General features: G+C 57.3%; 51 protein-coding genes and 1 riboswitch (2 of these 52 running past the window's edge). Of the genes, 22 read left to right on the top strand and 29 right to left on the bottom strand.

The window, feature by feature from the left end:
• The 3 genes in view from DW088_RS07400 to DW088_RS07390 are tightly spaced (at most 26 nt apart) and all read right to left on the bottom strand, a layout consistent with a single transcriptional unit that may run on beyond the window.
• Positions 1–1,101, bottom strand: the 5' portion of a protein-coding gene (locus DW088_RS07400; protein WP_118360238.1) for an MATE family efflux transporter. The gene continues 267 nt to the left of window position 1, outside the view; only the first 1,101 of its 1,368 coding nucleotides appear in the window; the start codon lies at positions 1,099–1,101; its stop codon lies off the left edge, out of view.
• Positions 1,102–1,110: 9 nt separating this feature from the next.
• Positions 1,111–2,475 carry a dipeptidase PepV gene (pepV, locus tag DW088_RS07395; RefSeq protein WP_118360237.1) on the bottom strand — a complete coding sequence of 455 codons (1,365 nt, stop codon included), beginning with the start codon at positions 2,473–2,475 and terminating at the stop codon, positions 1,111–1,113.
• 26 nt (positions 2,476–2,501) lie between these two features.
• A complete protein-coding gene (locus tag DW088_RS07390) occupies positions 2,502–3,170 on the bottom strand; it encodes a Crp/Fnr family transcriptional regulator (protein WP_118360236.1) in 669 nt (222 codons plus the stop codon).
• A 942-nt stretch (positions 3,171–4,112) separates the two neighbouring features.
• Here DW088_RS07390 and DW088_RS07380 point away from each other — a divergent pair.
• The 6 genes from DW088_RS07380 to DW088_RS07355 all read left to right on the top strand — a co-directional run bounded on the left by DW088_RS07380 (position 4,113) and on the right by DW088_RS07355 (position 8,180).
• Positions 4,113–4,808 carry a 4Fe-4S binding protein gene (locus tag DW088_RS07380; RefSeq protein ID WP_118285109.1) on the top strand — a complete coding sequence of 232 codons (696 nt, stop codon included), beginning with the start codon at positions 4,113–4,115 and terminating at the stop codon, positions 4,806–4,808.
• Between the two features lie 257 nt (positions 4,809–5,065).
• The gene (locus DW088_RS07375) at positions 5,066–6,088 is read left to right on the top strand and encodes a LacI family DNA-binding transcriptional regulator (protein ID WP_118360234.1); all 1,023 of its coding nucleotides are present in this window, start codon (positions 5,066–5,068) and stop codon (positions 6,086–6,088) included.
• Positions 6,089–6,096: 8 nt separating this feature from the next.
• A complete protein-coding gene (locus tag DW088_RS07370; RefSeq protein WP_118360233.1) occupies positions 6,097–6,870 on the top strand; it encodes an alpha/beta hydrolase in 774 nt (257 codons plus the stop codon).
• Between the two features lie 2 nt (positions 6,871–6,872).
• Positions 6,873–7,367, top strand: a complete 495-nt coding sequence (locus DW088_RS07365) for a GNAT family N-acetyltransferase (protein ID WP_117492463.1) — start codon at positions 6,873–6,875, stop codon at positions 7,365–7,367.
• Positions 7,368–7,503: 136 nt separating this feature from the next.
• On the top strand, positions 7,504–7,809 hold the full coding sequence (locus DW088_RS07360) for a DUF2089 family protein (RefSeq protein WP_116704792.1): 306 nt from the start codon (positions 7,504–7,506) through the stop codon (positions 7,807–7,809).
• Complete coding sequence (locus tag DW088_RS07355) at positions 7,806–8,180, top strand: hypothetical protein (RefSeq protein WP_118360232.1); 375 nt, start codon at positions 7,806–7,808, stop codon at positions 8,178–8,180. The genes DW088_RS07360 and DW088_RS07355 overlap by 4 nt, the downstream gene beginning before the upstream one ends.
• A gap of 1,030 nt (positions 8,181–9,210) precedes the next feature.
• Here the strand turns inward: DW088_RS07355 and DW088_RS07350 are convergent.
• The 6 genes from DW088_RS07350 to DW088_RS07325 all read right to left on the bottom strand — a co-directional run bounded on the left by DW088_RS07350 (position 9,211) and on the right by DW088_RS07325 (position 12,868).
• On the bottom strand, positions 9,211–9,753 hold the full coding sequence (locus DW088_RS07350) for a nitroreductase family protein (protein WP_118360231.1): 543 nt from the start codon (positions 9,751–9,753) through the stop codon (positions 9,211–9,213).
• 65 nt (positions 9,754–9,818) lie between these two features.
• On the bottom strand, positions 9,819–10,220 hold the full coding sequence (locus tag DW088_RS07345; protein ID WP_118360230.1) for a secondary thiamine-phosphate synthase enzyme YjbQ: 402 nt from the start codon (positions 10,218–10,220) through the stop codon (positions 9,819–9,821).
• 2 nt (positions 10,221–10,222) lie between these two features.
• Positions 10,223–10,792, bottom strand: a complete 570-nt coding sequence (locus tag DW088_RS07340) for a hydrolase (protein WP_110437317.1) — start codon at positions 10,790–10,792, stop codon at positions 10,223–10,225.
• Positions 10,782–12,116, bottom strand: coding sequence for a CCA tRNA nucleotidyltransferase (locus DW088_RS07335; protein WP_118360229.1), 1,335 nt, complete (start codon positions 12,114–12,116; stop codon positions 10,782–10,784). Before DW088_RS07335 ends, DW088_RS07340 begins: the two co-directional genes overlap by 11 nt.
• On the bottom strand, positions 12,116–12,322 hold the full coding sequence (locus DW088_RS07330) for a DUF896 domain-containing protein (protein WP_116704796.1): 207 nt from the start codon (positions 12,320–12,322) through the stop codon (positions 12,116–12,118). Before DW088_RS07330 ends, DW088_RS07335 begins: the two co-directional genes overlap by 1 nt.
• Positions 12,323–12,385: 63 nt before the next feature.
• The gene (locus DW088_RS07325; RefSeq protein ID WP_118360228.1) at positions 12,386–12,868 is read right to left on the bottom strand and encodes a hypothetical protein; all 483 of its coding nucleotides are present in this window, start codon (positions 12,866–12,868) and stop codon (positions 12,386–12,388) included.
• A 142-nt stretch (positions 12,869–13,010) separates the two neighbouring features.
• Here DW088_RS07325 and DW088_RS07320 point away from each other — a divergent pair, with 142 nt between their 5' ends.
• From DW088_RS07320 to DW088_RS07310, 3 genes are all read left to right on the top strand, one after another.
• Complete coding sequence (locus DW088_RS07320; protein WP_118360227.1) at positions 13,011–14,276, top strand: O-acetylhomoserine aminocarboxypropyltransferase/cysteine synthase family protein; 1,266 nt, start codon at positions 13,011–13,013, stop codon at positions 14,274–14,276.
• 60 nt (positions 14,277–14,336) lie between these two features.
• Positions 14,337–14,792 (top strand): GNAT family N-acetyltransferase, encoded by a 456-nt coding sequence (locus tag DW088_RS07315; protein WP_118285100.1) that lies wholly within the window; start codon positions 14,337–14,339, stop codon positions 14,790–14,792.
• A gap of 109 nt (positions 14,793–14,901) precedes the next feature.
• On the top strand, positions 14,902–15,417 hold the full coding sequence (locus DW088_RS07310) for an HD domain-containing protein (RefSeq protein WP_110437311.1): 516 nt from the start codon (positions 14,902–14,904) through the stop codon (positions 15,415–15,417).
• A 45-nt stretch (positions 15,418–15,462) separates the two neighbouring features.
• On the opposite strand, the gene DW088_RS07305 is transcribed toward DW088_RS07310, so the two are convergent.
• Both DW088_RS07305 and DW088_RS07300 read right to left on the bottom strand, forming a co-directional pair.
• Positions 15,463–16,452, bottom strand: a complete 990-nt coding sequence (locus tag DW088_RS07305; protein ID WP_118360226.1) for a hypothetical protein — start codon at positions 16,450–16,452, stop codon at positions 15,463–15,465.
• On the bottom strand, positions 16,439–16,933 hold the full coding sequence (locus tag DW088_RS07300; protein ID WP_118360225.1) for an RNA polymerase sigma factor: 495 nt from the start codon (positions 16,931–16,933) through the stop codon (positions 16,439–16,441). Before DW088_RS07300 ends, DW088_RS07305 begins: the two co-directional genes overlap by 14 nt.
• 226 nt (positions 16,934–17,159) lie before the next feature.
• Here DW088_RS07300 and DW088_RS07295 point away from each other — a divergent pair, with 226 nt between their 5' ends.
• The gene (locus DW088_RS07295) at positions 17,160–18,254 is read left to right on the top strand and encodes a stalk domain-containing protein (RefSeq protein WP_158574632.1); all 1,095 of its coding nucleotides are present in this window, start codon (positions 17,160–17,162) and stop codon (positions 18,252–18,254) included.
• 47 nt (positions 18,255–18,301) lie between these two features.
• On the opposite strand, the gene DW088_RS07290 is transcribed toward DW088_RS07295, so the two are convergent.
• Positions 18,302–18,880 carry a hypothetical protein gene (locus DW088_RS07290; protein WP_118360223.1) on the bottom strand — a complete coding sequence of 193 codons (579 nt, stop codon included), beginning with the start codon at positions 18,878–18,880 and terminating at the stop codon, positions 18,302–18,304.
• Positions 18,881–19,114: 234 nt separating this feature from the next.
• On the opposite strand from DW088_RS07290, the gene rlmB reads away from it, so the two are divergent.
• Together rlmB and DW088_RS07280 are read left to right on the top strand one after the other, a co-directional pair.
• Positions 19,115–19,888 (top strand): 23S rRNA (guanosine(2251)-2'-O)-methyltransferase RlmB, encoded by a 774-nt coding sequence (rlmB, locus tag DW088_RS07285; RefSeq protein WP_118360222.1) that lies wholly within the window; start codon positions 19,115–19,117, stop codon positions 19,886–19,888.
• Between the two features lie 13 nt (positions 19,889–19,901).
• Positions 19,902–22,118, top strand: coding sequence for a hypothetical protein (locus tag DW088_RS07280; protein ID WP_118360221.1), 2,217 nt, complete (start codon positions 19,902–19,904; stop codon positions 22,116–22,118).
• Between the two features lie 960 nt (positions 22,119–23,078).
• Here the strand turns inward: DW088_RS07280 and DW088_RS07270 are convergent.
• Positions 23,079–23,960, bottom strand: a complete 882-nt coding sequence (locus tag DW088_RS07270) for a helix-turn-helix transcriptional regulator (protein ID WP_118360219.1) — start codon at positions 23,958–23,960, stop codon at positions 23,079–23,081.
• Positions 23,961–24,329: 369 nt separating this feature from the next.
• Here DW088_RS07270 and DW088_RS07265 point away from each other — a divergent pair, with 369 nt between their 5' ends.
• Both DW088_RS07265 and iolD read left to right on the top strand, forming a co-directional pair.
• Positions 24,330–25,136 (top strand): 5-deoxy-glucuronate isomerase, encoded by an 807-nt coding sequence (locus DW088_RS07265; RefSeq protein ID WP_110437304.1) that lies wholly within the window; start codon positions 24,330–24,332, stop codon positions 25,134–25,136.
• Between the two features lie 462 nt (positions 25,137–25,598).
• Complete coding sequence (iolD, locus tag DW088_RS07260; protein WP_117491021.1) at positions 25,599–27,560, top strand: 3D-(3,5/4)-trihydroxycyclohexane-1,2-dione acylhydrolase (decyclizing); 1,962 nt, start codon at positions 25,599–25,601, stop codon at positions 27,558–27,560.
• A 224-nt stretch (positions 27,561–27,784) separates the two neighbouring features.
• On the opposite strand, the gene DW088_RS07255 is transcribed toward iolD, so the two are convergent.
• From DW088_RS07255 to DW088_RS07190, 14 genes are all read right to left on the bottom strand, one after another.
• Positions 27,785–28,189, bottom strand: a complete 405-nt coding sequence (locus DW088_RS07255; RefSeq protein WP_118285092.1) for a VOC family protein — start codon at positions 28,187–28,189, stop codon at positions 27,785–27,787.
• Positions 28,190–28,308: 119 nt separating this feature from the next.
• Positions 28,309–30,027, bottom strand: a complete 1,719-nt coding sequence (locus tag DW088_RS07250; RefSeq protein WP_118360217.1) for a solute:sodium symporter family transporter — start codon at positions 30,025–30,027, stop codon at positions 28,309–28,311.
• Positions 30,028–30,444: 417 nt separating this feature from the next.
• Positions 30,445–32,448 carry an LTA synthase family protein gene (locus DW088_RS07245; protein ID WP_118360216.1) on the bottom strand — a complete coding sequence of 668 codons (2,004 nt, stop codon included), beginning with the start codon at positions 32,446–32,448 and terminating at the stop codon, positions 30,445–30,447.
• Positions 32,449–32,521: 73 nt separating this feature from the next.
• The gene (gene aspS / locus DW088_RS07240; RefSeq protein ID WP_118360215.1) at positions 32,522–34,333 is read right to left on the bottom strand and encodes an aspartate--tRNA ligase; all 1,812 of its coding nucleotides are present in this window, start codon (positions 34,331–34,333) and stop codon (positions 32,522–32,524) included.
• 233 nt (positions 34,334–34,566) lie between these two features.
• A complete protein-coding gene (locus tag DW088_RS07235) occupies positions 34,567–34,776 on the bottom strand; it encodes a hypothetical protein (protein ID WP_116704806.1) in 210 nt (69 codons plus the stop codon).
• Between the two features lie 80 nt (positions 34,777–34,856).
• Positions 34,857–36,215 carry a histidine--tRNA ligase gene (gene hisS, locus DW088_RS07230; protein WP_118360214.1) on the bottom strand — a complete coding sequence of 453 codons (1,359 nt, stop codon included), beginning with the start codon at positions 36,213–36,215 and terminating at the stop codon, positions 34,857–34,859.
• A 76-nt stretch (positions 36,216–36,291) separates the two neighbouring features.
• Positions 36,292–36,702 (bottom strand): methylglyoxal synthase, encoded by a 411-nt coding sequence (locus DW088_RS07225; RefSeq protein WP_110437294.1) that lies wholly within the window; start codon positions 36,700–36,702, stop codon positions 36,292–36,294.
• A gap of 40 nt (positions 36,703–36,742) precedes the next feature.
• Positions 36,743–37,483 (bottom strand): nucleotide-binding protein, encoded by a 741-nt coding sequence (locus DW088_RS07220; RefSeq protein WP_117490997.1) that lies wholly within the window; start codon positions 37,481–37,483, stop codon positions 36,743–36,745.
• 385 nt (positions 37,484–37,868) lie between these two features.
• Positions 37,869–40,205, bottom strand: a complete 2,337-nt coding sequence (locus tag DW088_RS07215) for a penicillin-binding transpeptidase domain-containing protein (protein ID WP_118360213.1) — start codon at positions 40,203–40,205, stop codon at positions 37,869–37,871.
• 26 nt (positions 40,206–40,231) lie between these two features.
• Entirely contained in the window at positions 40,232–40,744 is a 513-nt protein-coding gene (gene mreD / locus DW088_RS07210) for a rod shape-determining protein MreD (protein ID WP_118285086.1), read from the bottom strand.
• A gap of 3 nt (positions 40,745–40,747) precedes the next feature.
• On the bottom strand, positions 40,748–41,593 hold the full coding sequence (gene mreC / locus DW088_RS07205) for a rod shape-determining protein MreC (protein ID WP_158574631.1): 846 nt from the start codon (positions 41,591–41,593) through the stop codon (positions 40,748–40,750).
• 60 nt (positions 41,594–41,653) lie between these two features.
• A complete protein-coding gene (locus tag DW088_RS07200; RefSeq protein ID WP_118360211.1) occupies positions 41,654–42,214 on the bottom strand; it encodes a Maf family protein in 561 nt (186 codons plus the stop codon).
• A complete protein-coding gene (locus tag DW088_RS07195) occupies positions 42,214–44,247 on the bottom strand; it encodes a U32 family peptidase (protein WP_118360210.1) in 2,034 nt (677 codons plus the stop codon). The genes DW088_RS07200 and DW088_RS07195 overlap by 1 nt, the downstream gene beginning before the upstream one ends.
• Positions 44,244–44,555: a cell division protein ZapA gene (locus DW088_RS07190; RefSeq protein WP_158574630.1), complete on the bottom strand. Its 312-nt coding sequence runs from the start codon at positions 44,553–44,555 to the stop codon at positions 44,244–44,246. Before DW088_RS07190 ends, DW088_RS07195 begins: the two co-directional genes overlap by 4 nt.
• Before the next feature lie 287 nt (positions 44,556–44,842).
• Between DW088_RS07190 and proB the strand changes: the two genes are divergently transcribed.
• From proB to DW088_RS07150, 8 genes are all read left to right on the top strand, one after another.
• Positions 44,843–45,643 (top strand): glutamate 5-kinase, encoded by an 801-nt coding sequence (gene proB / locus DW088_RS07185; protein ID WP_118360208.1) that lies wholly within the window; start codon positions 44,843–44,845, stop codon positions 45,641–45,643.
• 123 nt (positions 45,644–45,766) lie between these two features.
• Positions 45,767–47,014: a glutamate-5-semialdehyde dehydrogenase gene (locus DW088_RS07180; RefSeq protein WP_118360207.1), complete on the top strand. Its 1,248-nt coding sequence runs from the start codon at positions 45,767–45,769 to the stop codon at positions 47,012–47,014.
• Positions 47,014–47,619, top strand: coding sequence for a CYTH domain-containing protein (locus DW088_RS07175; RefSeq protein WP_118360206.1), 606 nt, complete (start codon positions 47,014–47,016; stop codon positions 47,617–47,619). The genes DW088_RS07180 and DW088_RS07175 overlap by 1 nt, the downstream gene beginning before the upstream one ends.
• A 41-nt stretch (positions 47,620–47,660) precedes the next feature.
• A riboswitch (Fluoride riboswitch) is annotated at positions 47,661–47,736 on the top strand.
• 50 nt (positions 47,737–47,786) lie between these two features.
• A complete protein-coding gene (locus tag DW088_RS07170; protein WP_118360205.1) occupies positions 47,787–49,004 on the top strand; it encodes a cation:proton antiporter in 1,218 nt (405 codons plus the stop codon).
• A 161-nt stretch (positions 49,005–49,165) separates the two neighbouring features.
• On the top strand, positions 49,166–50,662 hold the full coding sequence (gene putP, locus DW088_RS07165; RefSeq protein WP_118360204.1) for a sodium/proline symporter PutP: 1,497 nt from the start codon (positions 49,166–49,168) through the stop codon (positions 50,660–50,662).
• Positions 50,663–50,816: 154 nt separating this feature from the next.
• Positions 50,817–51,050, top strand: a complete 234-nt coding sequence (locus DW088_RS07160; RefSeq protein WP_118360203.1) for a DUF3006 domain-containing protein — start codon at positions 50,817–50,819, stop codon at positions 51,048–51,050.
• 29 nt (positions 51,051–51,079) lie between these two features.
• Entirely contained in the window at positions 51,080–52,348 is a 1,269-nt protein-coding gene (locus tag DW088_RS07155) for a diaminopimelate decarboxylase (RefSeq protein ID WP_118360202.1), read from the top strand.
• Between the two features lie 920 nt (positions 52,349–53,268).
• Complete coding sequence (locus DW088_RS07150) at positions 53,269–55,053, top strand: Na/Pi cotransporter family protein (RefSeq protein WP_118360201.1); 1,785 nt, start codon at positions 53,269–53,271, stop codon at positions 55,051–55,053.
• Between the two features lie 444 nt (positions 55,054–55,497).
• On the opposite strand, the gene DW088_RS07145 is transcribed toward DW088_RS07150, so the two are convergent.
• Complete coding sequence (locus DW088_RS07145) at positions 55,498–56,793, bottom strand: M23 family metallopeptidase (RefSeq protein ID WP_118360200.1); 1,296 nt, start codon at positions 56,791–56,793, stop codon at positions 55,498–55,500.
• 129 nt (positions 56,794–56,922) lie between these two features.
• Positions 56,923–57,671 carry the 3' portion of a hypothetical protein gene (locus tag DW088_RS07140; RefSeq protein WP_116704816.1) on the bottom strand. 154 nt of this gene lie beyond the right edge of the window, so 749 of the gene's 903 nt are visible here — the last part of the coding sequence; its start codon lies off the right edge, out of view; it ends in the stop codon at positions 56,923–56,925.

The raw sequence follows: 57,671 nt of genomic DNA, 5'->3' as shown, positions 1-57,671 counted from the left end.
CGTGCTCATGACGACCAGATAATCGTACGCGACCGACAGCGCCTCGGCAGCGTTGGCAGCATCCGCGGAGATGAACAGGGCGACAACATGACGGCCGAACAGGATCATGCCCGCCGCCAGCAGCGCGGAAAAGCTGAGCGCCAGCACAAGCGTCGAGCGGACACCCATCCGCACGCGGTCAAGCCGGTTTGCGCCCCAGTTCTGGCCGGTGTAGGTCGAGGCGGCGTAGCCGAACGCGGACGCGGAGCAGTCCATCAGACCGTGCAGCTTGTTGGTCGCGGTGAAGCCCGCGAGGAACACAAAGCCGCAGGTGTTGATAACCGCCTGCATGATGATGCCGCTGATGACGATGACGAAATGCTGCAGCGCGAGCGGCAGACCAAGATGGCACAGCCGCCGGATCACACTGCCGTTCGGCTGCCAGTCCGGCTTTTCGACGGACACATCCGGGATTTTCCGCAGCGCATTGACGCAGTACGCGAATGCAAACAGCTGCGCGAGCAGCGTCGCGGCGGCAGCGCCCGGAATGCCCCAGCCGAAGCGGATAACGAACAGCAGATCGAGCACAATGTTCAGACATCCGGCAGTAAACATGGCAATAAGCGGACTTTTTCCGTCTCCGAGTGCGCGGAGAATCGCCGCGGCCATGTTGTATGCCATCGTGATGAGCGTGCCCGCATACATCATGGTTAAATAAATGTGCGCACCGTCATAGATGTTCTCGGGTGTGTCCAGCAGGTGCAGCAGCCAGCCTGCCGAGGACACAAACACCACGGTCAGCAGGATGCCGACTGCCGCGCACAGCAGCACGGACATGGTGATGGCCTTGCGCAGTCCCTTCTTATCGTTTGAGCCGAAGGTCTGCGACACGAGCACGGAAAAGCCCTGCGTCATGGCCTGCACGGTCCACAGCACCAGCCAGTACAGCCAGTCGGTCGCGCCGAGTGCGGCCAGCGCCTCCACACCGACACCGCGCCCGACGATGGACGCATCTGCGACTGTGTACAGCTGCTGACCGACATTTGTCAAAATCAGCGGTACGGCCAGTCCGAGAATGAGTTTTGTCGGACGGCCGACGGTCATATTTGTCTCTCTGCTCATACAGTCTCCTTACTTTGCCAGTTCGTACATTGCCGCCGCGATGATTTCCGCGTTCTGCAGCACGCGCTCGATCTCCATGTACTCGTCCGGCTTGTGCTCGCGCACCTCATCGCCGGGGAAGATCGGGCCGAATGCGACAAGGTTCGGCATGGACTTGGCATAGGTGCCGCCGCCGATGCTCTTCAGCTCCGCCTTCTCGCCGGTCTGCTCCTCATATACCTTGGACAGTCTGCGGATGAGTTCGCTTTCGGGCGGCATGTAAATGGCCGCCGCGTGCGTCAGCTCGGTTTCGGTAAAGCCGCCGAGCGTGAAGCCGCGCGACAGACGCGGGTATACGCGCTCGTATTTCAGGGTGACCGGGTAGCGCACCGAGAAAACGAGCGACAGCGTTTCCTGCTCAAATTTTGCCACGCCGAGGTTGAGCGTCAGCGGGCCGGACAGCTCATCGCGCATGGCGAGACCGAGGGACTCACCGTGTACCTCCATGCCGATGCGCTCTGCCACAAATGCCATGCAGTCGCCAAGCTCGCCGGTCAGCGGCAGCTGATTGAGTGCCTGCGCCAGCCGTCCGATGGCATTTTCGCCCTGCTCCGGGGTCGAGCCGTGAACGGCAATGCCCTCGGCTTCCACGCGGATGCCGCCCTCGATCGGCGTGACGATTACCTTGTCCGCCGAGATTTTGGCAGCCGCGTCCGCCGGACACTGCAGCTCCGCCGCCGCATACGCCGGAGAGATGTTGGAGGCGGCACCGCCCTCGAACTTTGTCAGGCGGTAATCGCCGGTCTGGTGCAGCTTTCGGCTGTAAGTGCCGTTGAGAATGCCCTTTTCGCCGTTGATGATCGGGTATTCGCCGTCCGGCGTGAAGCCGTACACCGGCAGTTCGCCGCCATGCGAAACGTACCACGACATATCGCCGCAGCCGGTTTCCTCGTTGGTGCCGAACAGCAGACGGATGCGCTTGGAGGGGGAAAATCCGGCATCCTTGAGCGCCGCCAGCGCGTAGATGGCCGCCACCATCGGGCCCTTGTCGTCCATCGTGCCGCGTCCGTAAATACGGCCGTTTTTGATCTCGCCGGAAAACGGCTCGGTCTCGGTCCAGCCGTCGCCGGCGGGCACAACGTCCAGATGACCGAGCACAGCCACCATTTCCTCGCCCTCGCCGTACTCGCACCAGCCGACGCGGTCGTCCATATTGCCGGTCCGGAAGCCCAGCTTTTCGCAGAGCGCAAGCGCTTCGTGCAGCGCACGAGCAGGCTCGCGGCCGAACGGCGCATGCTCCTCCGGCACGCCTTCTACGCTCGGGATGCGCACGAGCGCGGCAAGACTTTCCAGCAGTTCGTCCGCGTGCGCACGGATGTAGGGTTTGCAGTTCATAACAAAAACCTCCTTAACAGGGTGGATTATTCATCGGATTGGGGATGGTTGAGCACAAAATGGCTCTTTTTGTATGCGATAAGTCCGTCGCGCTGCATGCGGCTCAGCTCGGCGGACAGCGCACTGCGGTCGACGCCGAGGTAGTCGGCCAGCTGCTGACGGTCGAACGGAATGTCGAACGTGTCCGAGCCGTGCTGCACCGCCTGTGCGGACAGGTACGACAGCAGCTTGCCGCGCATGGATTTCGGACTTGTGTGGAAGATTTTTCGCGTCAAAAGCAGGTTTTTCTGCGCGGTGACGTCCAGAAGGTTGCGTAAAAGCACACTGTGCGCGCTGTCCTGCGCGGCAGAGGAGAGCAGTGTTTCGCTCGGCAGGAACAGCACCTCGGACGGCTCGTCCGCCACCGCGGAGACCATCATGGGTGTGCCGGGGACGCAGGCGTACGTTTCAGCGAATACCGAACCGGGCGTAATGTGATCGAGCAGCATCTTGTGGCCCCATGCGTCGCAGCGCTCGATATTCACGCCGCCCGAGAGCAGAATACACAGCGCATGCGCGGTATCGCCGACGCGGTAAATCGGCTGAAATTTGTCAAATTCACGCGTGCAGGCGTGCAGACGGCGCAAAAGCGGGGATAACTCTGCGGTTTCAATGCCGCGGAACAGATCACAGCGCGCAAGGATGGACAGGTTCATATTTCCTCCTGTTTTGTTGTAGGGACAACATACTTTGCCTTCTCAGTATAGTAAGATATGAGCGTAAAGTCAAGCGGGGGACTCGAACCGCGCGGCAGCTTTTTCAGCACCGGCTGAGCGGGGTGCGCGAACTGCGTTAGCGTGTTCGCCCTATCCGGGCGGCTTCTTTTCTGCACCGGAAAGCCGGGGCACACGAACTGCGTCAGCGTGTTCGCCCTTTCCGGGCGGGGAGTTTTTCGCTGAACCTCAGCGGGGGATTCGCCGTCTGCGGACGGCGGGAACGTGCCGCGCCCCGCGGCGGGGGCAAAAAGGAAGGACAACCTGCGGTTTTCCTTCCTCTTTGAACTCCTACCTTTCCCTGGCTTCCTAATCTGGCGCAGATTGCCAACATGTGACCGCTTCGAAATGGGGGAACGGCAGAGGATTTTTTCTCTGCTACGGACGAACTACCTTCGGAGTCCGTCCTCTTGAGTAACCTATTCGCAGGGTTAGATACCGTTCTGCTACACAGGTCGGCTACTTCCAGCAGGCGCAACATAACAGTGTTGCGCAATCCGTTAGTCTGGAGTTTACGCACGGCACCTGCGAATGTAGGCGTTCGGTAGCATTTATCTTCGTAGGTGCTGTCTATCATAACGCGCTTACGAATTGCGCGGCACGGTTATGCCGCGCCTGCGTAGAGGAAACCACCTGTGTAGCAGTAATCTATCTGTGAACTACAAATATTTTACGAAAGACACGCTGCGGCAGCCCGACTGCCGTTCCCCCTATTTCGCAGCGGTCACATGTCGGCAATCTGCGCCAGACTCTCCGAGGGAAAAGGGGAGATTCACAAGAGGGTGGAAAACCGCAGGTTGTCTACCCTCTTGTGCCCCCGCCGGGTAGGCGGCCCCAGCGGAACCATCTCAAGACAAGAAACAGGATATATAAGGAGAAAACACTATGATTCGCAAAATTATCGAAATCGACAAAGAAAAATGCAACGGCTGCGGCCTGTGCGCCCACGCCTGCCACGAGGGCGCTATCGGCATGGTGGACGGCAAGGCCACTCTGCTCCGCGACGACTACTGCGACGGCCTCGGCAACTGCCTGCCGGTATGCCCGACCGGCGCCATCTCGTTCGTCGAGCGCGAAGCCGCCGCTTACGACGAAGCCGCCGTGCAGGCCAATATGCAGGCAAAATCTCAGCCGCACACCGGATGCCCGGGCAGCATGGCGCGGAGCATTGAACACGCCCCGGTCAATCAGCCGGCCTCGTTCATTCCGATGCCGAGCCAGCTGCGCCAGTGGCCGGTGCAGATCAAGCTCGTGCCGGTGAATGCGCCTTATTTTGACGGCGCAAACCTGCTCATCGCGGCAGACTGCACCGCTTACGCGTACGCAAACTTCCATCAGGATTTTATCCGGGGGAAGGTAACGCTCGTCGGCTGTCCCAAGCTGGATGATGTGGATTACAGCGAGAAGCTGACCGAAATCCTCCGTCAGAACAATATCAAAAGCGTAACCGTTGTCCGCATGGAGGTGCCGTGCTGCGGCGGACTGGAATACGCCGTCCGCACTGCGCTGCAGAACTGCGGCAAGCTGCTGCCGTGGCAGGTGAAGACCATCTCCATCAAGGGCGAACTGCTGGACGACTGACCGATTTTACTGATTTGCATTTGCAATTTTCGTTCAAAACGTGTAAAATAAAAAGGTAACACCACATAATTGGACAAGAGTGATTTGTGAGTAAAGTTTGTGTTCTGACGCGGCACGGTTTCGCAGCAATACTTGATGTATTGCAGGAAATCGTAACAAAGTCAGAGTGCAAAATTTCCACAAAGCACCGCAGTCAAATTGTGTGGTGGTGCCTTTGGAATGACACCGCGCAACGCGGTATGTAGGAGCGAAAATTCATGGCAGTCACTTTGGCAGAGATCGCTGCGCTGGCGGGCGTTTCACGCGGCACGGTGGATCGGGCACTTAACGACAGAGGACGCGTCGATCCCAAGGTTGCGGCACGCGTGCGCCGCATTGCGGCAGAGCGAGGCTACCGCCCGAACCGTGCGGGACGCATGCTGGCACGCGCGAAAAACCCGATCAGGATCGGCGTGATCGTCCAGTCGGTCGAGACCATGTTCATGCACACGGTATTTGAGGAGATCGAACGCGCATCGGCGCACTTTACCACCACCGGCGCAGAGGTCCTCGTGCGGCCGCTTGAGGGCATCGATGCACAGCAGCAGCTGGACGTGATCGACGAGCTGCTCGAGGCGGGCGTGCAGGGCATCGCGCTTTCTCCGGCGGAGGACGAGCGGATACGCGCCCGTATTCAGGAGCTGTCCGGGCGCATGCCGGTCGTTACCTTCAACTCGGATCTGCCGGACTCGGGCCGCCTGTGCTATGTCGGCGTGGACAATTTCGCGTGCGGACGCATGAGCGCCGGTCTGATGGACCTGCTGCTCGCCGGTCACGGGGAAGTCCTGTTGGTTGCCGGTCAGGAAAACAACTGGTCACATCAGCAGCGTGTGGACGGCTTTCAGACCGAGGCTGCCGCAAATTTCCCCGGTTTGAGCCTGCTGCCGCCGCAGACCTGCGGTGACGATCAGCAGCTGGCGCATGATATTGTGTGCCGCGCCGTGAAGGAGCATCCGTCGCTGCGCGGTGTGTACGTTTCGGTAAACGGTCAGCTCGGCGCGTGCGACGCGCTGCGTGAACTGGGTTTACAGGGCAAGGTGCACCTGATCTGCCACGACTTGATTCCGGCAAATACGGAGAATGTCCGCCGCGGACTCATCGACTTCCTGATCGATCAGGATGCCGCCCTGCAGGGGGCACGTCCGATCGAGCTGCTCATGGACTACCTGCTGGCAGGCGAAAAGCCGGAGACCGACCGCATTCTTGCGTGCATTGATATCCGCAACCGCTACAACGTGTGAGGTGCGCGATGAAAGAGGTTTTGCGGCTCGATCACGGCGTTTTGACACATTTTCCGGCACCGGCCGGACGGAATAAGCCTGCGCTCATCCTGTGCCCGGGCGGCGGCTACGAATACTGCTCCATCCGGGAGGGCGCACCGGTCGCGCGTGCATTCGCGCGGGACGGCGTGGAAGCGTTCGTGCTCGAGTACGACTGCACGGAGGTGCCGCTTGGCGTGAAGCCGCTGCACACGCTGTCCGCGGCTGTCGCCTGGGTGAGAGAACACGCGGCACAGCTCGGCATCGCGGCCGACCGCATTGCGGTCGGCGGATTTTCGGCGGGCGCCCATCTGGCAGGACTGCTGGCGGCGACGTGGCACGACACAGACTGGTTTCCTGCGGGCACGGATTTGCAGGCGCACCGACCGAATGCGGCGGTGCTGTGCTATCCGGTGGTCTCGGCGGGAGTGTATGCGCATCGCGGCAGCTTTGTGCGTCTGGCAGGCGAAAATGCTGCGGAACAGCAGAGGTTTTCGCTCGAAACGCTGGTTTCCGCGCGCATGCCGCGTACATTTTTGTGGCACACCCTGACGGACGCGACCGTTCCGGTCGAGAACACGCTGCTGCTCGAGGCGGCTTTGCGCCGAGAGAACATCAGCCACGAGCTGCACCTGTTCCCGCACGGCGTGCACGGACTCGCGCTCGCGGATTTGGAGACCGCCGACCCGGTAAGAGGGCGCGTACCCGACCGGCATATCAACCGGTGGCAGACGCTCTGCGCGGAATGGCTGAAGGAGGAATAACAATGCAGATTCGACACGCCCGGCCGGAGGATCTTCCGGCGATGCAGGAAATTTTTGCGGACGCGCGGGCGTTTATGCGCGAAAACGGCAATCCCGATCAGTGGGGAGACAGATTCCCGACGCAGGAAATGCTGGACAAGGATCTTGCGCTGCACCGCAGCTACGTCTGCGAGGACAACGGCAAAATCGCAGCGACCTTTGCGTTTACGACCGACGGCGAGCCGACCTATCGCGTCATTCGCGGCGGCGCCTGGCTGGACGATGCGCCGTACGGCGTTGTTCACCGTATCGCGGCGGCAAAGGGCACGCACGGCGCGGCTTCGTTCTGCATGAACTGGTGCATGGAGCAGTGCGGCAACATCCGCATCGACACGCACGCGAACAACAAGCCCATGCAGGGTCTGCTGAACAAGCTCGGCTATACCTATTGCGGTGTCATTGAGTTGGAAAACGGGCGCGGAGAACGTCTGGCGTTCCAGAAACGAGTAGAAAAGTAAGTAAGAAACAGCAAACGGCATACCGGAGAGAATCTCCCGGTGTGCCGTTTTTATTTTCGGATTTTGATAAAATTAAAGGTTGACTTTAATATAATTTAATATTATAATGAAGTCACAATGAAAGGAAGTGAGAGCCGTGGCAATCGAGGTAATGCCGGAGTGGCTTGCATCGCTGGACGAGGAGGACGTGTCGTTCATCAAAAAATTCGTGCTGGCGTCGGGTTCGCTCAAGGAGGTCGCGGGCATTTACGGCGTGACCTACCCGACCGTGCGCCTGCGTCTGGACCGTCTGATCCAGAAGATCAGGCTTGGCGAGCAGGCGGACGAGGAGCCGTATATCGCGCTCATCAAGCGTCTTGCGGTCAAGGACAAGCTGGATTTTGACACGGCGAAGCTGCTCATCAACGAGTACAAAAAGCTGAGAGAGGGGAACAAATCATGATGATTGCAACGGTTTCTACAATTATTTCGCTGATTTTTCTGATCGCGTTTGTCGCGGCAATGATTATTTTGCAGGTCTATCTTTCCAGACGGGAGAGCAAAGTGCCGGGACTGGTACTGCCTGCCATCACGTTTTCGGGGGAGCTGTTCATCCTGCTGAACGTGGTGACGAATGTGGTGATGACCTCGGTGGCTGACAATGCGGTTGGCGGAGTGGATTCGTATGACGTGTTCGTGACGGTGCTCAACACGGTGCTGACGCTGCTCGTTATCTCCATGCCGACCATCGTGATGCTGGTGATCTACTTCCTCTGCCGCAGAGGGATGAACCGCAAAAAGCAGATCGAGAAGATGAATATTCAGGATTTGTGAGTTTTTCGCTTACTTTAAGCGAGGGGATTCGCCGTCTGCGGACGGCGGGGATTTGCCGCGCCCCGCGGCGGGGAGTGCGCTGACGCCGCGCGGGCGTACAAGAGGGTAGACAACCTGCGGTTTTCCACCCTCTTGTAAATCTCCCCTTTTCCCTTGGAGGGCACGGTGGTGATGGGAGAACTGAGACTATAAAGGAACGGCAGAGGATTTTTTCTACCGTAGGGGAGCACAGTGTGCTCCCATTTCTTTACCTATTCGCAGTGTCAGATACCGTTCTGCTACACATATGGTTTACTCTACGCAGGGCGCGGCATAACCGTGCCGCGCAATTCTTTAGCGCGTTATGATAGATAGGGTCTGCGAAGATAAATTGTACTAAACGCTTAATTCGCAGGTGCCGTGCGTTACAACGTGCCAAAGAGTTGCGCGACACTGTTATGTCGCGCCTGCGTAGAGTAACTCGCCTGTGTAGCAGTATGCTATCTGTGAACTGCGAAAAGGTGGAGAGAGCCACGCAACGGTAACCCGACTGCCGTTCCTCTTTTCGAAGCGGTCGCCGGTCTCTGGTCTGCGCCAGATTAGGAAGCAAGGGAAAGGTAGGAGTTCAAAGAGGAAGGAAAACCGCAGGTTGTCCTTCCTTTTTGCCCCCGCCGCGGGCGCGGCGAATCCCCGCGCTCCGCAGAGCGCAGCTCCCCGCTGAGGTTCAGCGAAAAACTCCCCGCCCGTCAGGGGCGAACCCGCCTGCGGCAGTTCGTGTACCCCGGTCAGCCGATGCAGAAAAGGAGCCGCCCGTCAGGGGCGAACCCGCCTGCGGCAGTTCGTGTGCCCCGGTCAGCCGATGCAGAAAAGGAGCCGCCCGTCAGGGTCGAACCCGCCTGCGGCAGTTCGCGTGCCCCGGTCAGCCGGCGCAGAAAAGGAGCCGCCCGGATAGGGCGAACCCGCCTGCGGCAGTTCGTGTGCCCTGGTCACCTTGTGTCGAGAAAAGAAAAGCACCGCAGAATTGCTTCCACGGTGCTCAAAGTATGCACTTTTACTCAAATCGCAGCAGCGTATCGACATCCTTACGCGCCGGAGCCTGCGGGTCCTGTGCCGGATGACCGAGTGCGATGAGCGCAGCCACTTCCTGACCCTCGGGGATTTCCACGACCTTGGCAACCTCGGCGGGATCGTAAATGCCCATGATGACCGTGCCGAGACCGAGCGCATGCGCGGACAGGCAGAAGGTCTGTGCGGCGATGCCCGCATCAAAGGACTGCCAGTGAGTGGCAAGCGGGGTACTGAACGAGCCGTCGCGCTCGTAGCCGGAGCGCTCCTTGATCATGGTCAGCACGACCAGCGCCGGTGCGCCGTGGGTGGTCTTCTGGTTGTAGGCAAAACCGAGCATGCAGTTGTCGGCCAGCTTGTCCTTCTTTTCCTTGTCGGTCACAACGATGTAGCGCGCGATCTGCGTATTCTTCCAGCTCGGCGCAAAGGCGGCAGCTTCAACGATCTGACGAACCTCGTCCTCGGTCACAGGCTGCTCGGTGAACTTGCGGATGCTTCGGCGGGTTTTGATACATTCCAGTGCTTCCATGAGAATATCTTCCTTTTTAGAGTATGTTTGACTTTATTATAGCAGAGCGGAAAAGCAAGTGCAAGTTAATTATCCGCCATTACCTTAATATAGTAGCGGCGATGGCGCGGACCGTCGAACTCGCAGAAATACACGCCCTGCCAGATGCCGAGGAGGGGCTTGCCGTCCTCGATGAGCACGGTCTGGCTCGGGCCGACATAGCTGCACTTGAGGTGCGCGGTCGAATTGCCCTCGGCATGCCGGAACTCGCGTCGGTCGGGAAACGCCTCGCGCAGACCGAGCAGCAGGTCGTGCTGCACATCCGGGTCGGCGTTTTCGTTGATGGTGATACCGGCGGTCGTGTGCGGACAGTACACCACGGCAAGACCGCTCTGCACACCGCTCTCGCGGATGACTTCACGCAGTCTGGCGGTGATATTGTACATGCCCTCGTGATCGGTCGAGATGGAAAATTCCCTGGTTTTCATGCTCATTCTCCTCGGCTTTCGTGCAGATAGGTCGCTTCCAGATCGGAAAGGTGCAGCTTTACGGCAAGCGGGTACTTCTCGAACGCGTGCGCGAGTGCGAAGCTGCCGCCCTTGACCGATTCGTCAAAGCCGCCCATGTGCCAGCGCACGGCGATCGCTTCCTCGGTGCGCAGCCGCATGAACCGCTCGATCAGGAACACGGATTTTTCGCCGTGACCGTACGGAAACTGGTCGTCTACTGCGTAAACCGGCACCTTTTCCCACTCGCCGCGGTCGTTTTTGCGGTTGCGGAGCTCGGTCTTGTAGAAACCGGCCTTGCACAGATCGTGCAGGAGCGAAACGATGGTGTAGCTTTCCAGATCGTCGGTTTCGGGATTGAAATGCTTGGAGATCAGCACGTTGTACACGTTGAGTGAGTGGTCGAGCAGACCGCCCTCATACGCAGCGTGGAACCGCGTGGACGCAGGAGCCGTGAAGAAATCCGTGCCCTCGAGCCACGCAAGCAGCTTTTCCGCGCCCGGACGATGGATGTTTTTGTTGTAGGTTTCGATGAAAATCTCTTTATTTGACATGTTGTTCCTCCATTCGGGTGCGGGCAAGCCGCAGAAGCGTATCCCGCCGATTGTCGGTCTGACCGTCTATCACGGCATCCAGCAGGGCGTGCAGCATTTCACCGACCGGCCTGCCGCGCAGACCAAGCGCCTGTAAATCGGTTCCGTTTACGGCAAGCTGCCGCAGCGAGAAGCATTGCTCCTGCGCGAGTACGCGGTTCAGCAGCGCTTCGGTCTCAAACAGCTGCGCCACATAGTCGCGGCTGGTGCCCTGACCGACCGCATCGCCTTTTTTGATCGCCAGCAGGTCGCGGAACCGCGCCTCTCCGATGCGCGACAGGCTGCGCCGCACCAGCTTTTCGTTGTCACCGAGCGGTGTGTCGTGCCGCTCGACCAGCAGGAGAATGCGTTCGGTGTCCGTGCTCGAGAACCGCAGCCGCGGCAGGAGCTCGCGCGACAGCGCAAGGCTCGCCCTGGGATGTCCCCGGAAATGCCCGATGCCTTGCTCGTCCACGGTCTTGCAGGCGGGCTTGCCGCTGTCGTGCAGCAGCATCGCCCACCGGAGCACCGGCTCGGCCGGCACCTGACCGACCGCGCGCACGGTGTGCTCCCACACATCGTACAGGTGGTGCGGATTCTGCTGCTGACAGCCCTGCATGGGCGCAAGCTCGGGCAGGGCAGAGGTGATAAGGTCGGCATAAGCCATCAGTGTGCGCTGCACATAGCGGCCGCACAGCAGACCGGTCAGCTCCTCACGGATGCGCTCGGCGGCAATGCAGTCCAGGCGATGCACCTGCCGCCGCATGGCAGCGGCGGTTTCCGGCTCGATGGCAAAACCCAGCTTGGATGCGAAGCGCAGTCCGCGCAGGATGCGCAGCGCGTCCTCCTGAAATCGGGTGTCTGCATCACCGACAGCACGCAGAATGCCGTTTTTGAGGTCGGTTTGCCCACCAAACGGGTCGCACAGACCGCGTTCCGGGTGCCACGCCATCGCACCGACCGTGAAATCCCGGCGGGCCAGATCCTCACGGATGTCGGTGACAAAGCGCACGCCGTCCGGATGCCGCCCGTCCGAGTAGCCGCCCTCCGTGCGGTAGGTGGTAATCTCGAGCGGGCCGCCGTCCGTGAGTACGGTCAGCGTGCCGTGCCTGAGTCCGGTCGTGAGCACACGCGCGTCCGCGAACACAGCCTGCATCTCCGCCGGAGAGGCGGACGTACACAGATCCCAGTCGTGCGGCTCTGCGCCGCGCAGGCTGTCGCGCACACAGCCGCCGACCGCCCACGCCTCAAATCCGGCACGCTCTAATCGCCGGATGGCGTGCGCCGCGTGTTCGGGCAACCGCATCACTTTTTGTCCTGCTTCAGCTTGTACGAGCTGCCGTCCGGATTGATAACCACCGTGTTGTCCAGTTGTGCCTTCAGGCTCTTGCGGAAATCGGCAACGTATTCCGCACGGAGTTCCTGCTGTTCCTTCTTTTCTGCGTCGGTCAGTCCTTCGGTCTTGGCCTTTTTGGCAAGCGCGTTGATGCGTGCAATTTTTTCGTCTGTCATATTGCAAAATCTCCTTGATTATCCTTATACTATCTTTATATTATATCAAATTTCTATCCGGAATTAAAGTCTTTTGCGCACCCGCAGCAGCCGTTTACGGTTATACCGCTGAATCCACGCGAACGGCAGGTTCGCCAGCTGAATCGCAAGCGCAATGACCGCATACCGGATGAGCCACGCCGTCCGGTCGGCGCTCAGCAGACAAAAAACGAGCGATACCCAGCCGAGCACGCCAATCACATAATGAATCACCTCCGCACGGCAGGTGATGAACAGAAAACGGTCGAGGTATGCCGTATCCCGCCCGGATTTGAGGTGCCGCTTGTCAAATTCGGGATTAAACTGCGGCAGCCGGTCCTTCCATTTCGGCAGACCGATCTTGCGGAAAACCCGCATTTCCCAGTCAGAAACCGTGAAAAAACGCCGGTTTGGGTCGAACCACCGCGTCTGCACATCCTTCGGCAGAGCGCAGAATACGCCAGCCGTACCGAAATGCAGTCCGACCCAGAACGCTGTATTCAGCAGGGTAATGAGCAGATCCTTCATGCGGTTTGCCTCCCTTCGTACTGCCTCTATCATACCATGATATCGCCGTTTGTTCAACCGAACTGCCTTGACCGACAGGCTTCTGCATGCTACAATAAGTGGAGATTCTTCTACGTTAAATCATAGTAAAGAGGTAGTCTATATGAAAATCGAAACAAAATGCCTGCATGAAGGCTACAAGCCGGAAAACGGCGGTCCGGGCGTCATGCCGATCGTGCAGTCCACCACTTACCGCTTTGACTCGACCGCAAAGATCGCGTCCCTGTTCGATATGCCGACAGAGTGCATCTACTCGCGCTTTGCCAACCCGACCTGCGACGCGGTAGAGAAGAAGATCGCGTCCCTTGAGGGCGGCGTCGGCGCGATGCTGACTTCCTCGGGTCAGGCGGCATCCCTGCTGTCCATCCTCAATCTGTGCTCGGCAGGCGACAGCTTCATCGCGGCTTCCACCATCTACGGCGGCACGATCAACCTGTTCGGCGTAACGCTCAAAAAGCTCGGCATCGAGTGCATCTGGGCGGATGCAGAGGCGAGCGAGGAGGAAGTGCAGAAGCTGTTCAAGCCCAACACCAAGGCGGTGTTCGGTGAGACGCTCGCCAATCCTGCGCTGACCGTGTTCGACATTGAAAAGTGGGCGAACATCGCGCACAAGAACAACGTGCCGCTCATCGTGGACAACACGTTCGCAACGCCGGTGCTGTGCCGACCGATCGAATGGGGTGCGGATATTGTCATCCACTCGACCACCAAGTACATGGACGGCCATGCCGTACAGGGCGGCGGCGTGATCGTGGACGGCGGCAAGTTTGACTGGGCGGCATCGGGCAAGTTCCCGGATTTCACCGAGCCGGACGAAAGCTACCACGGCGTGGTCTACACCCGCGAGTTCGGCGCGATGGCATACATCATCAAGGCGCGTATGCAGCTCATGCGCGACTTCGGCTGCTATCCGGCGGCGCACTCGGCGTTCCTGCTCAACCTCGGTCTGGAGACCCTTCCGGTGCGTATGCGCCAGTACTGCGAGAACGCGCTGACCGTTGCCAAGTTCCTCGAGTCGAGCGACAAGATCGCATCCGTTCGCTATCCCGCACTGCCGGGCAACGAGCACTACGAGCGAGCACAGAAGTACCTGCCGCTGGGCACCTCCGGCGTTATGTCCATCGACATCAAGGGCGGCCGCGCTCCGGCGATGAAGTTCATGGACAGCCTCAAGCTGGCGTGCAATGAGGTTCATGTTGCCGACATCCGCACCTGCGTGCTGCATCCGGCGTCCGAAACCCACCGTCAGCTGACCGACGAGCAGCTGGTTGCCGCAGGCATTGAGCCGGGCATGGTGCGTATTTCGGTCGGTCTGGAGAATGTTGAGGACATTATCGCTGATTTGGAACAGGCGCTTAACCAGATTTAATCATTTTACAGCAAAACAGGGTGTGTCAACGGACATGCCCTGTTCTTTCAGGAGGAAACTATGCGTATTCGCTCTATCGAGGCATCCGACCGCGAATTCTTTATCGACCGCTGCCATGCGTTCTACAAAACGCCTGCCTGCGACCACGAAATCCCGCAGCAGAACGCCGAACGCACGTTTGAGCTGCTCCTGCACGGCACGCCGTATGCGGACTGCCTGATTGCCGAGGACGAGAACGGACAGCCGTGCGCGTACTGTCTGCTGGCGCTCACCTGGTCGAATGAGGCGGGCGGTCTGTGCGTCTGGCTGGAGGAGATCATGGTGGATGACGAGCAGCGCGGCAAGGGCATCGGCAGCAGGATTATTGCCGCGGTGCACGAAAAGTACAACACGGCCGCGCGGTATCGTCTGGAGGTAACGGAAAGCAACGTGCGGGCAAGTGCCCTCTATCACATGCTCGGCTTTGAGGATTTGGAGTACAGGCAGATGATACTGGACACGCCGCCGCTCGGCTAAGCAGATCGTTGGTATTTTTGTCACAAACTTGTTACAAATTACCTCTTGATTTTGTGCACTAAGCGCACTATAATAAAGACATCAAAAGAAAGGAAGGAAGGTGGGTCCGATGGACAGTGAAATCCAGCAGTACGCGGGAGATATCCTTGCACATCCGCGTTTTCAGCAGCTTCGCACGTTCTGTCACCACGGACTGGACAACTCTGTGTATGACCATTCCGTTGCGGTAGCGGAAGCAGCCTGTCAGATCGCCCGCCTGATGCGTCTGTCGGAGAGCGAAACGACTTCGGTTGTCCGTGCCGCGCTGCTGCATGACTTTTTCGGCTATGACTGGCACGGCGAGCGCTTCCGCCGTTATCTGAGCCATTTTTCCGGCGTGCACCGCATTGCCCACATGCACGGGTTCATTCACGGCCACATCGCAGCCGACCGCGCCAAGCATACCTTCGGTCTGTCCGAGCGGGAGTGCGAAGCCATCGCACGGCACATGTTTCCGCTGGCGGCCATGCCGCGCACAAGAATCGCGTGGATCGTCACCGTGGCGGATAAAGCCGTGGCGTCCAAGGAAATGACCGCCGCTGTCGGCGGTTACGTCTCGCACGCGTACCATAAAATTTTCGCATAAAAAAGCACCCGATCTCCATTGTGTCTGTTGGAGATCGGGTTTTTGTTATTCGTAGATGGAGTCGATGATTTCCTTTACCTCATCTACCGAAAGCGGTGCAGAAATCAGCACTTCATATTGGTCAATCATGGCAACTGCATTGATTTGTTCCAGATTGTGCATGATGTACCATGTGGCGTTTGGTTTTTTATATTCGATAACCGGACGGCTATCCTTTTCGATGCCACCGGCACTGCCGTTTAGTGGAACTTCAATGAGTACCAAAATATTAGGACCGTTAGGGTCGGTGGGTTTGGTATAAGAACCGAAAAAAGTTACTTGATCGAAGAGATAATCTTTTGTGATTTGAATTTCGGATATGGAATACGCAGAAGGAATTTTGGTAGGTGCCATTTTCGATTTTACACCGAATTCCTCTAAAGTGGTTTTCAAATCCGCATTGGTGATATTGAAATACTCCATAACGTGCATTTCATTCCAAGTGGACTCGGTTTTCTCTAAGTTGGTATCGGACAAATCCGTATCCGGTAAATCTTCATATCCGGGTTCAGGTACCTGCGGGTCAGCCGGCAGAGGATTCGCCTCTGAGCCGAGCGGTGCATTCGGGTCGTATTCTACCGTGTCGGTCGCGTGCTCGTAATTCACCGATGTACCGTCCGGAAAATGTGTATAGCCGTCCTCGGTGGTCTCAAAATCGTCATGTCCACTCTGGAAAAAGCCGAACGTCTCGGAATCCCACATCGCTGCATAGTCGAACGGATTGTGACCGGTAGCCAGCGCAAACACGGTTCCTGCGGCGAAAACAGCCGCCGCGACAACAAAAATGCGGTAGCACAGCCGCCGTCCGCGGTGCGGCTTGACGAAAAATTCCCTATGGTCGGCCTTGAACTTTTTGAGCGACGCTTCTGTGTCGATTTCCGGCGCGTCCGTCTGCGTCTGCAAATACTGCTCAAGCGCAGGCAGAGCCGCATCACCGTTTTCGCAAACGTCGTCCATCAGCCGGAACAGCTCGTCGATCTGCTTAGAATCCTGCATTGTCGTCACTCCTTTCCATAAGTTCGGCGCAGTGCCGCCGTGCGCGGCTGTACTGGCTGCGGCAGGCGGTCTCGGAAATGCCGAGTATTTCCGAAATGGTGGAATAGTCCATGTCCTCAGCGAGCCGCAGGGTGAGAATGCGCTGTTCGGACGCGGATAAGCCCTTTGGCAGCATACCGGAAAACGGTATCAGCTCGGGTTCGGCTGCACGCAGAATGCTTTCCTCAAGCGGCGCGGCTGCGTGTCTGCACTGCGCGCGGTATTCGCTGATGGCGTTGTTTTTCAGCACACGGAACAGCCACTTGATCGGCTGCTCGTGCTCCATCACGCTGTTTATCTTTGCCAGCAGGATGAGAAAGGTGTCGGCCACAATGTCCTCGGCAATATCGCGGCTGCCGACAATGGGCAGAACGGTCTGCACCATCATCGAGTAATATTTTGTATATGATTCCTCGAAAAAGAGGATTTGCTCCTGTGTCAATTTGGTTCCCCCTTGGGTTGGAAATGATACCTTTCAATTATACAACGCCTGAGCGGGATTTTCTGTGGCAAATTTTTTGAAAAAAATTCGTAGCGGTTTGTTGTCACAAAACGGCGCTCCCGGTCGTTGTAATAGTATCAGGAAAATGGATTGACAGAATATTATTTTGTTGTATACTATAAGTATGGATAGAAAAAACTGTATTTTATTATGTGGAGGGGCAATTATGACTAAGTTCAAGAAAATCGTAAGCGGCACACTCGCGGGCTGCCTGATGGCGTCCGCACTGATGATGAGCGCAGGCGCAGCCAATGTGCAGACTTATATACCGTCGGGTACGGTGCAGGCAGCTGCACAGAATACGGCGCAGACCCGCACCGCCGTAAAAATCAATCCGCAGAGCGCGGACATCTATGCAGAGGGCATTCCGGCTGCCTTCCCGAGCGAGGACGGCAAGACGGTTTACACGGCGCTGAGCTACAACGGCTCGACCTACATGCCGCTGCGCACGGCTGGCCGCTGGATGGGCAAAAATATCTCGTGGGACGGTGCATCGCGCACGGTATTCCTGTCCGGCACTACGGAAAAGTCCTATCCATGTGCGGATGACGATGCGTACCACAAGGAAGGCGTGAAATATGTCGGTGCGACCGGCACGGCTACGCTCGATAAGGGCGTGAAGGTGCTCGTGGACGGCAAACAGCAGACCTTCAAAAACCAGAAGGGCGAGACGATTTATCCGCTGTTTTACCGAAACTCCATCTATCTGCCGCTGCGCAACATCGGTGAGCTGACCGGCATGGACGTAACGTGGTACAGCGCCAAGGCAGAGAATGACGTGAACGCCATCTTCCTGCGCATGCCGCTTTCGGACAGCAAGCGCGCCGAAATGGAAACCTACGCGACGAACCTCATGAAGCAGCTGCTCGATATGCGAACGGATACGCAAAAGTTCAAGAATTGCGATTCTGCGGTAAAAAACGGCAGCTATACCGACTATGTGATTACTGATAAGGCCGTTGCTATGGCGGCTCTGGATTCCATCAAGCGCAAGGCGCAGACCATCCGCAGCGGTATGACCGAGCAGGCCAACCCGATTCGCTACTACAACAGCAGCCTGATGAACGAACTGGATTTCCTCATCAATAACGCGGATACCGTGATGGACCGCGTGAAGAACGGTCGGGTCGTGGTCGGCAGCAGCAATCCGGATACGAGCGTAGTGGATCAGACCGCCGTTATGTTCGGCGCGGATGATACCATGCTTGACTGCGAACGGATGGTTCGCATGCTGCGGCAGAATATGGATAGACTGTTTTAACAGGCAAACAAAAGAAGCTGAGACAAAATCTCAGCTTCTTTTTCATGTTATCCGCCGCAGACCGAGCAGGCCGTGTAACCCTGCCGCTTGGCCTCGGAAAGCGATATTGGAATCTGGCTTTTCTTCAAATACCGGCAGCCGGCGCTGTGATATTTGGAGCCGGTGTTCGTGACGTAAACCGTTTCGCTCTGGTCGTCCGAGCTGCTGTAAGCCGCCGGGACGGACGCAGAACTGCCGCCGCTCGACGAACTGCCCGAACTCGAGCCGGACGAGGAACCGCTCGATGCACCTGCTTTGAGCGTATCCACCTGATTCTGTAAATCTGCCTTCTGGCTCGTGAGCGTGTCCACCTGACTTTGCAGGCCGTTCTTCTCCTCGGTGAGCGAAGCCACCTGTGCTTTCAAATCGTCAATGGCCGGCTGGGATTCGTCCGCCTGCGCCTGCAGGTCGGAGACCGAGCCTTCCAGATGGCTTACCTGCGACTGCAGGGAAGCGGTCTCGTTCATCTGCTCCGCCAGATGATGATAATAGGTGTACGATGCACCGCCTAAAATGCAGTTCAGCAGCAGAGAAGCCGCGATTACAAGTGTTTTCAGCGTGTTTTTGTCAAATTTTTTGCCATCCATGGATGTCCTCGCTCCTTTCGGTCCGGTTTCATTGTATCGCCTAAAATCTGGCTGTGTAAATGCGGCAGAGCGAATTGTCGATATCTGTCGAACTTATGGCAGCACTTTTGCGGCGATGTTTGTATAATTTTCGTGTCTAACATTGAAAAACAGTCGGGAAGTGTGTATAATGAAACTAACTGAAAGTATCTGAGGATATGCAAAGTTATTTCTCATTTTGGAGCGTAAAAATTTATGGCATATGAAAAAAACAGACGCCGTCCTCCGGTCGAGGATAACGGCACGCTGATCGAGGGACGCAACGCCGTCCTCGAAACGCTGCGCGCAGGCCGTGCAGTGGATAAGGTGTTTGTGGCCGAAGGCGCACACATCGGTGATGTGGCGGCAGAAGCGCGCAGGTATCGCGTTCCGGTCGTCACCTGCGACCGGCGCAAGCTGGACGGCATGAGCCCGACCGGCAACCATCAGGGCGTTATCGCACAGGCGGCGGCACAGGAGTACGTTTCGCTCGACGATATTTTCCGCGTCGCCGAGGAGCGCAGTGAGGTGCCGCTCATCGTTGTCTGCGACGGCATCGAGGACCCGCATAATCTGGGTGCCATCATCCGTTCGGCAGAGACCGCAGGCGCACACGGCGTTATCATCCCGAAGCGCAGAGCTGTCGGTCTGACCGCGGCTGTCGCTCGTTCGGCGGCGGGCGCACTCGCCTATGTCGGCGTACACAAGGCAAACAACCTTGCGTCCACGCTCGATGAACTCAAGGAACGCGGTGTATGGCTGTTCGGTGCAGAGGCTGACGGTACGGTCGGCCTATATGACGCACCGTTTGATCGCCCAACCGCCATCATCATTGGCTCGGAAGGACAGGGCCTCAGCCGCCTGACCCGCGACAAGTGCGACTACATCGTCAGCATCCCGATGAGAGGCCGTGTCAACTCGCTGAACGCATCCAACGCAGCGGCTGTGCTGCTGTTTGAGGCGCTTCGCCGACGCACGCAGGGCAATTAAGGGGGAAGTGAACATGGATAGAAAAGACGATATGGATCTGGAATCGCTGAAAAATATGCTCAGCGACGTACCGGATACCGATGAATTTGATCTGGATTCCATCATCGCCGAGGTTTCCGGTCAGGCGCCCGCAAAGGCGGCAGAGCCAATGCCTAAGGCAGCGGCAGAGCCGGAAAAGCCGGTCGAGCCGCAGCCCGCACCGGCGGCAGAGACCAAGGCAGAGGAGCCGCAGACGGCTCCCAGAAATAAAAAGGATAAAACGGCAAAGAAGGCTGCAGAGACCGCTGCCGCAGCAGCCGCACACGAGTCTGTTGAAGAAGCACGCGAAGCGCGCATCGCGGCGCGCGAGCAGAAAATGGCAGAGCGCGAGCGCAGGACCGTGCAGAAGATCGCCGAGCGGCAGGCACGCCGCGAGGCCAAGCTGGCAGAAAAGGAAGCTGCCGAGAAGGCCGCCGAGCAGCAGGAGATCGTGGAAGAAGCCGCTGCCGAGGAAGCAAGCCGCAAGGCAAGCATCTCGCGCAAGCAGGCAAGAGCGGCACGCATTGCCGCCGATCAAGCCGAGGAAGAGGAAGATATCAAGTTGGTCGATCCCGAGGTAGCTATGCACGCGGCACGCCGCCGTTCGGGCATTCTGTCGTTCCGGTCGCTGCTGGTGCTGATCCTTGCCGCAGCTGCCGCGTATCTCAGCTTTGCACCGAGCTTTGAGGCACTGCCGCTTCCGGTCGTGCTCGATATTCTGCAGAACCCGACCATCGGCATCGGCGCACTGGCTGCCCTGCAGATCCTGGCGCTGCTGATCGGTATTGACGTGTTCGGCAACGGCTTTTCCTCGCTGCTGCATGGCCGTCCGGCACGCGGCACGCTCGTGTCGTTCGCGGCGCTGGCATCGCTGCTGCACTGCGCCTCTCTGCTGGTATTTCCGAATCAGGGCGGCGTCGCCGTACCGTACACGGCGGTTTCCATCCTTCTGCTTTACGCCGAAATGCGTGAGGCACGCGGCCGCAGTCTGGCGCAGGCGCGTTCCTATCGTGCCGTCTGCGAGGCAGAGCAGCCGCTGGCGGTTTACAGCCACTACGACAGCGAGATTGACGCATGCAACGCCGTCAAGTGCCCGCTGTACGACGCAAGCTCGTTCCTGACCGAGATCGAGCGCCCGGACACGGTTGACCGCTTCTCGCTCATCTACACGCCGATCGCACTGGCGCTGGCAATCATCCTGTCGTTGGTCGCTTCGTTTAACTGCGGCGAGCCGGTGCGCTTCTTCTGGGCGTTCTCGGCGATCCTGTCGGTCTCTGCTCCGATCGGTCTGCTGTGCGCGTTCGGCGCAAGCTACAAGAACACCGCAAGCCGCCTGCTGCGCTCGGGTGCAGCCATTGCGGGTGCGCGTCAGGCCAACCTGCTGCGCGGCACGGAGAAGGTCATGCTGCTCGAGAACGATCTGTTCCCGACCGGCTCGATCGAGCTTGAGGCCATCGACAATCTGGGCCGTATCACGGACGAGCAGATTCTCGGCTGTGCAGCCGCGCTGACCGAATCCGCCGGTCTGGAGCTGGGCCGCGTGCTGACCGATACCACGAAGGAGCGCTTCGGCATCACCTTCACCGCGCGTGACGTGCGTCTGGTCGAGGGCGGTGTAACCGGCGCTGTCGGCACCAGCCGTATCGTGCTCGGCACGGCAGCGCTCATGGTCAAGATGGGCGTTCCGATCGAATCCGGCCATAAGGGTCAGATCAACATGTATCTGGTTGTGGATAACGCGCTCGCAGGCGTGCTGACCATGCGCTACCAGACTACCAAGAATACCTATAAGGCGATGCGCCTCATGCGCCGCATGCACATGAATGCGGTCCTCGCTGTTCGTGATTTCAATATCTCCCCGGCGATGATTGAGGAGGAGTTTGACCTCCGACGCGGCTTTGCCGACCAGCCGGACCCGGCAGGCGTGGATCGTCTGCTGAATCCGAATTATGCCAAGGGCGATGCACCGGCAGCTATCCTCACTCGCGAGGGTGCCGGTCCGTTCATGCAGGTGCTCCGCGGCGCGGATAAGCTGGCGGGCGCCGTCCGCTCGGCGCTGACGCTCGGCACGTTCGCCGGCCTGCTCGGTATGCTGATCGTGTTCTACCTGCTGTACCAGAACGCCGCAGATGCGCTTCCGGTGATGAATATCCTGCTGTATCAGCTTATTTGGTACATTCCGGTGTTTATTATCACCCAGCAGACGAGATAAGACATAAAAAAACCTCCGTATGGTTCATACGGAGGTTTTTTTACATCTGTTGACAGTAATTAGGAGGGGGACACAAACTGCGTGAGCGGGTTTGCCCTGTCCGGGCGGCAGCCTTTTTCTCTGCATCGGCTGAGCGGGGGCGCGAACTGCCGCAGGCGTGTTCGCCCTTTCCGGGCGGAGAGTTTTTCGCTGAACCTCGGCGGAGGATTCGCCGTCTGCGGACGGCGGGGACGTTGCGGCGCCCGCCGCGGGGGCGTTGCGGCACCCGCCGCGGGGGCAAAAAGGAAGGGACACCTACGGTTTCCCTTCCTCTTTGAACTCCTACCTTTCCCTTGTTGGGATAGCTTGGGTGCAGACGGTAGACTGCGTAAGCATGAAAAGGACGCGGCAGTCGGGTTACTCTTGCGTGTCTTTCTCCGCCTTTTCGCAGTTCACAGACAGTGTACTGCTACACAGACGGTTTACTCTCCGCAGGCGCGACATACCCGTGTCGCGCAATTCGTTAGTCTGGAGTTTGCGGACAGCACCTACGAATTAGGCGTTCGGTACAATTTATTCTCGCAGGTGCTGTCTATAATAACGCGCTAAAGAATCGCGCGACACTGTTATGTCGCGCCTGCTTAGATGAAATCACATGTGTAGCAGTAATGTATCTGACCCTGCGAACAGGTTGAGAAAGACACGGAAGAAAAAATCCTCTGCCGTTCCCCTATTTCGCAGCGGTCACATGTCGGTAATCTGCGCCAGACTTTCCAAGGGAAAGGTAGGAGTTCAAAGAGGAAGGAAAACCGCAGGTTGTCCTTCCTTTTTGCCCCCGCCGCGGGGCGCGGCACGCTCCCGCCGTCCGCAGACGGCGAATCCCCGCTGAGGTTCAGCGAAAAACTCCCCGCCCGGAAAGGGCGAACACGCTGACGCAGTTCGCGCACCCCGGTCCGCCGGTGCAGAAAACAAGTCTCGTGTTTAAGTTAAACTGTTTTTCCGATAATGCGACGGCGAAACGCCATACACAAGCCGAAACCGCTTGATAAAGTAGCTGAAATTATCAAATCCGACGCGAAACCCGACCTCCATCACGGGCAGATCGGTCTCACGGAGCAGACGCGCCGCCTGCTCGATTCGCAGGGAATTGATATGCTGGGTGAAGGTCCTTCCGAAATTATCCCGGAAAAAGGTGCTGAAATACTGCGGTGAAAGCCCAAATTCTGCTGCAACCGCCGGCAGCGAGAGCGGTTCGGTGAAATGCTCACCGAGGTAGCCGACGATCTCCTTAAGCTGCTGCGCCTTATAGTCCGCGCCCGGGCGCATTTGATGTCCGACAAGTCTGCCGTACTGCGCGCACACCGCCACGATGCCGAGCAGCGCGGCCTTCACGGCAAGCTGACAGCCGGGCGCCTGCACCTGCCACGCGCGCACGATCTGTGCGAGCAGCGCACGGATTTCACTCTGCCCGGGTTCACCGGCGCGAATGCAGGTGCCGAATCGCAGCCGTCCCTCGGCGAGCGGCGACAGCAGCGCGAATTCGCTCTGGTCGGCGCGCGAAAACTGCAGGAAATCCGCCGCAAACACGAACGAGCGGAACTGATTTTCCCGTCCGGCGGCACGAATTTCGTGCAATTCCTCACCGGCGGCGAAGAACACATCGCCGTGCGTGCCCTCGTAGGTGTGGTCAGCGATGGTGAGCGAAACGTGGCCCGCGTCCACCGTGATGATTTCCAGCTCCGGGTGCCAGTGATAGGGGATAAAATCGCTGTCATCGGCCTCGCTGCCGTCCAGCGCGGGGTAGATCTGGAACGGAAACGCAAGTGTGCCGTGCTCTTTTTTTTCTCGGCGGGCTGCATCCATGGCGTAAATCCTTTCTTATGCACGCGCTGCGTGCATACCTTAAAATCGTGTTATTACTGCTGAAGAAATTGCAAGCAATCCTTTGAATATCTGCTATAATTATAGATGAAAAAGGAAGGGAAGGCAAGAGTGCGATACAAACCAATCGTATTTTTGTTGTATCATTTGCGAGAAAATCTGCTTGGATTTTTGTGCTGAATGCCAAAGCCTTTCCGCACCGCGCCGAATCCGTTCAATGAGTGGTTGAAACTGGCTGTTATGGCGTGGTATAATGATAACAGATAGGCTGTTTTGCACAGCTGAATCTGCGTGATCGGGTGGGATATACCGGTCACCGCACCAAAAAATTATTTTTTGGAGGGAATTCCTATGTACATGGATAAGCAGGTCAAGCGCGGATACAACGAGTACATCCGTCTTGACGAAGGCATCGGCAAGGATGCCATGATGGACGTTGCTCTCCTCGTGATGGAAGACGGCGATACCTGGAGCTGCGAGGAGCCTGAAAAGGAAGTTGCAGCACTGGTATTCGACGGCAAGTGCACCATCAAGTGGGAGAATGAGTCCTACGACGTAGACCGTCCGAATCCGTTCGACTACAACCCGTCCTGCCTGCACGTTTGCAAGGGCGTAAAGTTCGAGATCATCGCGCACGGTCCGTGCAACATCTACATCCAGAAGACTTTGAACGAAAAGACCTTCCCGAGCAAGATGTACAAGCCGGAAGACACCGATACCTGGGCACGCGGCAACAAGGGCGAGCTGATGGGCTGCATCAAGCGTGATGTACGCACCTGCTTCGATCTGGACAACGCGCCGTACTCCAATATGGTTCTGGGCGAAGTTGTCAACCTGCCGGGCAAGTGGTCCTCTTACCCGCCGCATCATCATCCGCAGCCGGAGTGCTACTTCTACCGCTTCGACAAGCCGATGGGCTTCGGCGCAGGCTGGGGCAACGGCGAGATCTACGAGACCCATCACAACGGCCTCGCTATCATCACCGATAAGATGCACTCTCAGGTAACCGCACCGGGCTATTCCTGCTGCTACGCATGGGGCATCCGTCATCTGCCGGGCAACCCGTGGGACAAGACCCGCATCGACGACGAGGAGCACCTGTGGCTGCTTGAGGACGATGCCAACGATCATATCTGGCACTGCCCGAGCGGCAACTAAATAGTTGCCTTGCTTCTAAGGGGGACTCCGGGAAACAGACTGTAAAAACAGCCACCGGCTGTTTTTACACCGCTTGTTCGAAAATCACAAGCGGTCGTCTGAAACTCGCACGCGCAAACGCTTCGCGTTTATTTTAAGGCGCGTGTTCGCTCCCTTAGATACCGAAAAAGTTCCCAAGGAAACTTTTTCGGATAACCCCCTCTCGTTCGCACAGCGAACGAGGCTCGGGACACCACGTCCCGAGGCAGTGGTATCAAAGTCCGGCGGAGCTGGACTTTGATAAGGAACTGCATCTGCCGCGTGCGCGCGGCAGGCACGAGATCTGTCTCGTGCGTTTGGGAACCTATGGTTCCCTTGCCCCTCCTTTTGGAGAGGGAGGGTGCTAAGTCAAGGCTTGTTGGAGACTGGCTTTGATTCATTATTATTTGTATTCTATTTAGGAGGATTTCCAACATGATTCATATGGAAACCGTTCGTCTGACTGCGTCTCAGGCACTCGTTCGCTTCCTCGAGAACCAGTATATCAGCTACATTGATATGGATGGCAACGAGCAGGAGCACAAGTTCGTTAAGGGCATCTTCATGCTGCCGGGCCACGGCAACGTAGTTGGTTTCGCTAACGGCGTTGAGCAGGAGCTCAAGGACATGGTTGTTTACCAGGGCAAGAACGAGCAGGGCATGGCTCTGGCTGCAGTTGGCTACGCTAAGCAGATGCGCCGCAAGTCCATCTTCGCCTGCACCTCTTCCGTAGGCCCCGGCGCCTGCAACATGGTTACCGCTGCTGCAACCGCTACCGCTAACAACATTCCGGTTCTGATCCTGCCGGGCGACATCTACGCTTCCCGTCAGCCGGACCCGGTTCTCCAGCAGATGGAGCAGCCGCAGAACCTGTCCATCTCCGCTCATGATGCTTTCCAGGCTGTTACCAAGTACTGGGGCCGCATCAACCGTCCGGAGCAGGTTATGACCGACATGATCTCCGCTATGCGCGTGCTGACCGATACCGCTAACACCGGTGCTGTTGCAATTTCTCTGCCGCAGGACGTTCAGGCTGAAGCATACGATTACCCGGTTGACTTCTTCAAGAAGCGCGTATGGCGCATCGACCGCCGTCCGGTTACCAAGTATGCTCTGGACAAGGCTGTTGAGGTCATCAAGAACGCAAAGAAGCCGCTCCTGATCTGCGGCGGCGGCGTTCGTTACGCTGAGGCACACAAGGTATTCAAGAAGTTCGCTGAGGACTTCGGCATCGCATTCGGCGAGACCCAGGCCGGCAAGTCCGCTGTTGTTTGGGATCACGAGCTGAACCTCGGCGGTCTGGGCACCACCGGCGGCATCGCTGCAAACAAGCTGGCGCACGAGGCTGACGTTGTAATCGGTGTCGGCACCCGTTACACCGACTTCACCACCGCTTCCAAGTGGCTGTACCGCACCGATGCGAAGTTCGTCAACATCAACCCGTCCGAGTTCCAGGCTTACAAGATGGACGCTACTCCGGTTGTTGCTGATGCAAACGAGGCTCTGACTGCTATCGGCGAGGAGCTGGCTAAGATCGGCTACCACACCGACAAGGCTTACGCTGAGGAAGTTGCTGCTCTGCGCAAGGAGTGGTGGACCGAGGTTGAGCGTCTGGACAAGGTTGAGTACACCGACAAGGAGCACTTCACCCCGGAGTGCAACGACGACAACCGTGAGTGCGTTGAGAAGTACATCGAGGATACCGGCTGCAAGCTGTGCCAGACCACCGTTCTGGGCACCATCAACCACATGATCGATGACAACGCTATCGTATGTGCAGCAGCAGGCTCTCTGCCGGGCGACATGCAGGGTCTGTGGCGTGCACGCAAGGAGAACACCTACCACATGGAGTACGGTTACTCCTGCATGGGTTACGAGGTTGCCTCCGCTCTGGGCGCTAAGATCGCTTGCCCGGATCAGGAAGTTTACGCTATGTGCGGCGACGGTTCCTTCGACATGCTGCACTCTGAGCTGATCACTTCGGTTCAGATGGGCCACAAGATCAACGTTATGCTGTTCGATAACGCTTCCTTCGGCTGCATCAACAACCTCGAGGTTTCCAACGGCAACGCTTCCATCTGCACCGAGAAGAACATGCTTGAGGAAGGCGTAACCAACGGCGTACACAAGGGCAAGGTAATCCAGGTAGATTACGCTGCAATCGGCGCTGCTTACGGCTGCAAGACCTACACCGTTAAGACTCTTGACGAGCTGAAGGCTGCAATCGAGGATTCCAAGAAGCAGACCGTTTCCACCCTGATCGACATGAAGGTTCTGCCGAAGACCATGTCCGCAGGCTACGAGGCTTGGTGGCGTGTAGGCGTAGCTGAGGTATCTCAGAAGGCTGAGGTTCAGGCTGCCCGCAAGCGCATCGAGGATCACCTGTTCGAGTCCCGCCACTATTAATAGCGCGCGATAAACTCGCTTTAGGTTTATGAAAGCTCCCAACCGTGAGGTTGGGAGCTTTTTTGTCGCTTGAGGGCTGAATAATGGAGAATTGAGAATTAGTGTGGTGGTTTCGTTTTTTATTTGTATGCTGTTTCATTTTTAAGGAGCGAATTAAATAGTTTCCGTAGGTCGGGCTGCATAAAAAACACCTCCCATCGATACAGACGGGAGGTGTTCGTTTTTTACAGCATTTGCAGCAGCTCGATCTGCTCACCGGACGGGCCGGTGAAGAACCAGTTCTGCAGGCCGCCGAAGGTATTCGGCAGCACCTTCTTCTCCGGTGCGGTGAAGCTGATAACGCCTGCCGCTTTGAGGTCAGCCGCGGTCTTGTCGAGGTCGTCAACGTAAACGGCAAAGTGCGGGATGCTGCCCTCGCCGGACGGCACGAGCGTGCCTGCTGGCGGCTCGATCAGCTCGAGCAGGAAGCCGCCGAATTCAACGAGCGCCAGCTTCTTCAGACCTTCCGGCGTCTCTACGCCGTCGCGCTTGAATACACTGCCGCCGATCATCTCGTAAAATGCAATGCTCTGGTCCATATCTACGGTGTAGATCGCAATATGGCCGATACCTTTATAGTGTTCCTTCATGGTGATTCCTCCTTGTGCGGGCGTTCTCGCCTTAGTATTAGCATAGCACGTTTTTGCGGATTTGCATAGGGGACAGGCATAAAAAAACGACCGTCTTTTGACGGTCGTTTTGAGTTGCATTACTGAACAGAATCGGAAACCGAAGCAGTGGTCTGATTCTCGAGGTAGTTCTGGTAGGTGGTCTTCTCGCTCTTGCCGAAGCCAAGGGGAGAGAAGATGATATAAGCCAGAACCATGATCAGCAGGGTAACGGTAGCCCAGATCTTGCCGTTCTTCCACGGGGTCAGATCTACAGCGCCTACGTCCTTCAGCTCGAAATCGGTTGCACGCGGATGCTTCTTAACGATTACCCACATCAGCAGCATGTCGAATACGAACAGGATCGCGGTGAAGTACAGGTAGTGGATGTTGTTCAGGAACGGAATGACGTTACGCAGACCGAACTGGAGGATGAAGTACAGAACAACGTGTACCGGGATGACGATCTTAGCAGCGATAGCCGGAACCTTCTTCCAGAAGAAGCCGCACAGCAGGCAAACAAAGATCGGGGTGTTGAACGCAGCGAAAGCAGAGTTTACGAAGCTCGTGATGCCGCCCATGTACAGCATGAACGGGGACATGATGGTGGAAACAACTGCTACTACAGTACCGAAGTTCTGGCCGATCTTAACCATGCGGGCATCGGATGCGGTCGGGTTGAACAGCGGACGGTGAATGTCGAGTGCGTAGATGGTGGATGCGGAGTTCAGTACCGAGTTGAAGGAGGACAGGATCGCGCCGAACATTACAGCAGCGAAGAAGCCCAGAATCGGCTTCGGCATAACCTGTGCTACCAGCATCGGGTAAGCGGAGTCGCCGGAACCCCAGTCCATGCCCGGGTAAGCCAGTGCGCAGATAACGCCCGGAACAACGATGATCAGCGGAGTCATGATCTTGAGGAAGCCTGCAAATACGGCGCCCTTCTGTGCTTCCTTCAGGTTCTTAGCACCGAAGGTACGCTGGATGATGGACTGGTTGGTTGCCCAGTAGTACATGTTGTTGACCAGCAGACCGGTGAACAGCAGCGGCCACGGGAGCCACGGCTCCGGGGTGTTAACCTCGTTGATGGCGTTCAGGTAGGACGGATTGGTGTGCAGGAACTTGTCGAAGCCGTCCATAAAGGAGCCGTCGCCGCCGAGCTGGCCGGACAGGAACATGAAGCCGAATACCGGAACCAGCAGGCCGCCGACGATCAGGCCGAGGCCGTTGATGGAGTCGGACAGTGCGATTGCCTTCAGGCCGCCGAAGATGGCGTAGATAGAACCGATGATTGCGGTTGCAACACAGACGATTGCGATTGCTGCGAAACGGGAAATACCGAACATCTCGTCAATGCCGAAGATGTTTACGAATACCTGTGCGCCTGCGTACAGGATGTTCGGCAGCATGATTACAACGTAGCTGAGCAGTACGATGATGGAAACCAGACGGCGGGTGCCTTCGTCGTAGCGCTGCTCAAAGAACTGCGGAACGGTGGTCAGACCGGTCTTCAGGTACTTCGGCATCAGTACGAATGCGAGGATTACCAGAGCGATTGCAGAGGTTACCTCCCAGCCCATGGTGGACATGCCGACGCGAACTGCCTGACCGTTGTTGCCAACGAGCTGTTCTGCGGAAAGGTTGGTCATCAGCAGAGAACCGGCAATGACCGGGCCGGTCAGGCTGCGGCCGCCGAGATAGTAGCCGTCCTGCGTGTCGAGGTTGTCACCGCGGGTTTTCCACCACGAGATGAGTGCGACGAGTGCCGTGAACGCCACGAAGGTGATCGCGGTAAACGCCATGGAGTTTACGAAGTTCATCTTTTTCTCCCCTTGTAAAAATTTTGTGTCCCGGCGGAGATCCCTCAAAATCCACCGAAACGATTTCTGAATGACGGCCTCGGTCTGCGCTTGCGTGCGCGTGCCCGCAAGATCCCAAAAAACAAGACCGTCAATCGAAGGACTGATGATCTGTTAAATGGGCAAACCGCGTTGCCGTTTGTCCGAGAGTTATTTTAACACTATACAGAGGCTATAGCAAAACATTTTTTTTACTTTTTTTGCACTTTGGATACTTGCACATAAACAAGAAGGCGTATTTGTGCATTTCGACGTCAACTAAAAGCAGATTTACAAAGTGAACGTTAAAAAATTATCAATAACAACGAAAAAATTCGTAAAATTGTATCTTTTTTACAAGGAAAAAATCCCCGCATAAAGCGGGGATTCTGTACGGAATTACGGTGTATACCATTCATCGCTGCGATTTTTTGCGTCAAAAATCTGCGCATATTCCGCATGGTGATAATCGTTCAGCAGGTCGTTTTCCGGCTGTTCACTCTGCGGATACCAGGAGCCGTCCGGCAGGCGGTAGCCGTTGACGTTCATCACCGGAATCTGCTGCTGCAGGGCAAGGCGCATCTGGTCAAAGCCCGAGGTCGAGCAGCCGAGCGCGTTCAGCGCATACGCGGACAGATAGTTCGCGCTGATCTGCATGTTTGTCTGCTCCTCGATGTCGTAGTTAGCCCAGATGAAGAACGGCGTTACCATCTTTTTCTGGCGCAGCTCGGCATCCGAGAGATCGCCGCGCTGACTCTCGAGCAGGGTGTTGTAAAAGTCCTCCGGCAGATTGGGCTGGTGGTCGCCGAAGAACACGATCGCCGTCGGCTCATCCACCTTGGAGAAGTAGCTGATCAGCTCCTGCACGGCGTCGTCGCTGTACCGCACGAGCGACAGGTACTGGTCAACCGTCGGGTACTTGTCCTGCTCCTCGCCGGTGAGGTAGATGCGCTTGTCGAAGTAACCCTCGCCGTCCCAGTCATAGCCACCGTGGTTCTGCATCGTTACGTTGAACACGAACAGCGGCGTGTTTTCCCTCTTGCTCTCGTACAGCTCGAAAATCTTCTTGTAGCTTGCGCTGTCGCTGATATAATCGCGCACACGACCGGCGTCAGCGGCAAAATCGTCCTGATAATACTGCGCTTCAAAGCCGAAGAAGCGGTAAACGTTCGTGCGGTTCCACGAGGTGGACAGATAGGGATGAATCGCCGCCGTCTGGTAGCCGAGCGAATCCAGACCCGAGGTCAGATTGGGCATTTCGCTCTTGATGAACACCTGATACGCCGAGCAGTTGTACGGCAGGAACGCCATTGAATCGCCGGTGAGGAACTCCAGCTCGGTGTTGGCGGTGCCGCCGCCGAAGGTCGAAACGGTCAGCTGACCGCTGATGGTGTTCTCCTGACCCTGCATCAGCTTGTGCACATACGGCATGGGGTCCTCGTTGGTCTCAAGCGCACCGACCGAGCCGAGATCCGAGAAGGATTCGTTCATAATCACGATCAGATTGGGCGTTTTCGTGCCCTGTTTGCCGGTAAATTCGCTCTGTGCGTCAGAAAGCGAATCCGCGCTGTAACCCTCCGGCTGCTTGACAAACGAGCTGGTCGCGCAGCGCAGGAAGTAGAAAATCTCGCTGTACTGGCGGCTGGACTGCCAGAAAGCCAGTCCGGTGCCGACCGTCTGGATGCCGGTGTAGGCGATGAACGCCAGCACGAGCACGCACGGCAGCGAAAACAGTCTGCGGAAGTACCAGCGCTTGTGCACCTTGAAGCTGCGCTGCATCAGGCATACGCTCACGCAGAACAGCACAGCCGCCGCCGCGGCGCGGAGCACGGAAAGCTCTATCGGTGCGGAGTAGCCCTTGGACACGTTGGCTGCCGTGCCGATGGCGGCAATGTCGCTCAGCATGACAGGCGTGCCGCGGAACAGCATAACGTAGTGGTCGATCATGCCGTGGATCATCGAAATTGCCATGCCGAGGCATACGCCGATACGCACGTTACCGCAGATCAGATACGCCGCGGCGTAGACCGCCACATAGCAGATCCAGCCCTGAAAAAAAGACTGCTTGAGCGTGATGACACAGCCCTTGACCATGTATTCCACCAGGATCAAGCTGACAGCCGCCGCAGACAGGAACAGCAGCACGTCATGCACCAGCAGAACCGCCGCGTACAGCCGCGTGTGATTTTCCGCAAACGGGTGGTTGCGGCGCCACGGACGCAGCACCAGCGGTACAAATGCGCCTGCGGTCAGCCAGTGCGAGATGGTCGGCTGATACATCAGCGAGCCCCTGCTCAGCAGGGGATGGAACAGCAGGAAAAACGCAACGAGCAGCAGTACGTTTGCACCGGTTCGGTACGGATTTCTTCCGGTTTCGTTTTGAACCTTGCGTTCAATACTCAAAAAAGTTGCTCCTTTCGCAGAAACGGAGAAGCCGCTGTGGTGTTTCCGCAGCGGCTTCTCAAGTCGTTAGAATTTATGCCTCAGGCGTTTCCTCTACGCGGGTAACTGCGATAGAGAGATCGTCCAGCTGCTTGTCATCTACGATATCCGGGCAGTTCATCATCAGGTCGGACGCGTTCTGAACCTTCGGGAAGGCGATCACGTCGCGGATGGAATCCAGACCGGCGAGCAGCATGCACAGACGATCCAGACCGTAAGCCAGACCACCGTGCGGAGGTGCGCCGTAGGAGAACGCAGTGATCAGGTGACCGAACTGCTCCTTGGCCTTTTCCTCGGTGAAGCCGAGGGCCTCGAACATCTTGGTCTGCAGCTCGGGATCGTGGATACGAATGGAGCCGCCGCCCAGCTCACAGCCGTTGAGGATAATGTCGTAAGCCTTGGCACGAACCTTGGCCGGATCGGTGTCCAGCAGCGGGATATCCTCGTCCATCGGTGCGGTGAACGGATGGTGCATGGCAACGAGGCGGTTCTCCTCCTCGCTGTACTCGAACTGCGGGAACTCGGTGACCCACAGCAGCTTGAAGTCGTCCTTCTTAGCCAGACCCAGGCGCTTAGCCAGCTCGCAGCGCAGCGCGCCCAGAGCCACAGCGGCGGTCTGCCAGTTTGCGTCGGCAACAACGAACAGCAGGTCGTTCTCCTTTGCGCCTGCACGCTCCTTGATGGCCGCAATCTCGTCCTCGGACAGGAACTTGGCAAACGAAGAAGTCATGCTGCCGTCCGCGGCAATCTTCATCCATGCCAGACCCTTTGCGCGGTAGGTCTTGACGAACTCGCCGAGCTTGTCGATCTCCTTGCGCGGGAACTTGTCCGCATAGCCGTTTACGTTGATGAGACGAACCGTGCCGCCGTTCGCTACGGTGTCCTTGAACACCTTGAACGAGCAGTCCCCCGCGATGTCGGAAATATCCTTGATCTCAAAGCCGAAGCGAACGTCCGGCTTGTCCGAGCCGTACTTGTCCATTGCATCCTGCCAGGTCATGCGCGGCAGCGGCAGCTGAATGTCAACATCGAGCACTTCCTTGAATACGCGCTGGAGGAAGCCCTCGTTGACGGCGATAACATCGTCCTGCTCAACGAACGACATCTCAAGGTCGATCTGGGTGAACTCCGGCTGACGGTCGGCACGCAGGTCCTCGTCGCGGAAGCAGCGGGTGATCTGAATGTAACGGTCCATGCCGGACAGCATGAGCAGCTGCTTGTACTGCTGCGGGGACTGCGGCAGAGCGTAGAACTTGCCCGGATGTACACGGGACGGCACGAGGTAGTCGCGCGCGCCCTCCGGGGTGGACTTGGTCAGCATCGGGGTCTCGATCTCGAGGAAGCCGTGCTCGTCGAAGTAGTTGCGGGCAACCTGCGTTACGCGGTGGCGCAGCATCAGGTTCTTCTGCATGGACGGACGGCGCAGGTCAAGGTAGCGGTACTTCAGACGGATCTGGTCACCGACCTCCTTGGTGTCGTCAATCTCAAACGGGGTGGTCTCCGCCTTGGACAGAATGCGGATGTCCTCGGCAATAATTTCGACCTCGCCGGTCGGCATCTTCTTGTTGATGGCAGCCGCGTCGCGGGCCACCAGCTTGCCCTTTACCGCTACAACGAACTCGGTGCGGCAGGTGAAGGCAATGTCGAACAGGTCAGCATTGACCGACTTGTCAAAGGTGCACTGTACAATGCCCGCGCGGTCGCGCAGCAGCAGGAACAGTACGCCGCCGTTGTCGCGCACGCGGTCAACCCAGCCGTTTACGGTAACGGTCTGACCGGCGTGCTCCAGGCGAAGCTCGCCGCACATATGCGTGCGCTTCATGCCTGCAATAGATGTGTTATTCATGTTTATCAATCCTTATTACTAAGATTTCGGCTGTCGCGAAACTACAGTTTCGCCGACAAGCAGGAACGGACCGTGGGCCGTTCCAAAGTCGTCCGAAAGTTCCTGTGCAGAAACTTTCTCCCTCTTAGGGTATAAAAACCGTGATACATGCTCCCGGTTTTTATGAATTTGCAGAGCAAATTCTATTTAATACGCGCTGTCGCGCGGATTAGCTGAGATATGGATAATTTAAGTTACTCATTGTCTGTATTCTTCATCGCCGGACGAACGTGCTCATAATAGCCGAGAAAGACCATAATCGCAAACAGAATGATGCCGACGAAGGCGATAAGGAACGGTATCGATGCACCCGTATTGGTAAAGATAGAAAGCAGCATCAGCGAAACAATGATACCAAGCATACCCGTAATCATGAGAATACCGCCGTAAACAAGCTGTTTCATAAACAATCCCTCCATATTCAGTTGAAAATCCTATCCTTGGAGTAAATAATTACTAATTACGAACTCCTAATTCGACAAGTTTACTTGTCGCAAATGACCTTGCCTGCGTTCTTCTTCGCCAGACCGTCATGAATCAGCTTAGCTGCCTCGTCAAGCGAAACCTTGACCTGCTCGCCGCTTTCCATATCCTTGACAGCGACCACGCCCGCGTTAATCTCATCCTCGCCGAGGAAGATAACGAACGGAATGTCCAGCTTGTCGGCGTAGCCGATCTTGTGCTTGAACTTCTTCTGCTCGCTGTACAGCTGGGTGCGGATGCCCGATTCACGCAGAGCGGTAGCGGTCTTGATAGCGGCGCCCATGTCGTCGGTCATCGGCAGGATGAGCACGTCCGCCGGTGCCTTGTTCATCTGGTCGTTCAGGTAGCCCTGCTCACCGAGAACGTAGAACAGACGGGTCAGACCGATGGAAATGCCCACGCCCGGCAGCTGCTTGTCGGTGTAGTACTCGGCGAGGTTGTCGTAACGGCCGCCCGAGCAGATGGAACCGATTTCCGGATGGTCGAGCATAGCGGTCTCGTAAACGGTGCCGGTGTAGTAGTCCAGACCGCGGGCAATGGTCAGGTCGATCTCAAAGTGGTCAGCCGGAACGCCGAACGCCTGCATATAGGTTGCAACCGTTTTCAGCTCCTCTGCGCCGAGGTCGAATACCTCGTTCTTGCCCTTGTAGCTCTCCAGCGCCGCGAGGATACCCTCGGTGCCGCCCGGCGTCTCGATGAACTTCAGCAGCTCGTCAGCCGTAGCAGCTTCCACGCCGAAATCTTCGACCAGAATGGTCTTTACCTTCTCTGCGCCGATCTTCTCCAGCTTGTCGATGGTGCGCATCACGTCGCCGGCCTTCTCGGTCAGACCGAGGATAGCGAAGAAACCGTTAAGCACCTTGCGGTTGTTGATGCGGATCTTGAAGCGCTCGAGGCCCAGGGAGGTGAACGTCTTGTAGATGATGCTCGGCACCTCGGCCTCGTTGATGATATCCAGCTTGCCGTCACCGATGACGTCGATGTCCGCCTGATAGAACTCGCGGAAACGGCCGCGCTGTGCGCGCTCACCGCGGTAAACCTTGCCGATCTGGAAACGGCGGAACGGGAAGGTCAGCTCGCCGTAGTGCTGGGCAACATACTTTGCCAGCGGTACGGTCAGATCGAATCGCAGGGACAGGTCGCTGTCGCCCTTGGTGAAGCGGTAGATCTGCTTTTCAGTCTCTCCGCCGCCCTTGGCAAGCAGCACCTCGGAGGACTCGATCAGCGGGGTATCCAGCGGATAGAAGCCGTACAGCGCATAGGTTTCGCGCAGTACCTGCATGATGCGCTCCATCTGCACCTGCGGTGCCGGAAGCAGCTCCATAAAGCCGGATAAGGTTCTGGGTTTTACTTTTTCCATAACTATTTTGATTCTCCTCAAGACAGACGTATGCACCGAATTGGCGTACCCGATCCGGTGCAACGAATGCTATTGTTTATTTTTTGTTCTTCGGGTTGACAATATTACGCCAATCCAGATCACCGCGATCCAGACCGAGGATGAGCATTTCAGCGGTTGCCGAGTTGGTTGCAATCGGGATATTGTGCATGTCACACAGGCGGGAAATCGCATGGACGTCCGGTTCGTACTGTGCGTTGGACATCGGATCACGGAAAAACAGCACGAGGTCGATCTCGTTGTAGGCTACGCGCGCGGAGATCTGCTCCTCGCCGCCCTGCATACCCGCAAGGCACTTGTCGATTTTCAGACCGGTAGCTTCTTCAACAAACTTGCCGGTGGTGCCGGTGGCACAGATGTTATGCTTTGCAAGAATACCGCAGTATGCCATGCAAAATTGTACCATCAGTTCTTTTTTGCGGTCATGTGCGATCAGTGCTATATTCATCAGGAATAACCCCTTTCCTGTATATTCATTTTGAGATTACTTACAATTTAAGTGGAATACGCTCGCCGTTGAGCCGCCGGGCGATATTCATAAAGGCGCGAGCCGCGCCCGTGTGCTTGACGGCATGAATGCTCCTGCCGCTGTTGCTGCACGAAATGAGGTCCACATCCTCGGGCACGAGACCGAGCAGGGGAAGCCCCGCTTCGTCCATCGCGTCGTCGATGTTGCCGGATTTGCCGTGGCTGATGAGCTGCGGACGCACGCGGTTGAGCACCATGCGGATGCGCTGGATGCAGTATTCCTCCTCCAGCTTGCGGGCGCAGCGTTCCGCGCCGCGGACACACACGCGGTCGGTCGAGGTGACGATGATCGCCTGCGTGGCAATATGCGCCAGAAAGGAAAGCTCAGCCGGCAGTCCGGCGGGACCGTCGATCAGCAGGTAGTCGAACCCGGCCTCCTCGGCCTGCACAGCCAGCTGCTCCATGCCGCGCTCGCTGAGAGCGGGAAGCGCCACCGGTGCAGTGAGTAAGTACAGCGTTTTCATATCCGGATGGCACGCCATGGCATCCGCGAGGGGAACCGCGCCGCCTGCCACATCGGCAAACGAGTAGACCACCCGGTCGGACATGCCGAGCACGATATCCAGATTGCGCAGACCGCAGTCGCCGTCAATCAGCAGCACTTTGCTGCCAAGCTGCGCGAGAGCCGCGCCTACGCCCGCTGTAAGGGAAGTTTTTCCTGTGCCGCCCTTACCGGACGCAACAAGAATCACCTTCAACATACCGCCTCCGAAAGAAAACCTTATTTAAGGCAATACCGCATAATTAAAGCTGCGGCGCTTTGCGGAAATTTTGTGCCCTGACTTTGTTGCGATTTCACGGTAATACATCAAGTATTACCGCAAAACCGTGCCTTGTCAGAACGCAAAATTTGCTCGCAAATCGCTCTTGTTCAATTATGCGGTATTGCCTTAAGGCAATACCGCATAAATCTGCAGATTCGCCTACAAGTGTATTATAAACTAACAGCGGGCGGTTTACAAGCGTTCATCGCGAATTTTTTGACGAAAACTTCAAATGGCACCGGGTTTGGAAAGAAAAAACCCGGCAAAATCACATTTGCCGGGCTTAGGCTGCCGCGAAACTGCAGTTTCGCTTACAATTGTTTTATCGAATCAGGGTGTTCTCCGCCTGACGGGAGGCTGCGCTGTCTGACTTGCCGATGGAGAAATACTCATCGAGCATATCACGCACGATCGGCGCAACGTAAGCGCCGTGGCCTGCGCCTTCACCGACCACGCAGATAACGATCTGCGGGTTGTCAAAGGGTGCAAACGCGATGAACAGACCGTTGTCGAATGACTCGCCGTTCTCGAACATCTCGGCCGTACCGGTCTTGCCGCCGACCTTGATGGGGTAGTCTGCGAAAACGCTGCCTGCGGTACCGCCCTCGTCGGTAACCTCGCTCATGCCCTGCATGACAAGCTCACGCGTGGCATCCGAAATGTCGATCTTGCCGCGCACCTCGGATTCATCGGTTTTCATGAAGCTGCTGTAATCGTAGCTTTTGATGCTTTTGACGAGCGTCGGCTTGTACAGCGTGCCGCCGTTTACAATCGCGGAAACATAGTTTGCCAGCTGCAGCGGCGTAAAGCCGTTATCCGACTGACCGATCGCTGCGTTCAGATCATCGCCGCCCTGCCATTCGCGGATCGCCGGGTCGGCCTTGCGCTGCTGCTCACGGTAGGTCGGGCCTGCCGCCTGACCGGTGGTTTCACCGACCTCGATGCCGGTCGCCGTGCCGAGACCGAACTTCTTAGTCCATTGCTCGAGGTGCTCACCGGTCAGCTTCTGACCGACCGTGTAGAAGAACGTATTGCACGAGTATTTGAGCGCATCCGTGACGTTGAGCGTCATGGGCGTGTCGTGGTTGTTGCAGCGGAAGGTCTGTCCGCCGTACTCGTAGGTGCCGGTGCAGGTAACGTAGGTGTCGCCGGAGATGATGCCTTCCTCCAGACCCGCGATGGCGGTCACCATCTTAAAGGTGGAACCCGGCGGGTACACACCCGAGGTTGCACGGTTTACCTCCGGATGGCGGCTGTCCGCCTGGATGGAGGCGTAGTTTTTGTTGTAGTTTGCCAGATCGTAGGTCGGGTAGGACGCCATCGCGAGCACCTCGCCTGTGTTCGGGTCGAGCGCAACAGCCGCGCCGCCCTTGCCGTAGGCAGACAGATTGCTTTCCAGCGATTTCTCGGCGACTTCCTGCAGGTCAAGGTCAATCGTGGTGATAACATTGTCGCCCGGCTTGGGAGCCGTAGCGGTGGTTTGCTCTGCAATTGCCGAACCGCCAAGGTCGGTCTCCACCGTGCGGGAGCCTGCCGTGCCGTGCAGGTAGGACTCGAGCGCGCTCTCCAGACCGGATTTGCCAATGAGATCGCTCATCTGGTAGCCTGCCTTGTCCTTGTAGGGACCACCGTTTTTGTCGGAATTCCACTCGTCGGAGGTCAGGGAGCCGATCGTGCCGAGCAGGTGCGCGGCGGTGGCGGTGTCGTACTGGCGGACGGCTTCGCTCTGGATTTCAATGCCCTGAAAATCCGCGCTGTGCTCCTTGATATAGGCGATCAGGTCCATCGGCACATTGTCCGCGAGCGTGTAGGTCGCCTGATTGCTGAAGCCGACCGTGCGCATGCTGTAATAGATGCCGACCATCGTGCGGGCGTCCGCAAGCGAGAGATCGGTCGGCATGCCGAGGTTTTTCTCCATATAGGCGCGCATGGCATTGATAAACTCGGTCGGGGAGACCAGCTTGGTCGCATCCACCTGCGCTGCCTGATCAATGATGTTGCCGTTTTCGTCGGTCTTGGGGTCGGTCTCGCTCGCCTGCTTGGCAGCGTCTACGGCCGCCGTAACCGCATCCAGACCAAGCGACTTGGCGCTGTCCTTCATATAACCCGATAATTCGGTCAGCGATGAGCTGTTGTAGGTGAACGGCGCGGACTGCGTGATCGGCAGCCGGTCGTTGATGGACGGAATCGTCGCCGTGTCCGCAGAAACCGCCTGCGCGGTGTCGGTCGGGGTGTCCGAGGACGTATCCGTGCTGTCTGCGGCATCCGCAGAGGTGTCACTCGAGGTATCGGTGGCAGCAGCCGTCTTTGCGGCATTCTGCTTGGCGGTCGCGTCCACGGCTGCGGTCTGGATACGGTGCGTCAGATCGAGCAGGGTATCAAACCGCTTGTCGTTGCCGTCCCAGAAGGACGAGTAGATGAGCACGAGCGAAAAGCCGGTGTTGTTGGTGACGAGCGGTCTGCCATAGCGGTCGAGGATCTCACCGCGGGCTGCGGAAACCGTAGACGTGGTGGTGAGAAACTCCGCCGAGCGGCGGACATACTTTTCGCCGCTCAAAATCTGCAGCTGGAATAACTGCGAGAGCGCCACACCGCTGCACAGCAGCAGCAGTCCGCACAGCGCGAGCAGACGGCGAAGCAGTTGAGGTTTATTTAACATGGGGAAGTGCTCCTTTCCGCAAAGGGTCAGCGGCTGCGCTTGCGGGATTTGCCGCTGAGCCTGCGCAGCGGCAGGTAAACGATAAAGCAGAACAGGCAGGTCAGCACCGTACCAACGGCAAGCTGCCGCAGGACGATCAGGAAGGACGCGCCTGCATGCATCAGCGAGAAGAGATACCGCAGCAGACCGAGCAGCACACACTCAAACGCCGTAAGGATGAGCATGGAAATATAATTGCGGGTGAGCAGTCTCTGGCAGAGTTTTCCGGCGGCATAGCCGAACAGCAGGAAAAACAGGGGATAGAGACCGTCCACGCCGGTGAAGCTGAGGTCATAGCAGATGCCGACCGTCACGCCGGTAACAGCCGCCTCCGCCGGACCGCCGAGCAGCGCGGCTGCCGTGACGAGTGCGGGCAGCAGATCGACCGCAGAGCCGAAAATGCGCATGCCGCCGAACGTGCCGGTCTGCAGCGCGAAGATAATCACCGAAAACAGCACATACACGATCAGCTTCGGGATGGAAATATGTTCTCTCTGCATGGCTTACTCCGCTGTGTCCGTGTATTCGGTGATGATGGAAACCGAGGAAACGCTGTCCACGCTGACAAACGGCTTGATGACCGCATAGTAGGACAGACCGCTTTCCTCCGGCTGCACGCTTTCCACCGTGCCGATGAGGATGCCCTTGGGGAATACACCGCCGCGTCCCGAGGTCTCGACTGTATCGCCGACGACCACCTTGGAGTCCTCGCGCAGATAGGACAGGCGAAGTGCACCGCGTGTCATCAGGTTATAGTCGCCCTCCGCAATGGCGGTCTCGCGCGTGCGGGTGACAAGCGCGCCGCACTGCATTTTCGGGTCGGTGATGGAAGTCACCTCGCAGGTGTTGTCGGTCACCTCGCTGACAAAGCCGAGCATGCCGTCCACGGTCGTTACAAGATCGTCCTTGTTGACGCCGCTCGAGCTGCCCTTGTCCAACGTCAGCGTATCCGCCCAGTCGCCCGGACTGCGGGCGATGACCTCGGCGCTGACCGTGGTGGTGGTGCGGGTGTTCTCCGGCTGCCCAAGCTGAGAGCGCAGCTGGTTGTTTTCCTCGAGCGCGATCTGTGCGTCACGCACAAGCTGTGCATTGTCGCTGATTTGCTGCTTGAGCTGCTCATTCTCGGCTTTGAGTGCATCAAACTCGGTGAAATAATCCAGTCCCTTGCTGAAAAAGTGTCCGACACCGGTGCCGAACTGCTGAAACGGCCGGACAACCGCACCGGCGGCTCTCGTGATCGGCGAGGAATTGCCGCTGATGCCGCTGTACACCGCGGAGAGAATGCACAGCAGAATGACGACTGCCGCACCGATCAGGAGCGGAGAGCCGACTTTATGACGTCGTCGCAAAACGAATCTTCCTTTCATAATGTTGCACTGAAATGTGGAATTTCAGCAGGTAAATGCGGCTTACACCGCATGAATATCGCGCAGAATGGTATAAAGCGGAGCCACAGGCAGACCCATGACGCTGTAATAGTCGCCCTCGATGCCCTTGATGAGCAGTGCGCCGTGGCCCTGAATGCCGTAGGCGCCGGCCTTGTCGAGCGGCTCTCCGGTGGCGAGGTAGGCGGCAAGCTCGTCCTCCGCAAAATCGCGGAAGGTGACGCGCGTGCAGGTGTGCAGCGTGTGCGCCCCGCCGTCCGGCGTGAGCACGGCAAGTCCGGTCAGCACCTCGTGGGTGCGTCCGCGCAGACGGCGGAGCATGGAAGCGGCCTCGCCCGCGTCCTTCGGCTTGCCGAGGCGCAGTCCGTCGATCGTGACCATGGTATCCGAGCCGATGCACACGGCGTTCGGGTGCTGCGCCTGCACAGCCTCGGCCTTGAGGCGGGAAAGACGGGTGACTTCCTCACTGAGCGGCGCATCCCGCAGGGTTTCGTCCGCATCGGCAGGGCAGACCGTAAAGTGTTCGGTGATAAGGCTCAGAAGCTCCTTGCGCCGCGGCGAAGCGGACGCTAAAACGATCTCCATTATTCGACTCCTCTTTTATATAATCCGTTGGTAAATTCGCCGTCCAGCGGTGCGCCGGACAGGAACGCGCGGGCAATCCGCACACATTCCTCGGGCGATTCGATGGTGAACTGCAGACGCGCGGTCTGTACGCCCAGACGGGCGAAATCCTCGCGCAGACACAGCGGACGGCTGTTCAGCAGCGTGTTGCGGCAGCCGAATTCGTTCAGCAGCGGGAAACGCTCCTTGCGGCGGTCGGTGAGGTACGTCACGCCGTTCTGGCACGAGCACTTGCCGCCGTGCTGACGGCGAATGGCGCAGTTTTCAAAGATCATCAGCGGCAGACGGCCGTAGACGATCAGGTCGGTTTCGAGCGGACCGCGCATATCTCGAATCTGCGCCAGACGAGCCTCGAACGAAAGCGTCTGGCGGGAAACGCCCATTTCAGCCAGTGCGCTCAGCGTTTTGCTGTTGTAGGCGTTCAGACCGAAATCGCCGTGCACGGTAAAGCCCAATCTCTTTGCAAGCGGGATATGACCGATGTTTCCTGCGAGAACCGTGTCGGTTCCTCGGCTCATGGCTTCGCCGAGCAGCATCTCGATCTGCGGCTGCTCGTTGTCCGAGAACACGCGCGGCAGGATGGCGGGCAGTCCGGTCTGCGCTGCAACTTCAAGCGGGACGTAAACGGTCTCCAGACCAAGCTCGCGCAGCGCATCTGCCTGCGCCTTGGTGCGCACGGCTGCGGTGTAGCCGCGGAAGCCCTCGCGGGCAGCGGCCTCGTCGTCGCGCGGCAGCACGCTGCCGTGCAGCCAGTCGCGGGAGGGCGCAACGCCGCGTTTTGCCAGCAGAAGGTCGAGTGCGTCGCGGCGCATGCCGTTCATCACGGACGCCGGGATCATCAGGCCGTCCTGCACCTCGATACGCATATTCTCAATATAAAACGGCGTGCCGCCGGTCTTTCTGAGCGATTTTTCGATCATCTCCGGTGTGGTCGGGCGGTTCTGCGCCTGCTCTACCGGCATGACGACCGAAACGCCGTCCGCGCTGAGCACCGCGCCGGTGTCCTTGCGGGCGGTAAAGCAGAGGGAAACCGGCACGAGCGGTGCCTCCTTGCCCTCGGCAAAGCGATGCGCGGCCTCGTCATAGAGTTTCTTTACCTCGTTCATCGGCACATCGGTCTTGGTGCCGAACATGCTGTTGCCCAGTTTGCCGGTGTAGTAGCCGTCGGTGAAGCCGTCGCGCGAGAACACGCGGCGCAGAATGTCGCGCTCCTCGGCGGTCGGCCTGCGGTGCTCACGGAGCAGGTCGGAGTAGACCTTGGTTACAATAGCGGCGTACTCCGGACGCTTCATGCGGCCCTCGATCTTGAGCGAGGACACACCCCAGTCGGACAGCTCGGCAACATGTCCGGCGAGCATGAGATCCTTGAGCGACAGCGGATAGCCGCCGCTGTACGGCAGGCGGCACGGCTGTGCACACAGACCGCGGTTGCCCGAGCGCTGACCGATCACGGCGGACAGGTAGCACTGACCCGAGTAGCACATGCACAGCGCACCGTGCACGAACACCTCGGTCTCGACACCGGCCTGCTCGGTGATGAGTTTGATCTCCTCGCGGGAGCATTCCCGGCTGAGCACCACGCGCGAAAAGCCGATGTCGCGCGCCTGCTTTGCTGCGTCGAGCGTGTGAATGGTCATCTGCGTGGAGGCGTGCAGCGCGAAATCCGGCGCGTGTGCGTGGATGAGCCGCGCCAGTCCCAAATCCTGAATGATGAGCGCGTCCGCGCCTGCTTCGTACAGGAACTTTGCGTCCTCGAGTGCGTCCTCAAGCTCGCGGTCGCCGGCAAGAATGTTGAGCGTAATATTGGTTTTTACGTCGCGTGCGCGGCAGTAGGCGATGGCATCCGCCATCTCGTCATGCGAAAAGCCCTGTGCGTTGCGGCGTGCGTTGAACATGCCGAAGCCCATATAGACCGCGCCTGCACCGGACTGCACAGCGGCGCGAATGCCCTCCGGCGAACCGGCGGGAGCAAGAAGTTCTACTTTATTCCTCATTTGCGGTTGTGATTCGGGTGCTTGCCGTTATTCTGCGCCTGCCGGTCGCGCAGTGCGGCAAGCTCGGCTTCGAGGGCACGGCATTTTGCCTCAGCGGCTTCGGCGGCAGACTTGGCCTTGATGTAATCATCCGCCAGCGTGATCGTTGCCAGTGCCAGCGCGCGTGTGGATGCGAACGACGGCGAGCCGCCGCAGTGCGCCACGGTCTGGCGTGCCAGCTCGGCTACCTCATTCATATAGTCCGCGCTCTCGTCGGAGACCAGATTGTATTTTTGACCGGCAATATGAAGAACCATGCGGTTTGCCATAACGGGTCCCTTCCTTTCATTATAATATATATGCGGACAGCGCCGCTGAAAAGCGGTACTGTCGAATTTGGGCATAAGAAGATAAGATATAGTATAGCACAATATGACGGGTTTTGAAATAAAAATTCTGTGCAAACGATAAAAATCTCCGTATAAAATTTTCACAATGTGTATAAAGTGTAAAAGATTTGTGTTCGGCTTGTCTCTCGCGTTTTAGTGTGATAAAATGTGTATATTGGCGGAAGTCCGGGAAAAGGCTTCCACGTTATCTTTTGGAGGTCATTTTTATGCTGAACATGAACGAGGTCCGGCGTATTGTCGTCAAGGTCGGCTCCTCGACGCTGACTTATGACAACGGCAAGCCGAATATCCGCCGTATCGAGCGTCTGGTACGCACGATTAGCGACCTGCAGAACCGCGGCTTCGAGATGGTGCTCGTATCCTCGGGTGCGGTGGCGGTCGGCACGGCAAAGCTCGGTCTGGCGGAGAGACCGAAGGAGCTGTCGGTCAAGCAGGCGGCAGCGGCTGTCGGGCAGTGCGAGCTGATGCACATTTACGATAAGATGTTTCTGGAATATGGCATTAACGTGGCGCAGATCCTGCTGACGCGCGAGAATATCGTCGATGACGACCAGCGCACCAACATCCATAACACGTTTACCGCGCTGACCAAGATCGGCGTTGTGCCCATCATCAACGAGAACGACACGGTTGCAACCGCCGAGCTGAAGCATATCGAGAACTTCGGCGATAACGATACGCTGTCCGCGGTTGTGGCACGCATGTGCGATGCCGATCTGCTGGTTATCTTCTCGGATATCGACGGCCTGTACGACTCCAACCCGCGCACCAACCCGCAGGCCAAGCTGATTAACCACGTCGGCAAGATCGACGCAAAAATCCGCCGTATGGCGGGCGGCGCCGGTTCCGCGCACGGCACGGGCGGCATGGCGACCAAAATCACTGCCGCAGAGCTTTGCATGGACGCAGGCATTCCAATGATGGTCGCCAACGGCGATAAGCAGGGACTTTTGTACGATATTGTGGACGGTAAGCCGGTCGGTACGTTATTCCAGAGAGAACACTAACGTAACCGTAGGGCGCGACGACTCGGCGCGCCGTTTCTAACGAATTGCAGATGGTTTACAGCGGCGTGCCGAGGTCGTCACGCCCTACAAGATAAATTGTGCAGATTATGAGGTGAATATATAATGAGAACGCTTATGCAGATTGCCGAGGACGCCCGCCGCTCCAAGTACGCGGTGGCGAAGCTCGGCACGAACGACAAAAACCGCGGCATTCTCGCCATTGCGGACACGCTGATGGCACATGCGGACGAGATCATCGCGGCAAACAGGATTGATATTGAAAACGGCAGAGCGGCAGGTCTGAACGACGGCCTGATCGACCGTCTGATGCTGGACGAAAAGCGCATTGCGGGCATTGCCGAAGGCTGCCGTCAGGTGGCGGCGCTGCCCGACCCGGTCGGTGAGGTGCTTTGGATGCATAAGCGTCCGAACGGCCTGAACATCGGTCAGAAGCGCGTGCCGATGGGTGTGATCGGCATTATCTACGAGGCTCGTCCGAACGTCACCGTGGATGCGGCTGTGCTGTGCTTCAAGGCCGGCTCGGCGTGCATTCTGCGCGGCGGCAAGGAGGCGTTCCAGTCCTCCATGTGCCTGACCAGACTGATGCGCGCAGCGCTGGCGGCCGAGGGTCTGCCGGAGAACGCTATCAATCTGGTGGAGGACACCAGCCGCGACACCGCAACCCAGATGATGAAGCTGAACGGCTATCTGGATGTGCTGATTCCGCGCGGCGGCGCAGGACTGATCCGCTCGGTTGTCATGAACGCGACCGTGCCCGTCATCGAGACCGGCACGGGCAACTGCCACGTTTACGTTGATGCGACTGCCGACCTTGAAATGGCGAAGAATATTCTCGTCAACGCCAAGTGCCAGCGCCCGAGCGTATGCAATGCGGCGGAAAGCCTGCTCGTCCACAAGGACGTTGCGGAGAAATTCCTGCCGATGGCGGCAGAGGGTCTGGCACCCGAGCATGTGGCAATTCACGGCTGTCCGCGCACGATGGACATCCTCGGTGACAGCATTGCACCCGCAACCGATGAGGATTACGGCAGAGAATACCTCGGCTACGAGATTTCGTGCAAGGTGGTCGATTCGCTGGACGAGGCCATTGAGCATATCAACCGCTTTAACACCGGTCACTCGGAGTGTATCGTCACCCGGGATTACGATGCGTCGCAGCGATTTTTGGAGGAAGTGGACGCGGCGGCTGTCTACGTCAACGCCTCTACGCGCTTTACCGATGGCTTTGAATTCGGTTTCGGCGCTGAAATCGGCATTTCGACCCAGAAGCTGCACGCACGCGGTCCGATGGGTCTGACCGCGCTCACCACCACCAAGTATATCATTTACGGAAACGGACAGGTGCGATAATGGATAAAACGATGGAGAAGGAATACAAGTGGCGTGCCGACGAAAAGCTGCTCGGTCAGGCGCTGCTATGGGCTTCCTCGCGGATTGGCAGCCAGAGCCGAACCATCAACATGGAATCCAGCTATTTTGACACGGCGGACGGACTGCTGAAGGAACATCAGGCGGCACTGCGTCTGCGCCGCGAGAACGACCGCAGCGTGTGCTGCATGAAGCTGCGCAACACGGATACGCCGGACGGCATGCGCGCCCACGAGGAGTACCAGTGCGAGGCGGTCTCTCTGCTGGATGGTCTGCGCCGACTGCCCGAACTTGGCGCACCGAATGACCTGTGCGAGCGGGCGCTGGCAGCCGATCTGCAGGAAATCTGCACGGTTTCGTTCCGCCGGTGTGCGGTTCTGCTGCAGGAGGACGACACCGTGTGCGAAATGGCGCTTGACGAAGGCGAACTGCGTCATAACGGTAAAGCGGCGCCGCTGTGCGAGATCGAACTTGAGTATGTCGCAGGCAGTGAGGATACCTTCCACGCGCTTGCCGCAGAGCTGGCGCAGCAGCTTGACCTCGTGGTTGAGCCGACCAGCAAGCTGGCGAGAGCGATGGCGCTGTAAATTTCGCTTTACAAGACGGCTCCTATACAGTATAATGGGAACTGCAATAGGGGAATGAGGTTCTCCCTTGGACGAACGTCCTAAACCGCTTTCGAAGCTGATGACTTCTGCGTACTAAATTTACGCAGTAGCCATCGGCTTTTCTGCGTTTTAGGGAGGAAAAAACTATGCTTACTTCACTCGCACTCGTATTTCTGCTCGGTCTGGCTGCGGCGGCACTGTGCAGCCGGATTGGTCTGCCGCGCATCATCGGCATGCTCCTCGTGGGCATTCTGATAGGCCCGTATGTGCTGAACTGGCTGGACGATTCCATTTTGTCCATCTCGTCCGACCTGCGGCGGATGGCGCTCATCATTATTTTAATTAAAGCAGGTCTGTCACTCGATTTGTCCGACCTCAAGCGGGTGGGACGTCCGGCGGTCATGATGGCGTGCGTGCCCGCAAGCTGTGAGATTCTGGCGTTTTTCCTGCTCGCGCCGCACATTCTGGGCATCAACCGGATAGAAGCGGCCGTCATGGGTGCCGTGCTCGGCGCGGTATCTCCGGCGGTGGTTGTGCCGAGAATGGTACAGCTGATGGAAGAAAAGCGGGGAACCGGGCAGGGCATTCCGCAGATGATACTGGCGGGCGCGTCCTGTGACGATATTTATGTGATCGTGCTGTTCTCGACCTTTGTCGGCATGGCACAGGGCGGCAGCGCGAACGTGATGGACTTCGTGAACATCCCGGTTTCCATCGTGCTGGGCGTGGTGCTCGGCGCGGCGGTCGGACTGCTGCTGCATCTGTTCCTCGAAACCGCGTACCGGCATGGCTGTTACGTCCGCAACAGTACCAAGGTAATCCTGATTCTCGGGCTGTCGTTCCTGCTGATGGCGGTAGAGACATGGCTCAAAGGCATCGTTTCCGTGTCCGGACTGCTGGCCGTTATGAGCATGGCGTGCGTCCTCAAGATCAAAAGTTCGGAAAAAGTCACCAAACGTCTGTCCGCCAAGTTCGGCAAGCTGTGGATCGCTGCTGAGGCGATTCTTTTCGTGCTGGTCGGCGCGGCTGTGGATATCCGCTGCGCGGCACAGGCCGGTGCAGCCGCTGTGCTCATGATCGCGCTGGCGCTCGTGTTCCGCGCGGTCGGCGTGAGCCTGTGCATGCTCGGTACCAGACTGAACCGGAAGGAGCGTCTGTTCTGTGTGATTGCCTATCTGCCGAAGGCAACCGTGCAGGCGGCCATCGGCTCGGTGCCGCTGTCGATGGGTCTGCCGTGCGGACAGCTGGTGCTTTCGGTGGCGGTGCTCGCCATCCTGATTACTGCGCCGCTCGGCGCCATTGGCATCGACCGCACCGCCGGACGCCTTCTCATGCAGGAGAGACCGTCCGATATTGCAGAATGAGGATATGTTGGGTGCGTTTGTGATAACTGCTGTCATTTTTCTTGGCAGAAAATTGTGCAAAGTGTATATTTTTCGCTAAAGATGCAATTTCCTTCGTGAAATCTTGCAAAATTGCACGTTTCCGTGTATAATTAAAGTGAAATTTTAGGAGGGTAAAACATATGACTTTCGACAGCATAATCACAATAGCGGCATTCTGCTGTTACCTGATCTTTATGCTCTGCATAGGCATGTATTTCGTCGGCAAAAACCGCACGACAAATGAGTATTTTCTGGGCGGTCGACAGCTTGGCTCGTGGGTAACCGGCCTGAGCGCACAGGCGTCCGACATGTCCGGCTGGCTGCTGATGGGCCTGCCGGGTGCGGCGTACCTGTCCGGTATTTCCGCAGGCTGGATCGCCATTGGTCTGGCAATCGGCACTTACCTTAACTGGCTGTTTGTTGCCAAGCGTCTGCGCCAGTACACCAAGACCGCAGACGACGCGATTACGCTGCCGCAGTTCTTCAAAAACCGTTTCCACGATGAAAGCGGCTGGATTTCGGTTATTGCAGCGGTGTTCATTCTGGTGTTTTTCCTGTTCTACACCGCGTCCGGCTTTGTATCCTGCGCGAAGCTGTTCTCGTCCGTATTCGGCATCCCGTATCTGGTTTCGCTGGTGATCGGTGCGGTGGTCGTTATCTCGTATACGTTTGCGGGCGGCTTTTTCGCCGTTTGCTGGACCGACTTCTTCCAGGGCATTCTGATGTTTTTCTGCGTGCTCGCGGTTCCGACCATCGCTATCTTCTCGATGGGCGGCCCGACCGAGTTCTTCTCGCAGGTGGAAGCGTTCAATCCGAACTTCCTGAATATGTTCGTTGACGGTGCGACCGGCGTGCCGTATACTGCAATGGGCATTATCTCTCTGCTTGCATGGGGTCTCGGCTACTTCGGTCAGCCGCATATCCTTGTCCGTTTCATGGGTATTTCGTCCCCGCAGGCGATTAAGAAATCGCGCCGCATTGCAACCATCTGGGTGCTGATTTCCCTGACGGCTGCAATCATGATCGGCATTTCCGGCCGCATGTTCCTTGGTGACAGCATTGTCCTGACCGACGGCAACCAGGAGACCATCTATATCAGCATGGTAGCAAAGATCTTCCCGGTATTCATCGCGGGTATCTTCCTGTCGGCTATTCTGGCAGCCATCATGTCCACTGCGGACAGTCAGCTGCTGGTTACCGCATCTGCGCTGACCGAGGACTTCTACCACAACAAGGTTCACAAAAACGCAAGCGAGAAGGAGCTGATGTGGGTCTCCCGCGGCTGCGTTATGGCGGTAGCAATTATCGCTGTTTTGATCGCAACCAACCAGAACAGCACCATCCTTGGTCTGGTATCCTACGCATGGGGCGGCTTCGGCTCTGCCTTCGGTCCGCTGGTTCTGTGTTCGCTGTTCTGGAGACGCACGAACAAGCAGGGTGCGTATGCCGGCATTATCGTCGGCGGCGTGGTCGATCTGGTATGGGCGCAGCTGTCCGGCGGCATCTTCGATCTGTATGAGATCGTGCCGGGCTTTGTGTTCGGTCTGCTTGCTATCGTTGTTGTCAGCCTGCTGACGCCTGCACCGACCAAGGCAGTGACCGATGAGTTCGATTCCTACCATCACTGCGTAGAGTAATCTGCAAAAGCGGAAGTTAAGGCAGCACCGCAAAATTTATTCGCAAATCGCTCTTGTTCAATTATGCGATATTGCCTTAAGAGTAAGTAATGTAAGTAAAGGGAATACCCGATGTGGTACCGCCCGGAATCAATGAGGCGAGGAGGAGACTGCTATGACAAAGCAGACCGGAATTGTAGACCGTTTTGAAGGCGATTCCGTAGTCGTTGAAGTAAACGGCGAAATGGTGAATTTCGACCGTGCCGATGCACCGGCAATGCTGTGCGAGGGCATGGTGGTCATCATCAAGGACGACCGTATCGTTGATATCGACGAGATCGAGACCCAGCGCATGGAAAACGATATGCGCCGTCGATTTGAGCGAATTCTCGGTAAGAATACTGATTGAATACCCCAGTAAAGGAAAGGCAAATACCAATGGAAAAGAAACCCTTTTTGACGCTCCAGCAAGTGCAGGAGATCACCAAAACCTATCCGACTCCGTTTCACATTTACGATGAGAAGGCGATCCGTGAGAACGCCCGCAAGGTAAAGGAAGCATTTGCGTGGAACCCGGGATACAAGGAATACTTCGCTGTAAAGGCGACGCCGACCCCGCGCCTCATCCAGATTCTGCATGAGGAAGGCTTTGGCTGTGATTGCTCCAGCCTGCCTGAGCTGCAGCTCAGCGATGTGTGCGGCGTAAAGGAGCATGACATCATGTTCTCCTCCAACGTCACGCCGGCAGAGGACTACAAGCTCGCATCCGACCTGAACACCATCATCAACTTCGATGATATTACCCACCTCGATTTCTACGACAAGGTAGTAGGCGACTGGAAGGAGACCATGTCCTGCCGCTTCAATCCGGGCGGTGACTTCGTGCTGAACAACTCCATCATGGATACCCCGCAGGAGGCCAAGTACGGCATGACCCGCGAGCAGCTGGTCGAGGCGTTCAAGTACATGAAGCAAAAGGGTGTTAAGCATTTCGGCATTCACGCATTCCTTGCCTCCAACACGGTTGCCAATGCGTACTATCCGGCACTGGCACGCATCCTGTTCCAGCTGGCGGTTGATGTGCAGAAAGAGACCGGCGTGCATATCGCGTTCATCAACCTGTCCGGCGGCGTAGGCATTCCGTACCGTCCGTCGCAGGAGCCGAACGACATTATGGCCATCGGTGAAGGCGTACATCAGGCTTACGACGAGGTTCTTGTTCCGGCCGGCATGGACGATGTTGCCATCTACACCGAGATGGGCCGCTTTATCCTTGGCCCTTACGGCGCTCTGGTTGCCCAGTGCATCCACCAGAAGCATACCTATAAGGAGTATGCCGGTCTGGACGCCTGCGCTGCGAACCTCATGCGTCCGGCGATGTACGGCGCATACCACCATATCACCGTGCTCGGCAAAGAAAACGCGCTGTGCGATCATACCTACGATGTGACCGGCGGTCTGTGCGAAAATAACGACAAGTTTGCCGTTGACCGCAATCTGCCGCAGATTGACATCGGCGATTACGTTTATATCCACGATACCGGCGCGCACGGCTTCTCGATGGGCTATAACTATAACGCAAAGCTGCGTTCCGCAGAGCTGCTGCTTTGCGAGGACGGCTCGGTAGAGATGATCCGCCGCGCAGAGACCCCGAAGGACTACTTTGCAACGTTGGATTTTACCGGACTGTTTGATAATATTAAGTAAGAGCCTTACGCACACAAAAAAGGACCCCTTTGGGGTCCTTTGAGGCTGTCGAAAAACTTCGTTTTCCGAACAGCCTCTCGCTCGAAACCACGCTTTCGAGCGAATCTCGAAGAAAAACCGCGTCCTGCGGACACATTTTTTCTTCCCTTGTATAAATTCCGAGATACATGCTCCCGGAATTTATGAATTTGCAAAGCAAATTCGATTGAATGCGTGCTGCCGCACGAAGCATAAAAATCGAATATTGCTTTTTCGACAAGCTGAAAGGACCCCTTTGGGGTCCTTTTTGCGTTCTGTGGAGTCATTGAGGATTGAAAATGGAGAATGGAAAATGAACGTACAGATGAAACAATGTCTCCGGTTGGGTTTAACATAAGGGGGTTATTGGGGAACGGCGGGGTGAGGGCACCCCCGCCCTACGGATAGTTGTTAAATGATATTAATGGATTATATTCGTAGGTGCCGTCCGTAATAACGAGCCAACGAGTTGCGCGACACGGGTATCCTCCAGAGGACCTTCTCTTGCCCTTCGGGCAATTCACCTTGTGTCGCGCCTGCGTAGAGTAAACCATATGTGTAGCAGTAATGTATCTGGCATTGCATAGAGGTAGGGGAATGGGCGGACACATTGGTCCGTCCCTACGGAAGAAAAAATCCTCTGCCGTTCCTTTATAGTCTCAGTTCTGCAAATTTCGCCGTGCTATCCCAAAGGGAAAGGGGTGAAAATCAGAGGGTGGAAACCGCAGGTGTCTACCCTCTTGTGCCCCTGCCGGGTAGGCAAACCAATGTTAAATGTGTGTAAAGCCTGCGTATTAACGCAATTTTTATTGACAGTACCATGTAAAAACCATATAATTAAAATGTATGCGAATCGTAAAGAAATAATGAAAATGATTATGTAACAAAACGGGAGGAAGCATATGGGTTTTGATGTGCTGTCAATCGTGCAGATGATCGGCGGTCTTGCGCTGTTCATCTACGGTATGACGACAATGGGAAAGGGTTTGGAGCGCGCAGCAGGCTCTAAACTGGAGAAAACACTTGAAAAAATGACGGGCAATGTCGTTACGGCTCTGCTGATGGGCATGGTCGTTACCATGGTCATTCAATCTTCGTCCGCAACGACCGTTATGGTTGTCGGCTTTGTAAACGCCGGTATCATGACGCTCAAGCAGTCGGTCGGCGTTATCCTCGGTGCCAACATCGGTACCACGATTACCGCGCAGATCCTGCGTCTGTCCGGCGGCGAGGGCAGCGGCAGCCTGTTCATGGATCTGCTCAAGCCGAAGAATCTGGCATATATCATCGTGCTTGTCGGCGTAATCATTATGATGATTGCAAAAAAGCGCCGTACCCGCGATATCGCGGATATCTTCACCGGCTTCGGTATTCTGTTCATCGGCATGTCGGTCATGGAGGGCGCGGTTGCACCGCTGGCTGATCTGCCGCAGTTCGCGGATCTGTTCGCTGCTATCTCCAATCCGGTGCTCGGCGTGCTGGTCGGCGCGGGCGTTACCGCGATCATCCAGTCGTCCTCCGCATCGGTTGGTATTTTGCAGGCGCTGTCCACCACGGGTGCGATCACCTATTCGGCTGCTATCCCGATCATCCTCGGTCAGAACATCGGTACCTGTATCACCGCATTCCTGTCCTCGGTGGGCGGCTCCAAGAATGCCCGCCGTACCGCGATGGTACACTTCTACTTCAACCTGATCGGCTCCATCCTGTTCCTGGTCGGCATTTATGCGATTCAGTACACGGTTGGTTTCTCTTTCTGGGATAACGCAATCGACAAGGGCGGCATCGCAAACTTCCATACGCTGTTCAATCTCACCTGTACGGTGCTGTTCCTGCCGTTCACCGGTCTGCTGGTCAAGCTGGCAACGGCGAGCGTGCCCGCAGAGGAGACGCAGGAGGACCCGCTGGCAAAGCTGGAGCCTCGCTTCCTGACCACGCCGTCTCTGGCACTCGATCAGGCGCAGCGCTGCATTGCCGACATGGGCGACACTGCCAAGCAGAATTTCCATCTGGCAACCGACCCGCTGTTCGGCGGCGGGGCTGCAAACGAGGAGATCTTCCACGAGCACGAGGCCTTCCTCGACCGTGCAGAGGTTGAGATTGGCCGTTACCTGACCACCATCCACAACATCCGTTCGGTCGATCAGCGCCGTCAGATGGCCGAGATGATGCACTCGCTGTCTGATTTTGAGAAGATCGGCGACTATGCGCAGAACATCTTCGAGCGTGCCGACGAGTTCCGTGAGGCCGGTCTGTCCTTCTCGCCGAGTGCGATGCAGGAGCTGCACACCATGTGCGAAGCGGTTGCCGAGGTGCTCGACATGACCGTTGACGGCTATGACAATCAGGCTGTTTCGACCGCCCGTATGGTCGAGCCGCTGGAAGAAGTCGTGGATACGATGAAGGAGCGTCTCAAGAGCCGCCACATCGAGCGTCTGGGCCGGAACGAGTGCACCATGCAGACCGGTATCCACTTCCTGGATATTGTGCATGACCTTGAGAAGATCAGCGACCACTGCTCGAATATCGCCATTTATACCATCCAGCTGGCCGAGGGCGCAGCCGAGTTTGATACGCACGCCTACGTCAAGCAGGCGTACAAGGAGACCCCGCAGTTCGCGGAGAAACTCAAATTCTATCAGAATAAGTACCTCACCAAGATTGATGAAGTCGAGGCGATGGAGTAATCAAAAAGAGAGATTGGGAAAACAATCTCTCTGAGGCTGTCGAAAAACTTTGTTTTCCGAACAGCCTCTCGCTCGAAACCACGCTTTCGAGCGAATCTCGAAGAAAAAACGCGTCCTGCGGACACATTTTTTCTTCCCTTGTATAAATTCCGAGATACATGCTCCCGGAATTTATGAATTTGCAAAGCAAATTCGATTGAATGCGTGCTGCCGCACGAAGCATAAAAATCGAATATTGTTTTTTCGACAAGCTAAGAGAGATTGGGAAACCAATCTCTCTTTTTTAATTAGTAGTTAGAAATTAGTAATTATTGCTGCATATGATGAGGCTTTATTGCAGGGCGGGACAAGGTGAATTGCCCAAAGGGCAAGAGAAGGGCTCTGGGGTATGACCTCATCCTCCCCTACGGTTTACATGGTTATAAATTTGAGATGATTGCAAAATTATGACAGATTAACGTATTGCGTCGGATCTACCTTTTCGTCATTCACCTGCACCTCAAAATGCAGATGCGGGCCGGTGGAGTTGCCGGTATTGCCGGAAAGCGCGATTTTATCGCCCTTGCTGACTACATCGCCGACCGACACGAGCAGCTGTGAATTATGCCCGTACAGCGTCTTGAAGCCGTTCCGGTGGTCGAGGATGATATAGCTGCCGTAGCCGTTGCCGGAGTCCTCTGCAACGATGACCTTGCCGTTATCCGCGGCATAGACCGGCGTGCCTTCGTCCACGGCGAGATCTACGCCGCCGTGCAGGCGGCCCCAGCGGTACTTGAACGCCGAGGTGAACGTGTAGCTGGTCAGCGGCACGGCAAATTCTCCGGTGCCGATGCCAACATTGCGCGTGCCGACCTCGACAATTTCGTCGGTGGCCTGCCGGAGCACGGTGCGCGCAAGGATGGTGCGCGTGCGCTCCTCGCCGTCCACGGTTTCAATCTCGGCGGTGACCTGCGCTGTGCCTGCACAGCCCTGCCGAACGGTCTCACGGTAGGTCTGGTCTTGATTTTCGTTCTCCTGCGTCACGGTGTCGAACGGAATCTGCTCGGTGTAGGTGACGGCGCGGGTCGCAGTCACGTCAAGGCATTGCGACAGGGTATCATACAGCGCGGAATCGGTCTCTGCAAGCGCGGCTGGCGCAATGGCCTTGTCCACGCGGACGGTCTGCAGGAAGTGTACGTTTTCGTCTGCCGCTGTCGTGTACGCGGCCTTGATCCGGTCGAGCGCGGCCTGCGCGCCGTCCGTATCGGCAGCAATGGCGGTCTGTTTGCCGTCCACCGAAATAATGGCAAGCGTGTCCAACTCGCCGCTGGCAGTAATGAGATTGCGCTCGAGTTCCTCCTGCGTCAGCAGCGGAGCAGCTGTCCGCACCGGTTTGGCCTGCAGGCGCAGCGGCAGGTAATAGTCCGTGCCGGAAACGGCAGATGCGCTGGATTCAACCGCGTTTACTGCGTTCAGCAGCGTTGCGCTGTCCTCGATGACACCGAGCGGTTGACCGTCCGCAAGCAGCAGCGTGCCCGGCCTGGTCAGCAGCAGAGCGGGCAGCAGGAACAGCAGTCCGAATACGCTCAGCGCACAGACCGAACGGCGGCGGCCTGCCTGCCGCAGAACGCCGGCGAACCGGCTCCAGACCGGCAGGTCGTATACGCGGCAGATCGTGCGGTCGAGCAGCAGGATGAGCCGCAGAAGCAGGTAGAGCAGGCGTGAAATCACGCCCAAAACAAAAGATAACAGGTTTCGCATGATAGTAGTATGGCGGAATGATGTGCGCCATATTCACTCCTTTCAATGGTTACAGTTTGGTAACAGCACCAAGAATACCCATTTCAGGGAGCGAAGTCATACGAAACCTGTCGCTAAGTTATCAAATTTTTATTTTTTGATGGGTGTGCCCGTAAAATCCGTGGGGAAAAAGCGCGGATCGAGCGGCTTCTGCTGATAATAGCGGTCGAGAGCGGCACGCTGCAGCGAGACCGCCAGCGGCACGGCGGCATCAAACAGATCGTAGAACGAATCCGTTCGCTCGCCGGTGCGGGATGTCCACGGACGGTGCTCCTGATTGGTGCAGTCCGCCGAGAGCGGCTCTGTCGGACGGATGAGAGAGGACGCAAAACCGGATTTGCCGATCAGGTGCTCGAATCGCTGCAGACGGCTGAGCGCAGAGGCACCCTGATGCGCGAGATGGTGCATGCGGCGCATATCGTTCATCGAGTGGTAGACGGCGGCAGGGGTGATGTGCACGCCATACGTCTCCCGCAGGGCCTGCGCCAGAATTTTCGCCGCGAGAGGGGACTCGGGCGCATCCGGCTCCAGTTGACGGTACGCTTCGTACTCGGCGGGCGTGTCCGAGACAAAATCCGCGATCATCACACCGTCGATGTCGCTCTCGACTAAATGGCGGCGTGCCTCGGCAGAGTAGCCCGGCATGAACTGCGACAGCCTGTCCGCCTGTGCGGAAACAAACGAATAGGTTACGCGGCTGAGCGCATAGTGCGTGCAGAATCCAAATACATACGCGAGTGCAGCCGTGTTGTGCGACGCAACGGCGGCTTTGCACAGTGACTCGAACAGCGGCGCGGGCGGCTCGGTGCAGACGCGGTTCGCCAGTCTGCGCAGCGCGG

This window comes from Butyricicoccus sp. AM05-1, from assembly GCF_003474415.1.
Taxonomy (GTDB): Bacteria; Bacillota; Clostridia; order Oscillospirales; family Butyricicoccaceae; genus Agathobaculum; species Agathobaculum butyriciproducens.
This window is presented reverse-complemented; position numbering and strand designations above follow the sequence as displayed.

Coding starts and splice junctions, on each gene's coding strand:
- pepV (WP_118360237.1), bottom strand. CDS start 2,475: ATGAACTGCAAACCCTACATCCGTGCGCACGCGGACGAACTGCTGGAA.
- DW088_RS07390 (WP_118360236.1), bottom strand. CDS start 3,170: ATGAACCTGTCCATCCTTGCGCGCTGTGATCTGTTCCGCGGCATTGAA.
- DW088_RS07380 (WP_118285109.1), top strand. CDS start 4,113: ATGATTCGCAAAATTATCGAAATCGACAAAGAAAAATGCAACGGCTGC.
- DW088_RS07375 (WP_118360234.1), top strand. CDS start 5,066: ATGGCAGTCACTTTGGCAGAGATCGCTGCGCTGGCGGGCGTTTCACGC.
- DW088_RS07370 (WP_118360233.1), top strand. CDS start 6,097: ATGAAAGAGGTTTTGCGGCTCGATCACGGCGTTTTGACACATTTTCCG.
- DW088_RS07365 (WP_117492463.1), top strand. CDS start 6,873: ATGCAGATTCGACACGCCCGGCCGGAGGATCTTCCGGCGATGCAGGAA.
- DW088_RS07355 (WP_118360232.1), top strand. CDS start 7,806: ATGATGATTGCAACGGTTTCTACAATTATTTCGCTGATTTTTCTGATC.
- DW088_RS07350 (WP_118360231.1), bottom strand. CDS start 9,753: ATGGAAGCACTGGAATGTATCAAAACCCGCCGAAGCATCCGCAAGTTC.
- DW088_RS07345 (WP_118360230.1), bottom strand. CDS start 10,220: ATGAAAACCAGGGAATTTTCCATCTCGACCGATCACGAGGGCATGTAC.
- DW088_RS07340 (WP_110437317.1), bottom strand. CDS start 10,792: ATGTCAAATAAAGAGATTTTCATCGAAACCTACAACAAAAACATCCAT.
- DW088_RS07335 (WP_118360229.1), bottom strand. CDS start 12,116: ATGCGGTTGCCCGAACACGCGGCGCACGCCATCCGGCGATTAGAGCGT.
- DW088_RS07330 (WP_116704796.1), bottom strand. CDS start 12,322: ATGACAGACGAAAAAATTGCACGCATCAACGCGCTTGCCAAAAAGGCC.
- DW088_RS07325 (WP_118360228.1), bottom strand. CDS start 12,868: ATGAAGGATCTGCTCATTACCCTGCTGAATACAGCGTTCTGGGTCGGA.
- DW088_RS07320 (WP_118360227.1), top strand. CDS start 13,011: ATGAAAATCGAAACAAAATGCCTGCATGAAGGCTACAAGCCGGAAAAC.
- DW088_RS07315 (WP_118285100.1), top strand. CDS start 14,337: ATGCGTATTCGCTCTATCGAGGCATCCGACCGCGAATTCTTTATCGAC.
- DW088_RS07310 (WP_110437311.1), top strand. CDS start 14,902: ATGGACAGTGAAATCCAGCAGTACGCGGGAGATATCCTTGCACATCCG.
- DW088_RS07305 (WP_118360226.1), bottom strand. CDS start 16,452: ATGCAGGATTCTAAGCAGATCGACGAGCTGTTCCGGCTGATGGACGAC.
- DW088_RS07295 (WP_158574632.1), top strand. CDS start 17,160: ATGACTAAGTTCAAGAAAATCGTAAGCGGCACACTCGCGGGCTGCCTG.
- DW088_RS07290 (WP_118360223.1), bottom strand. CDS start 18,880: ATGGATGGCAAAAAATTTGACAAAAACACGCTGAAAACACTTGTAATC.
- rlmB (WP_118360222.1), top strand. CDS start 19,115: ATGGCATATGAAAAAAACAGACGCCGTCCTCCGGTCGAGGATAACGGC.
- DW088_RS07280 (WP_118360221.1), top strand. CDS start 19,902: ATGGATAGAAAAGACGATATGGATCTGGAATCGCTGAAAAATATGCTC.
- DW088_RS07270 (WP_118360219.1), bottom strand. CDS start 23,960: ATGGATGCAGCCCGCCGAGAAAAAAAAGAGCACGGCACACTTGCGTTT.
- DW088_RS07265 (WP_110437304.1), top strand. CDS start 24,330: ATGTACATGGATAAGCAGGTCAAGCGCGGATACAACGAGTACATCCGT.
- iolD (WP_117491021.1), top strand. CDS start 25,599: ATGGAAACCGTTCGTCTGACTGCGTCTCAGGCACTCGTTCGCTTCCTC.
- DW088_RS07255 (WP_118285092.1), bottom strand. CDS start 28,189: ATGAAGGAACACTATAAAGGTATCGGCCATATTGCGATCTACACCGTA.
- DW088_RS07250 (WP_118360217.1), bottom strand. CDS start 30,027: ATGAACTTCGTAAACTCCATGGCGTTTACCGCGATCACCTTCGTGGCG.
- aspS (WP_118360215.1), bottom strand. CDS start 34,333: ATGAATAACACATCTATTGCAGGCATGAAGCGCACGCATATGTGCGGC.
- DW088_RS07235 (WP_116704806.1), bottom strand. CDS start 34,776: ATGAAACAGCTTGTTTACGGCGGTATTCTCATGATTACGGGTATGCTT.
- hisS (WP_118360214.1), bottom strand. CDS start 36,215: ATGGAAAAAGTAAAACCCAGAACCTTATCCGGCTTTATGGAGCTGCTT.
- DW088_RS07225 (WP_110437294.1), bottom strand. CDS start 36,702: ATGAATATAGCACTGATCGCACATGACCGCAAAAAAGAACTGATGGTA.
- DW088_RS07220 (WP_117490997.1), bottom strand. CDS start 37,483: ATGTTGAAGGTGATTCTTGTTGCGTCCGGTAAGGGCGGCACAGGAAAA.
- DW088_RS07215 (WP_118360213.1), bottom strand. CDS start 40,205: ATGTTAAATAAACCTCAACTGCTTCGCCGTCTGCTCGCGCTGTGCGGA.
- mreD (WP_118285086.1), bottom strand. CDS start 40,744: ATGCAGAGAGAACATATTTCCATCCCGAAGCTGATCGTGTATGTGCTG.
- DW088_RS07200 (WP_118360211.1), bottom strand. CDS start 42,214: ATGGAGATCGTTTTAGCGTCCGCTTCGCCGCGGCGCAAGGAGCTTCTG.
- DW088_RS07195 (WP_118360210.1), bottom strand. CDS start 44,247: ATGAGGAATAAAGTAGAACTTCTTGCTCCCGCCGGTTCGCCGGAGGGC.
- DW088_RS07190 (WP_158574630.1), bottom strand. CDS start 44,555: ATGGCAAACCGCATGGTTCTTCATATTGCCGGTCAAAAATACAATCTG.
- proB (WP_118360208.1), top strand. CDS start 44,843: ATGCTGAACATGAACGAGGTCCGGCGTATTGTCGTCAAGGTCGGCTCC.
- DW088_RS07180 (WP_118360207.1), top strand. CDS start 45,767: ATGAGAACGCTTATGCAGATTGCCGAGGACGCCCGCCGCTCCAAGTAC.
- DW088_RS07175 (WP_118360206.1), top strand. CDS start 47,014: ATGGATAAAACGATGGAGAAGGAATACAAGTGGCGTGCCGACGAAAAG.
- DW088_RS07170 (WP_118360205.1), top strand. CDS start 47,787: ATGCTTACTTCACTCGCACTCGTATTTCTGCTCGGTCTGGCTGCGGCG.
- putP (WP_118360204.1), top strand. CDS start 49,166: ATGACTTTCGACAGCATAATCACAATAGCGGCATTCTGCTGTTACCTG.
- DW088_RS07160 (WP_118360203.1), top strand. CDS start 50,817: ATGACAAAGCAGACCGGAATTGTAGACCGTTTTGAAGGCGATTCCGTA.
- DW088_RS07155 (WP_118360202.1), top strand. CDS start 51,080: ATGGAAAAGAAACCCTTTTTGACGCTCCAGCAAGTGCAGGAGATCACC.
- DW088_RS07150 (WP_118360201.1), top strand. CDS start 53,269: ATGGGTTTTGATGTGCTGTCAATCGTGCAGATGATCGGCGGTCTTGCG.
- DW088_RS07145 (WP_118360200.1), bottom strand. CDS start 56,793: ATGCGAAACCTGTTATCTTTTGTTTTGGGCGTGATTTCACGCCTGCTC.